The following is a 57,671-nucleotide window of genomic DNA, read 5'->3' on the forward strand; positions in this document are numbered from 1 at the left end:
GCGTTTTTTTGTATAGCCTTTGTATTTACCCATACGTTTAAGTTTGCCGCGAACATTCATGATGTTTACGTTTTTAACATCTACACCGAACAATGATTCGATAGATTGTTTAACCAATGTTTTGTTAGCACGTACATCTACTTCAAAGGTATATTTCTTTTCATCCATTGCAAGCATAGAAGCTTCCGTGATGATTGGGCGTTTGATAACGTCTGTTGCTTCCATTATATAAGAGCCTCCTCTACCTTAGAAAGAGCAGCTTGTGTCAAGACTAATTTGTTGTTTGAAACAACATCCAATACGTTGATTCCTGTTTCGTTAACGACTGTTACACCAGGAAGGTTACGTGCTGATAATGCTGCAAAATCGTTGTCGTTTTCTACAACAACCAATACTTTCGTATCAACGTTAAGGTTTTTCAACACATTTGCAAATTCTTTTGTTTTTGGTGCATCGAAGTTCAATGTTTCAACTACGATCAAGTCTCCTTCAGCAACTTTCGTTGAAAGAACTGATTTGATAGCTAAGCGACGAACTTTCTTGTTTAATTTATAGCTGTAAGAACGAGGTGTTGGTCCAAAGACAACTCCGCCGCCAACCCATTGTGGTGAACGGATTGAACCTTGACGTGCACGGCCTGTTCCTTTTTGTTTCCATGGTTTACGACCACCACCGCTGACAGCGCTGCGGTTTTTCACTGCGTGAGTTCCTTGTCTTAATGAAGCGCGTTGCATGATGATTGCATCGTATACAACGTTTTCGTTAGGCTCGATCCCAAAGATTTCTTCATTCAAAGTTACTTCACCGTTTTGTGTTCCATCTTGTTTAAATAAGGCTACGTTTGGCATTTTTCTCGTTCCTCCTCTCTTTTATATTATTTGTTTGCAGCTTTGCGGGCTACTTTGATTTCGATTAATGATTTTTTAGAACCAGGTACGTTCCCTTTGATCAGGATTACGTTTTTCTCAACGTCAACCATAACGACTTCAAGGTTTTGGATAGTAACGCGATCGTTACCCATACGTCCTGCTAATTTTTTGCCTTTGAATACGCGGGATGGGAATGAAGCAGCACCCATTGAACCCGGACGACGATGGTAACGAGAACCGTGGGCCATTGGTCCGCGGCTTTGTCCGTGACGTTTGATTACGCCTTGGAAGCCATGTCCTTTAGTGGTACCAGTAACATCAACAATGTCGCCGGCTGCAAAGATATCAACTTTGATTTCTTTTCCTACTTCGTATTCTCCTAGCTCAACATTGTTAAATTCACGAATGAAGCGCTTAGGAGCAGTTTTTGCTTTTGCTGCATGACCCTTAGCAGGTTTGTTTGACAATACTTCACGCATTTCTTGGTAGCCTAGTTGTACCGCTTCGTAGCCGTCTGTTTCGTTAGTTTTAACTTGTAAAACAACGTTTGGAGTAGCTTCGATAACTGTAACTGGTACTAACTCACCGTTTGCAGTAAAGAATTGAGTCATTCCTACTTTTTTGCCTAAGATTCCTTTGGTCATGGTAACACCTCCGTTTGTTTTTTATATGATAGGTTTGATTATAATTTGATTTCGATGTCTACGCCGCTTGGTAAATCAAGCTTCATCAAAGCGTCAACAGTTTTTGTTGTTGGGTTGATGATGTCGATCAGACGTTTGTGTGTAAGCATTTCGAACTGCTCACGAGAATCTTTGTACTTGTGAGTAGCACGGATCACTGTGTATAGTGATCTTTCAGTCGGCAATGGAATCGGACCAGAAACGGTAGCTCCCGTTCTTTTTGCTGTTTCCACGATTTTATCCGCTGATTGATCAAGAGCACGGTGTTCATATGCTTTTAAACGAATACGTATTTTTTGTTTTGCCATGTTGTTCCCTCCTTCGTCAGATGTAATTCATAAGACTAGCTCCACGAAAATTCCCCGGCACACCCGCCGTGACAAAGCGACCGGGTGTGTCGCAACCTCTCGTCTCTTAGCTGCGGTTCCCGATTGTACGGTAACCAATACATTATTCATAACCATGAATGCCGTACCAATATATTATACATAATCGCATTAAGCAAAGCAAGTCTTTTCTGAAAATAATAATAAAATTAGTGCCGATTTTTTCAAAATCTTCTGCTCTTGCTCTCAGAATACTTTTTTGCCCTTTCACTATTATACAGAAACCGATCGGGATAGCAAACAATTTGAATTTCTGCCCCGCAACTATTACCGCGCCTTTTTTTATCGCGGACTGCTTTTCTCGGATTATCAGAGCCCTTTATATTTATATAGAAGAAACACAATTTTTTCGGGAGGCTCATGCAAGAATAATATTTTGTTGCAGCAGCTAGTTCATGTCAGTTTGCTTTTTCGCCACTTACATCTTTTTTACTTTTTTCATGCAGCTACAGCCCTTATCCGATGAGAGTCCGCACACCAATTGCGAAACAGAGATACATTCTTTTTCATAAAGCATTTCGGTACCTTCCCGTGTCAATTAATATCACAATGCCCGTCATCATTTAGATGATTTTCTTTTGTTCAGCGTGTACAGTTAACAACATCACAAGCAGCTGGTCACTCGTCAGATGCCAGCAGAAGGAGATTATCAATGGAGAATATAAATTACGCTGACACAACTTTCGTATTCCTTGCAACAATCTTGGTTTTATTAATGACACCAGCGCTTTCCCTTTTTTATGGAGGGATGGTACGGAAAAAAAATATCCTCAGCACAACGATGCATAGCTATGCAGCCATTGCCGTAGTATCTATCCAATGGATTCTCTTCGGTTATTCATTTGTTTTCGGTGGTTACGGACCGTTGATCGGTGATGGTTCTTTCGCCCTACTCAACAACGTTAGTTTTGCACCGATCGACTATGCACCCACGATTCCCCACCAACTATTCTTGATGTTCCAATTGGCATTTGCTGTCATCACGCCGGCTTTGATATCTGGAAGTATCGCGGAACGCATGAAGTTCCCAGCCTTCTTAGCGTTCATCCTGTTATGGACGACATTCGTCTATGATCCTATCGCTCATTGGATCTGGGGAAATGGCGGTTGGATCCGCGAATTGGATGCACTTGATTTTGCAGGCGGCAGTGTCATACACATTAGTTCAGGCGTATCGGCTTTGGTGGCAGCCATCTACATCGGCAAACGAAGCAACCATGATTCGATCAAGCCACATAATATTCCGATGACAATGATTGGTGCCGGTCTTCTTCTATTCGGTTGGTACGGTTTCAACGCTGGAAGCGCACTGGCAATCAACGACATCGCCTTGAATGCCTTCATCGCAACGAACACTTCCGCAGCAGCTGCAGGTCTAAGTTGGATGTTCTGCGAATGGTTGATCCACAAGAAGCCGACAGCGCTCGGATTTGTCAGCGGAATTGTAGCAGGGCTCGTTTCCATCACTCCTGGTGCAGGTTTCGTCAGTCCGTTCGCTTCCCTTATGATCGGATTGATCGGCGGTATCGTTTGTTTCTACGGTGTCACCGTTCTGAAGAAAAAATTTGCTTATGATGATGCGCTTGATGCATTCGGTTGCCACGGTATCGGCGGAATCTGGGGCGGGATTGCGACAGGAATCTTCGCAACAAGTTCAATCAACCCTGCTATCGAAGGCGGCTTATTGGACGGAAATATTAGACTTTTGGTTGCAGAAGTAATCAGCATCCTTGCGGTAGTTGCCTACGCCGGTATTGTATCTTATCTCTTATTAAAACTGATCAGCCAATTCATGCAACTGCGCGTCTCTGCACAAGAGGAAGAAATCGGATTGGACTATGCCATACACGGAGAAACTGCTTACGGCAGCATCGCTGTAGCATTAAGTGAACCGAACCATTCGAATTCCGATGGATCTGTCGTACTGGGCGAATTGAGAACGGCCTTCCAAAAATTTCAGGAGCGCTCTTTCACGGGTAACGGCCCCGAACTGGCTTTCGCAAACTCGAATCCAGAAGACTTGAATCAATCGGTAGTTGTGGAGTACCAAGCATCTGGAACTACAACAGCCAGCAGCGGCGCGAATAATAAAATCACCAAAATTGAAATCATCACGAACGAAAGCAAATTCGAAGGTCTGAAAAAAGCCCTCAATAACATCGGCATCACTGGCATGACAGTTTTCGACGTATTCGGCTATGGTATGCAAAAAGGCCATTCAACTTATTACCGAGGCGTCGAGACCGAAGCCGATCTGCTGCCGAAAATTCGTGTCGAAGTTGTCGTCAGCACCGTGCCAGTCCACGAGGTAGTAGCTGCTGCCAGAAAAGCATTGTACACAGGCAACATCGGAGATGGGAAAATATTCATCTATAATGTAGAAAATGTCATCCGAGTCAGCACAGGCGACGAGGGCAAGAAAGCTTTGGAATATCCAACCGAATAAGTCCAAATAAAAGAAGATCATCCGGAGTCGCATCCGATGATCTTCTTTTGTCTTGTATCAGTCCCGGTTCACGTCAATATCCATTTGTCTGAATCAAAAAAAATCCCAAGAGCAGAAGCTCTCGGGATTTTTTTAATCACATTAAATTTTATTTTGAAATAAAATTATTTAGAGATTGAAGCTACAACGCCAGCCCCTACAGTACGGCCGCCTTCACGAATAGAGAACTTAGTTCCTTCTTCGATAGCGATTGGGTGGATCAGTTCAACTTCCATAGTAACGTTATCGCCAGGCATTACCATTTCAACGCCTTCTGGTAAGTTACATACGCCTGTAACGTCAGTTGTACGGAAGTAGAATTGTGGACGGTAGTTTGTGAAGAATGGAGTGTGACGTCCGCCTTCTTCTTTTGAAAGTACATAAACTTCAGCAGAGAAAGTTGTATGTGGAGTGATTGAACCTGGTTTAGCCAATACTTGACCACGTTGGATTTGATCACGTGTAACACCACGCAACAAAGCTCCTACGTTATCGCCAGCTTCAGCGTAATCCAATAATTTACGGAACATTTCAACACCGGTAACAACTGTTTTCTTAGTTTCTTCAGCAATACCGACGATTTCTACTTCGTCACCAACGCGGACTTGTCCACGTTCAACACGGCCTGTAGCAACAGTACCACGTCCAGTGATTGAGAATACGTCCTCGACAGGCATCATGAATGGTTTGTCAGTGTCACGAGTTGGAGTTGGGATATACTCGTCAACAGCAGCCATCAATTCCAAGATTTTTTCTTCGTAAGACTCGTCGCCTTCCAAAGCTCTCAAAGCTGAACCAGCGATTACAGGAACATCGTCGCCAGGGAAATCGTATTCTGTCAACAGATCACGAACTTCCATTTCAACTAGTTCTAATAATTCTTCGTCGTCAACCATGTCGACTTTGTTCAAGAATACTACGATGTAAGGAACACCAACTTGACGAGACAACAGGATGTGCTCGCGAGTTTGTGGCATTGGGCCATCAGCAGCAGAAACTACTAAGATAGCGCCGTCCATTTGTGCAGCACCAGTGATCATGTTTTTAACATAGTCCGCGTGGCCTGGGCAGTCTACGTGAGCGTAGTGGCGAGTTTCAGTTTGGTATTCAACGTGAGAAGTGTTGATTGTGATACCACGTTCTCTTTCTTCTGGAGCGTTGTCGATTGCAGCATAGTTGGATGCTTCAGCGAAACCTTTTTTAGCTAAAACTGTAGTGATAGCTGCTGTTAAAGTTGTTTTACCATGGTCAACGTGTCCGATTGTACCAACGTTAACATGGGGTTTTGAACGGTCGAATTTTTCTTTTGCCATTTTAAATCATTTCCTCCTCATATTGAGTGCTTATAATTTGATTTAGACTGATATTGTCTATCGTATAAAGTATACCGATTTGAATCCTAAAAAGCAATATACAAGCTAAGCAACAGCGAGATTACTCTTCGCTATTTTTTCCGCTCTTCTTGATGATTTCTTCTTGAACAGCTTTAGGAACAGCTTCGTAATGATCGAATGTCATTGAGAATGTTCCGCGGCCTTGTGTAGAAGAACGTAAAGTTGTAGCATATCCAAACATTTCTGATAATGGAATGCTGCTCTTAACGATTTGTGCATTTCCGCGTGCTTCAGTACCTTCGATACGTCCACGACGAGAACTTACGTGTCCCATTACATCTCCTAGATAATCATCAGGAACTGTAATTTCTACAGCCATCATTGGCTCAAGGATTGCAGGGTCAGCTTTTTTAGCTGCGTTACGCAAAGCAAGTGAAGCAGCAACTTTAAATGCTGTTTCAGATGAATCGACATCATGGTAAGAACCATCATACAATTTAGCTTTAACGTCAACTAAAGGATAACCAGCCAATACACCATTTTCCATTGCGTCTTTCAAACCAGCTTCAACTGCAGGGATGTATTCACGAGGAACAACCCCACCGACGATAGCATTTTCGAACTCAAAGCCTTTTCCTTCTTCATTAGGAGTAAATTCAACCCATACGTGACCGAATTGACCTTTACCACCTGATTGGCGAACGAATTTACCTTCAGCTTGAACGGACTGACGGAATGTTTCACGGTAAGATACTTGAGGAGCACCTACTGTAGCTTCAACTTTGAACTCACGTTTCATACGGTCAACGATGATGTCCAAGTGCAACTCGCCCATACCAGCGATGATCGTTTGACCAGTCTCTGGGTTAGTGGAAGCACGGAAAGTAGGATCTTCTTCAGAAAGTTTCTGTAACGCGATACCCATTTTATCTTGGTCAGCTTTTGATTTAGGTTCAATCGCAACTTCGATAACTGGTTCCGGGAAGTTCATGGATTCAAGGATAACATGTATCTTTTCATCACACAAAGTATCTCCAGTAGTTGTATCTTTCAAACCAACCGCTGCAGCGATATCTCCAGCAAATACTTCTGGGATTTCGTTACGATGGTTAGCATGCATCTGCAGGATACGGCCTACACGTTCGCGTTTGCCTTTAGTAGCATTCTGAACGTAAGAACCACTTTGTAAAGTACCAGCGTATACGCGGAAGAATGTCAGACGGCCCACGAACGGGTCAGTCATAACTTTAAATGCTAGAGCTGCAAATGGCGCTTCGTCGCTTGCAGGGACACTTATTTCTTCACCGTCATCGTCAGTACCTGTGATAGCCGGAACATCCAATGGTGATGGAAGGTAGTCGATAACTGCATCAAGCAATAATTGAACACCTTTATTTTTGAAAGCAGAACCGCAAAGCATCGGGAAAAATTCTACATTACATGTAGCAGTACGAATACCTTTTTTCAATTCTTCTTTCGTAATTTCTTCACCATCAAGATATTTTTCCATCAAAGCTTCATCAGTTTCAGCAACAGCTTCAACCAATTTAGTACGCCACTCTTCAGCTGCTTCAAGATATTCCGCTGGAATTTCTTCTTCATGGTATTCAGTACCTTCATCGTTGTCATAGATTTCAGCCTTCATTTCGACTAAATCGATAATTCCTTTGAATGTATCTTCAGAACCAATCGGCAATTGAATCGGATGCGCGTTAGCTTGTAGACGATCGTGGAGAGTGCCTAAAGAGTATAAGAAATCTGCTCCTAATTTGTCCATTTTGTTTGCGAAGATGATACGAGGTACACCATAAGTTGTAGCTTGACGCCAAACCGTTTCAGTTTGAGGTTCTACACCTGATTGTGAATCAAGTAAAGCAACAGCTCCATCCAAAACACGCAGAGAACGTTCAACTTCGATAGTGAAGTCAACGTGACCAGGAGTATCGATGATATTTACGCGATACCCTTTCCATTGTGCAGTAGTGGCAGCTGAAGTGATGGTAATCCCACGTTCTTGTTCTTGTTCCATCCAGTCCATTTGTGAAGCCCCTTCGTGGGTTTCACCGATTTTATGGATTTTACCGGTATAGTACAATACACGCTCAGTCGTCGTTGTTTTACCTGCGTCGATATGAGCCATGATACCGATATTTCTCGTGTTTTCTAGAGAAAATTCTCTTTGTGCCATCTTATTTCAACACCTCTCTCTTTTAAAAGTAATTGCAAGTCCATTTTATTGGAAAAATGGTGACTTACGCAACCATAAAGCAAATTTCTTGCAAGAAAAAATTCTTGCAAGAAAATTTTACCAACGGTAGTGAGCGAAAGCTTTGTTAGCTTCTGCCATTTTATGTGTATCTTCACGTTTCTTGACTGAAGCACCAGAGTTGTTGGCAGCGTCCATAATTTCTTTAGCCAGACGCTCTTCCATGGTATCTTCACCGCGTAGACGAGAGTAGTTTACCAACCAACGTAATCCTAAAGCCATACGACGATCTGGACGTACTTCGATAGGAACTTGGTAGTTAGAACCCCCTACACGACGTGCTTTTACTTCTAAAACAGGCATGATGTTTTTCATAGCTTGTTCGAAAACTTCCAACGGGTCGTTTCCTGTAGATTCTTTAATCATTTCAAATGCGTTATATAAGATGGTAGCAGCTTTACCACGTTTTCCATCAACCATGATACGGTTGATCAAACGAGTCACCAATTTAGAATTGTAAATCGGATCTGGCATTACTTCACGTTTTGTAACTGGACCTTTACGAGGCATTCAAATTCCTCCTTCCTTAACTTTTCTATTTATAGGTTTGATGTTTAATTATTTTTTCTTAGGTCTCTTAGCACCGTATTTAGAACGGCTTTGCATACGGTTGTTTACACCGGCTGTATCAAGAGCTCCACGAACGATATGATAACGTACCCCTGGCAAGTCTTTTACACGTCCGCCACGGATCAGCACCACGCTGTGTTCTTGTAGGTTATGTCCGATACCAGGAATGTAAGCTGTAACTTCTAACAAGTTAGACAAACGTACACGAGCGTACTTACGTAACGCTGAGTTAGGTTTTTTCGGAGTCATTGTACCCACACGCGTACAAACACCACGTTTTTGAGGTGAGTTTGTATTTGTTTGTGATTTTTTGAAGCTATTGTAACCTTTTCCTAAAGCAGGAGATTTTGATTTTTCAATAGCAGATTGGCGCGGTTTACGCACTAGTTGATTAATTGTAGGCATTGATTTTCCTCCTTCCTCGATGGGATAGCTAGGTCCACACATCCAGGTGGTTCCTTTTTAGTTAAAAAAATAAATAAATCGAAATTTTCGACTTACTATTCTTTCTGTGACTATCATACACCAGTCAGCACGACTGAAAGATATGTTCAGGGATCTGTGTACAAAAATCACCTTTTGAATCATACCACGTATATTTCTGACCGTCAACAGTTTGTCTTGTTTTATTTTCAATATTTCCCGTTTTTTTTCATTTAAAAGGGCTGCCGCAAATTGCGGCAGCCCCTCACATTCAAGTTAAATTTCTAGATTTCTCATCGTAGGGAACAGCAGAACGTCACGGATTGATTGACTATCCGTCAACATCATCACGAATCTGTCGATGCCGATACCCAAGCCGCCTGTCGGAGGCATACCGTATTCCAAAGCCTCTATGAAGTCTTCATCCACACCATGTGCTTCGTCATTTCCTTGCTCTTTCTCCATCGCTTGCGCTTCGAAACGTTCTCTTTGATCGATCGGATCCGTAAGCTCGGTAAAGGCGTTTCCGTATTCCTTGCCCATAATGAAGATTTCAAAACGGTCCGTAAAGCGCGGATCTTCTTCATTTTTGCGTGCCAATGGCGAAATCGCCAACGGGTGTCCATAGATGAATGTCGGCTGAACCAATGTATCTTCCACAAACGCTTCGAAAAATTCATTGATGATATGCCCTACCGTCATGTTCTTAGTGAAAGGCACATTGTGTTTTTCCGCCAAAGCTTGCGCTTCTGCATCCGTCATCGGTGCCCAGAAATCGACGCCTGTAACGGCTTTGACTGCGTCAACCATGTGGATGCGCGGGTATGGGCCGGCCAAGTTGATTTCGGTGCCGTCATAGACTACGGTTGAAGAGCCTTTGACTTTTGTTGTAACCGTCTCGAAGATGCCTTCGACCACTTCCATCACATCGTGGAAGTCCGTATAGGCTGTATACATTTCCAACATCGTGAATTCCGGATTGTGGGTTGTATCGATTCCTTCGTTACGGAATACACGACCGATTTCATAAACCTTTTCCATGCCGCCGATCACAAGGCGCTTCAGATGCAACTCCAACGCGATGCGCATGTACAATTCCATGTCCAATGCATTATGGTGCGTGATGAACGGTCTTGCGGTAGCCCCACCTGCCATGTTATGCAATGTCGGTGTTTCGACTTCCAAATAACCCAGCCCGTTCAAGTAAGTTCTGATTTCGCTGATGATCTGGCTACGTTGCACGAACTTATTGAAGCTCTCTTTGTTGCTGATCAAGTCAAGATAACGTTGACGATATTTCTGTTCAACATTCGTCAAGCCGTGATATTTGTCAGGCAACGGACGCAATGCTTTCGTCAAATGCACAAGTTGCGTCGGTTTGATGGTGACTTCACCGGCATCAGTTTTCATGATCGGGCCAGTTACGCCAATGATGTCCCCAAGATCCGCTTGCTTAAAGATCGCATAATCCTCTTCCCCAACCACATCTTTGCGCACGTAAATCTGAATTTGGCCTTTACTGTCCTGCAAGTGAGCAAAGCCAACCTTCCCTTTTCCGCGTTTTGTCATGATTCTGCCGGCTACTGAAACGATGGTCTCATCTCTTGCTTCGATTTCCTCTTTCGTAAAAGCATCGAACTCTTGATGGATTGTTGCAGATAAATGTGTTCTTACAAAACCATTTTGAAAGGGTTCAATTCCTTCTTCGCGTAAAGCCTGCATCTTTTCACGGCGAATCAGCAACTGGTCATTCATTTCTTCTGAATGTTTTTCTTGACTCAATGAGGTCACTCCGTTCTTAAATCTTCTTGATTCATAATCTTCTTAATATTGCCAATAAAAGAGTGAAAAATCAAGCCGTCTTAGCTATTTATTTCGATTTTTTCGAATGTACGCGCTTCTTTTGAAGCTTCGCGTTCCTCTACTTCGAAAATGAAGCGATCCAACAAGTCAACTACTTCTTGTTGTCTGGATGCTGATGTGACTGCAGCTTTTGTTTTTGAAGCACGCGGAATGCCTTTCAAGTAATAAGCCGCGATGCTACGGAACTCTTTGACAGCTACGGTTTCGCCCTTAAGATCGGTCAATCTGTCCAAATGCAGTTTTGCAATTTCCAATTTCTCGCGCGGGGTCGATTGCGGCAACATTTCTCCAGTTTCCAGATAATGGACTGTCTGTTTGATCATCCAAGGGTTGCTCAAGGCAGCGCGGCCTATCATAACACCATCCACGCCCGTTTCATCCATCATCCGTTTCGCATCCTCAGGTGACTTCACATCTCCGTTCCCCAATAACGGGATACGCTTCAAAGCCTGTTTAACGTCCTTGAAGATGTTCCAGTCGGCGTGTCCTTCATACATCTGTACACGCGTGCGTCCATGCATCGCAACCGCGGCTGCACCAGCGCGTTCTGCCGCCAAAGCATTCTCCACTGCAAAAAGATGATCGGAATCCCAACCCGTCCGCATTTTTACGGTAACCGGCTTATCCACGGCATCCACGACAGCGGAAACCATTTCATAGACTTTGCCCGGATCCAACAACCACTTGGCTCCTGCTTCCGCCTTGATCACTTTGCTGACGGGACAGCCCATGTTGATGTCGATGATGGCCGCTTCCGTGTTTTCCGCCACGTATTTTGCCGCTTCAACCAGGGTATCCTTATTGCCACCCATGATTTGGACACTCAGCGGATATTCGTTAGGCTCGATGTGTAGCATCCGTAAGGTCTTCTCATTGCGGAATTGAATCCCTTTGTCGCTTATCATCTCGCAGACAACCAAGCCCGCGCCCATTTCTTTAACCGTGACACGGAAGGCCGCGTTGCTGATCCCGGCCATAGGTGCCACTGCAACGGGGTTATTGATTTCAATATTACCGATTTTATACATTTTTTACTCCCTTATTTATTTATTTATTTATTTATGTTGATTCCATCCATTTTTTGGATGCTAAAAAACTCTTGGACCATTCTATCATCTTACAATCCGTAAGAAAAGAAAAATATCTTATCCAATTATGTATGGTGACTCGCCGATAAGAAAAAAGAACAAGCCATCCGATCGGCCTGCCCTTCTTTTTCCATCTATTATTCTACGCTGAACAGAGGCGTGGACAGGTAGCGTTCTCCGTTATCCGGTGCCACCGTCACGACAGATTTGCCTTTGCCTAAACGGATGGCCACTTCAATCGCACCAGCGATGGCAGCCCCACCTGAAATGCCCACCAGAACGCCTTCTTCCCGCGCAACACGGCGAGCCATTTCGAAGGCTTGTTCATTGGAGACTTGGACAATACCGTTGTACAGTGTCGTATCCAATACAGACGGGATGAATCCGGCTCCGATACCTTGTATTTTATGCGGGCCTTTCGGCTTTCCGCTCAACACAGCCGATTCGGTCGGCTCCAGTGCATATATTTCCACATTCGGATTGGCTTTGCGCAAAGCCTTGCCGACTCCTGTAACGGTTCCTCCCGTTCCCACTCCGGCAATAAAAGCATCCGGCGTCTTGCCTTCGAAGGCTTCGATGATTTCCGGCCCGGTGATGGCTTCATGCACAGCAGGGTTGGCAGGGTTGTCGAATTGCATCGGCATAAAGTGTTCCGGTTGCGCTGCGATTTCCCTTGCTCTTGCAATCGAACCATTCATTCCTTCCGCTCCTGGCGTCAGAACCAATTCTGCGCCGTATGCTGCCAACAGTAAACGTCTTTCCATGCTCATCGTATCCGGCATCACAAAAATGGCTTTGTAGCCTTTCGCAGCAGCCAACATGGCCAAACCCACTCCTGTATTTCCGCTTGTCGGCTCAACGATTGTATAACCGGGTTTCAGAAGTCCTTCTTCTTCAGCCACTTCAATCATATTCAGAGCGATGCGATCTTTCACGCTTCCGCCCGCGTTGAAAGACTCCAACTTGACGTAAACATCAGCCACACCCTCAGGCACAACTTTATTCAGTTTGATTATCGGTGTTTCCCCTATCAAACTCGCAATTGAAGAGACTATTTTTACCATGTCGATTCCTCCAGCTAAGCTAAATTTTACTGATCACTTCCATCAAACGAACAGATTAGTTTCATTGTAGGTTACGCGAAACCGCATTACAAGTGAAACGCTGGCTAATTTAGATGTTGGCGGCACGCTTCTCATCAATGGCCGTAACCAATTCCTGAAGATCAGCTTCCGAATAATGGTATTTTTCGCCACAGAAATGGCAGACCACTTCAGCCCCGTGATCCTCAACAATCATCTCATGAAGTTCATCTTTACCGATTGAACTCAAACCACCAGCGAAACGTTCTCTTGAACAATCGCAGTGGAAACGAACCGGCATCTTTTCCAGGACTTCCACATTTTCTTCGCCCAATATACGCGCCAAGATCTGTTCAGGCGTTTCACCGTTTTCCATCAATCTGGATACTAAGGGAATAGCTGCGATATTTTGTTCCACTTTTGTGATGGCTTCATCGCTGGCATCAGGCATCACTTGAATCATGAATCCACCAGCCGCTTTGATCGAATCATCCGTATCAACCAGTACGCTTAACCCGATAGCTGAAGGGATTTGCTCAGAATTTGCCATATAGTAGGTGAAATCCTCGCCCAATTCGCCGCTGACCAGAGAAACTTGTCCCGTGAACGGTTCCTTCATACCCAGATCTTTGATGACGGTCAAAGTACCTTCAGTCCCCACAACTGCGCGTACATCCAGTTTGCCATCACCGTTCAATGCAAGGTTGACATTCGGGTTAGAAATATAGGCTTTGATATCGCCTTTTCCGTTCGCATCAGCGAGTATACGGCCCCCCAAGCCATCTCCGTTCACGATCACGGTCATTTTTTCCTCATTCTTCAATCCAGCCGCAGCCAGCAACAAAGTCCCCACCATTGTGCGGCCCAAAGCTGCAGAAGAGGCACTCCATGTATCATGCCTTTTTTGAGCCTCAGCAACCGCTTCTGTAGCGTCGATCGCATAGGCCCGGAATTGTCCTTCATAGGCTAACGCCTTAATTAAATAACTACTCATGTATAATCCTCCATTGCATTCTTAATTTGTTTCTCTATCATTCTACTATAGGTCAAGCTGAAAGCAACCACACTTTGCTCACTTGGTACTGTGAAACCACGCGGTGATGACAAAAAGTCCGGGATTTTCGTCCCAGACTTTTCGCAAAATTCTATTTGTTTTATTTTTCTTCAGTATCTGTGTCTTGATTTTCCGATTCATTTTCTGCTTTTCCATCGGCAGCAGGTAATGAATCTTGGGATTCATCATCAGCAAGCATCTGCTCTTCCTGATGAATTTTTTCAGCTTCTTTCTTTTCAAGGGCCCGTTTGGCCTCTTCAAAAGACTGTGCTTTTTCGCTTGGATATTCCTCTGTATTTGAGTCCGAAGGCATTTGGCCGGTTTCGAACAGGCTGCGGATTGTTTTCTCATCCAATGTTTCCAGTTCCAACAATTTCTCAGCGATCAAATTCAGTTGTTCACGGTGTTCTTCGATGATTTGACGCGCTCTGATATGCGCATCATTCATCATACGACGGACTTCCGAGTCGATTTGGTAAGCAATATCTTCAGAGTATGCTTTGGTTTGACCGTAGTCACGACCGACGAATACTTGATGATTTCCTTCATACTGTACAGTACCCAACTTATCACTCATACCGTATTCGGTAACCATGCTTCTGATCAAGCCCGTAGCCTGTTCGAAGTCGTTGCTGGCGCCCGTAGTTTGGACGTTGAAGACAACTTCCTCCGCTACACGTCCACCAAGCAATCCGACAACTTGTTCCAACAACTCATCCTTCGTCATGAGGAATCGATCTTCTTTCGGAAGCATGATTGCATATCCACCCGCGCGACCGCGTGGAACGATCGTAACTTTGTGGACAATGCGCGCATCGCTCAGTACCATACCGACAATCGTGTGGCCGGCTTCATGGTAGGCAACCATTTCGCGTTCGCGCTTGCTGATGACACGATCCCGCTTGGCAGGGCCGGCGATGACACGGTCATGCGCCTCATCCACATCAAGGGCATCAATTTTTGTTTTGTTCCGTCTGGCTGCAACCAACGCAGCTTCGTTCAACAGGTTTTCCAGATCTGCTCCAGAGAAGCCTGGTGTTTGTTGCGCGACAACTTTCAGATCGACATTGCTTGCCAACGGTTTGTTGCGGGAATGTACTTTCAATATCGCTTCACGGCCTTTTACATCCGGTCTTCCCACCAAAATCTGGCGGTCAAAACGGCCTGGACGAAGCAATGCCGGATCGAGTACATCGGAACGGTTTGTTGCGGCAATTACGATGATGCCTTCATTACCTGAGAAACCGTCCATCTCAACTAACAGTTGATTCAGTGTTTGTTCGCGTTCATCATGGCCGCCACCCATACCGGCGCCACGTTGACGCCCAACTGCATCGATTTCATCGATGAAGATGATTGCAGGAGCAGCTTTTTTGGCTTGATCGAACAAGTCACGCACACGGCTGGCACCGACACCGACAAACATTTCTACGAATTCAGAACCGGAAATCGAGAAGAAAGGCACACCAGCCTCACCAGCGACAGCTTTGGCCAATAAGGTCTTACCTGTACCTGGAGGTCCTTCAAGCAAAACGCCTGCCGGAATTCTTGCGCCAAGTGCAGTGAAACGACGTGGATCCTTCAAAAATTCAACTACTTCAACAAGCTCTTGTTTCTCTTCTTCTGCACCAGCAACGTCAGAAAAACGAACTTTGATAGGCTTTTTGGTGGCATCTTCAGACTTCGTTTTGCCGAAGTTCATCACATTGCGGTTACCGCCTTGTCCGCCTCCAGCTTGACCCATCATCATGTACATGAAGAATATGAAGATGACGATCGGTAATACGCTGAACAGGATACTGATCCATGCACCGGACTGATCTTCTTCCAACGACACCATTTGTGTTTCCGTCGTTTCAGCGCTTTCCGTGATTTGTTTCAGTGTTTCGTCATTCGGTAAAACTCTGGTTGTAAAATTCTTTGTTGTTGTACTGGTCGAATCATCAAACAATAGTAAATCGCTTGACGAATCAGCCACTTCCAGTTCTTGTTCGCTGCGGTACTCACCGCTGATTTCATAAACGCCTGCACCCGGTTGGATCGTAAAATTATCCACCTCTTCCGAGTTCAATGCATCCATAAATTCGCTTGATGAAATTTCTTGGCTCGTCTCTGTTTCCATGCCGCCTGTAATCATCGAAACCACTGCAATGATCGCAAGGAAGATCAGAACATAAAAGCCGCTGCTTTTAAGAAAATTATTTTTTTTCATTAGAACCTCCTCGTCAGATATCGTTCTTCGCAGACTTTATCTTACGTCTCATCTTTTTTGTGTGCTCAATATACTAGTATCCCATTAATCATATCATATCTGACCAATTTTAACGAATGATTTTACTCATAAACTTCGGTTTTTAGAATACCGATATAAGGGAGATTGCGGTACTTTTCGTTGAAGTCCAATCCGTATCCAACAACGAACTCATTCGGAACGTTGATACCAATGTAATCCGCTTCCAAATCCACTACGCGGCGTTCTTTTTTATCCATCAACGTGACTACTTTTATGGATTTGGCTTTACGGTATTTGAATATTTCAATCAAGTAGCTTAAAGTCCGCCCAGTATCAATGATGTCCTCCACAATCAACAGATCGCGTCCGTCCACGGTCGTATCCAAATCTTTCAGGATTTTCACATCGCCGCTTGATTCCATTCCCGCTCCATAGCTGGAAACGTCCATGAAATCCAGCTCCAGGTCGCAGTCCATAGCACGCGATAAGTCGGTCATGAACATGACGGCTCCTTTCAGTACACCGATCACTAATGGATTTTTCCCTTCATATTCTTTCGTCAATTGCGCGCCCAAGTCTTTGACTACTGCGCTGATTTCTTCTTCACTGTATAATACTTCCTCGATATCAGGATGCAACATTTCTTTCACCTCAAAAAATTATTTTATGTAGATCAATCTGTAACACGTTTGTTCGTTGTCATTCTCGGACAACCAGACGGACTGGGCATAGCCCGGCACCCATAAGATACGTCCCTCGCCATCAGTGACGATACAGGCTTTTCGTCTTTCTTCATCCGGAATTTTTTTATCCACAAAAAGCCGGCTCACTTTTTTTGTGAATGGCTGGTCTTTGTTCAAAACGATCTTATCCCCCGAACGCCGGGAACGCACAGTAATAGGCATATATGCCGTTTCGTCCTTGATGACGACGCTTAGAGCATTCTTCGGAAGTTCTTTTGAAAACGCATTATCGCTATGAAATAATCCTATTCTACCATGATATGGCAAGGTTACCCATTTATTTAGCTCCAATTCTTCAGAAAAAGCAGAAAAAGCGGTTCTGGCCGAATCAGGGGATAAGAAAATAAGTTTATCATACCTTTTTCTGGCCTGCCACCCTCCCACCAAAGATATTTGCTTTTGCGGAGATTGGTTCTTGGCAAGATCCATCACAGCAGTCAGTTGGCTCCTCCGGAAGTCATATCCTGCCGGTATCAGCTGTTCCGTCACAAAATAGCTGAGCACAAGCCGCTGCAAGGAAATGTCACAGGCCTGCCACCCGACCAGATCCAAAACCCAATCCGCATCATCTCTGGTGAACAACGAGCGAAAAGAATCCGCTACAATTGGCTGAACGACCTTCAACACATCCTGGAGATCTTCCGAAAAATCGCCGAAATGCCTGGATGCCTGTTGGTTTTCCAACTGCAGCAACGGGATGATGCTGTTCCGGTATCTGTTCCGCGAAAACGTCAGTTCCGAATTGGTGCTGTCTTCCAGATAAGGGATTCCGGCCATCCCGCAGATCCGGTAGAGATCGTCTTTTTGGAACGACAGCAACGGACGAACGAGTTGCCCTCGGCCAAAAGCGCGTGAAAAAGCGATGCCTGATATGCCCTTCAACGTGCTTCCCCTCACCAAACGCATCAGAATCGTCTCCAGCTGATCATCCGCATGATGCGCTGTCACCAAGTGGGTCGCTGGCCATTTTTGCATCATGTCGGCAAAGAAGGCATAGCGGAATTCCCTTGCTGCCATTTCCAGGTTTGACTTCGGATGTTTTTCTTCTGACCAATGTTCGGCGAAAAAAGCTATTCCTTGATTCCTGCAGTAGTCTTTAATCATCCGGAATTCATCATCTGATTCTTCCCTGAGATGATGGTGGACATGCACCACTGCGAACTGTGGTTGCCATTCCCGCGGCAATTGTTGGATTAGCCCCAATAATGCCATGGAATCTACGCCGCCGGATACCGCTACAAGCAAGCGGCTTTCTTTTTCCCATAGTCGGTGACGTTCCACTTCTTTGCATAGACGCAGAATATATTCCTGCATAGCACCCCTGCTTTCTTTCTTCGTAAAGCAAAAAAGAGGGTGTGACAATCGGTTTCCCTTTTGCCCATCCTCTAGAAATTACTGTTTTCTATCCACGTCTGCCGCCACGGCCTCCGCGTTTGCCTTCCGTATTGCGTTTGATGGAAGTCAAACGGTCTTCGCTATCCTTCAAGAAGCTGCTCATCAACGAGTCAAAGTCGTTTTTAAGACCTTTATCCTGATGGGCTGAGAAATCTTTTCTGCCTTTAGAAAAAGAGCCTTCCGGGCGAGGAGTTGTACTTTTTTGATACGGTCTGCTTTCTCGTTGAGGTCTGGAAACTTCCCCTGCTGGCTTGTCCACAGCTTTACGGATGGATAAACCGATCTTCCCATCATCCGCAATGGACATCACCTTAACGGTCACTTCATCGCCAACCTTCAAAACGTCCTTTATTTCCTTTACGAAAGTATCAGAAATTTCACTAATATGAACTAGTCCTGTCTTACCGCCACCTAAATCAATGAATGCACCAAAATTTGTAATCCCTGTAACTTTTCCTGATACTTTGTTACCAACTTCTATTGACATAAAAAAAAAGTTCCTCCTTCATTTTTGCTCAACTAATTATACCATGGATTATGCAGAAAAAAATAGAATCTTTATCCATCGATGTATTCATGAATCCAAATCTTCCGCATTCTCTTGTTTCTCGGCCATTTTTGTCTGATTATCCTCTGGCAAACTAAAGATGATCTCGCCGTCTCTGCTCAAATAATATTTACCGCGTGCCAATTTGGCGATGTATTCGTCATCCTGCAACAGTTTGACTTCATAAGTCAATTGCGTATTTTCGTCCTCAGCCTGTTTTTTATCAGTTTGGGCCAAAACGATTGCAGCATCCAACTTACGGATTTCCAGCCAGTTTCCGACTGTTTTCCACAGGCACGGCACAATCAGGGCAGCGCCGACGACAAAAATCAGGGATAATCTTCTCATATGGGCTTTCTTTTCCCTCTGAAATATACGTTTCTGACTGTGCTGCGCCTTCGTAAAATCATTTTGCATCACGGTTACGTTGTCAGCTGTCTTTTTTTCCGTCTTTTCCTTCACCCTGATCGCCTCCTTGAAAACTTCCACAATCCCGTTATCTCTGAATAGTTTTACTCATGTAAAAGTATAGAAGAAACGGCGCGGATTGTCCATGGCCTTTCGCATCATCAGAAGCGATTTTCTTCCGTTCTGGGTGCGACCGTTTCGCTGACGAGGGTATACATTTCCTGCGCTTCATCCTTTTTAGTCGTTTCCACAATTTTGTCGATGCGAACGACGACGGTTTTGTTTCCGAACTGCAGCGTCATTTCATCTCCGACTTTGACAGTCGAACTCGATTTTGCTTGCTTTCCGTTGATCAGGATGCGCCCTTTGTCCGCCACTTCTTTGGCGACCGATCTGCGTTTGATCAAGCGGGATACTTTCAAAAATTTATCTAGTCTCATCGGAATTCCCCTTTTCTTTTGCTTTTATCGCTTGCCACATCTTATCGATTTCCTCGATCGTATCAGCCTTCACTCCGTCAAAAACATGCGGATGGCGTCTGCGTAACTTTTTGTTCAAGGTTTCCAGGATATCCTCCATCGTGAAAAACCCTTCACGCTCGCTGAATGAGGCGTGATAGAAAACCTGGAGCAGAATATCGCCCAACTCTTCGATCAGGTTATCGATATCATCGTTCTGGATCGCTTCGGCAACTTCTTCGCATTCTTCCTTCAGATAGGGCAATAAGCTTTCGTGCGTCTGCGATTGCACCCAAACATCTTTTTCTACGATGGCATCCATGTAAGCTTGGGTCAACTCAAAGCTTTTCGTTCGCTCATCTTTCTCAAGCGGTGGAACATACAAGGAGAGCAAGTTGTGCACGCCCTCTAGCCTGTCCATCTCGTACAACGGGCACCAAGTCACTTTCTGCATCTTTGTCCCTGCCGCATCGACCAATGCCACTTGGTGTTCATCCGGATATTTCTCCATCAGCTTCAATTTTACATCACTGGCCACAAATTCATTGAAAACTTGCATGATGATCAGGTGATTGCCTAAGCTCAGCTGGTCCTGGTGGAAGGTCAACCCATCCACCAATTGGAAACCCTCGATCGGATCGATGGCTACCGCCTGAAAGAAATCGTCGATGAAACTCTTCCCCCCGACGATTTCCACTTCGATCCCCGCCTCGTTCTCCAGCAGATGCTTGACGGAATCCTCCGCAACCAACGGGTGTCCCGGTACTGCATAAATCAGATCCTGCGTTTTTGCCTTTTCCAATAACTGATCTGCGATCTGACGGTATACGTCATCAAAATTATCCTTCGATTCATATATGTCATCAAGACTTTCAAACTGCACGCCTGCAGCCTTCAGATTTTCAACGACCGGGTGCTCTTTGGTCCGCAGATGGACGAAGTCAGCTGCCAGCAAGCGACTGTGTACGCCATAAGGCAGTTGTTCCAAATCTCCGGCTCCAAGCCCCATTATTTCAATTTTACCCATATAATTCTCCTTCTGGAAAGCTTTCCTATTTTAAATCGCTCGTTTTATCCGGCAATTTGCGCAGCAGTTTTTTCCCGAACGGAATACTTACCCACTCCCGCAAAGTTAAAAGCCTCACCTTTAAAATATACCATAAGAATACGCCCACACCAGCACAAACTGTCACCACAGCTATCACGGAATCCGTCAGCCGGCCTCCATCAGTGAAGAGATACCTTTCCAGACCGACCCGCAACGCCCATACCGTAACAAAAAGGACAAGGCATCCAGCCAGCAGTTTGCGGACAAAGTGATCCGTGAACCAGACATCCCGCAAGGCGCGTTCACTGTTCATCCAAAGCACCAACACCATGGCAGCCAAACCGGCTATCAAAGCAATGCTTGCTCCCATCGTCCCCAGCGGTTCCACCAACAGCAAATTGCCGAAGAATTTGACCGTAAGCCCCGCTGCCAGTGCAACCAAAGAAATCTTGTACTGACCCAAACTTTGTAGGATGGAATGATAGGCTGTCATGATCGAAGCCGCAAAAATGGCCAAAATGTATACGGACAGAACGGCAATTCCTTCCCGGTCCCCAAAAAGCATGTTGTTGACATTCGGCAAAATAGCCAACAATCCCGTTACCGCAGCTGCTGAAAAAACGCTTGTCATCCGCAGCAACGACACAGCTGATCGGGTGAATTCGTTTTGGCGATTTTGTGCGTGCGCTTGGCTCATCATCGGAATGAAGCTGGCCGAAAAACCAGTCCCCACCACCATGCCCAACTGCACAAGCGGCTGCCCACGGTCATAGATTCCCTTGACATTTTTGGCCAAGTCGCTGGCTTTACCGCCGTCCAACAAGCCGTTGTAGAGTGTAAACGAATCAATGAGCTGGAACAGGACCAAGATAGCGCTCAACAGGCAAATCGTCGCCCCTTCAGTCGCGTAACGGCGGATCAGACGTCCCCATTGGGCATCCGACGATTCCTGTTTCAGAAGTCGCCCATCCAGCACCAGCGTATCATCATTCTGCCTTTCTTTGTGATAGGCGACCAACAGGATAAGACTGCCAAGGATCGCACCGATAGTCGCACCGCTCATGGCATTTGCGCCCATCGCATAGAGATCCCCTTTTGTTTGTGTGTACAGATACGCCGCAAAAAGAATCGCACCGACACGCACGAGCTGCTCCGCTACTTGCGAAACAGCTGTCGGCTCCATGCGGTAATTGCCTTGGAAATACCCCCGCAATGTTGCCAATATCGGCATCCACAAAAACATCCAGGATACCGATTGCAAAATCGGCTTCAGCTCCGGATCTCCCATCAGTAGCGCCAGTCGACCTGAAAAGCCATAAATCCCCATGAACAGGATGAATCCGAAGACGCCAAGTATGACCAGGCTGCGTTTCAATATCATCCTGCGGGTCCCGCTATCCGGCGTTTCCGCAATCATCTTCGAAAGAAATACCGGAAAACCCGATAGAGCGAACGTCATACCGATACCATAGATAGGATAAACTTGCTGATAGACATAAAAGCCTGTGTTTCCCACCATATTCTGGAACGGCACACGATACACCGCACTGAGTATTTTGCTGATGAAAGCGGCTAAAGACAGCAACAGCGCACCTTTCATCATCTGCTTCAAGCGATTATTTTCCATCTGTTCCATCCGTTTCAGCTACGCAAGCTTTGATGAAAGCATTCAAATGATTCAGCCATTGGCGGTTCGGTAATTTCCCAATAACCACACTGACAACCAATTTGGCATTATTCAGATTAATCTGCGCCTTCAATGGTATGTTGCTGAGGGCTTCAAACACTGCAGGCCCCTGCAAGCGGACAGTCGCTTCTTGAGAAAAGGTGATGACGACCGTTTCGCCTTGGCGCTTGATTGTTTCGATTTGACTCTTTTCTGCGTAATTTTTTATCAGACCAACCTCCAACAAATCGGAAACCTCTTGCGGATAATCACCGAAGCGGTCAATCAGATCTGCATCGATTTCATCATGATCGGCGACACTTTCGATACGCTGGATCCGTTTGTAGAAGTCGATTTTCTGCCGTTCATCCTCTATATAATCGGCTGGTATATAAGCATCTATACTCAAATCAATTTCGACGATCGAACGCTTCGATTTCGCTTTCAATCCACGTTTGGCCGCAACTGCTTCTCCCAGCATCTCCGAGTAGAGGTCGAATCCAACCGAGTCGATGAAGCCGTGCTGTTGCGCACCCAATAGGTTCCCAGCTCCACGTATCGACAAGTCACGCATAGCAATCTTGAAGCCCGCGCCCAGTTCCGTGAATTCTTTGATCGCCTGCAGTCTTTTTTCACTGACTTCAGTCAGCATCTTGTTCGGCTGATACATCAGATAGGCATAGGCAATCCGATTTGTCCTACCGACACGTCCGCGCAATTGATACAGTTGCGACAAGCCCATCCGATCGGCATTTTCGATGAAGAGCGTATTGACATTCGGGATGTCTACACCTGTTTCTATAATGGTTGTGGTGACCAGCACATCGTAGCGGCCTTCGATGAAATCCATGATGACATTTTCGAGTTGGACTTCCGTCATCTGGCCATGCGCCACTGCGACACGGACATCGGGGACGAGTTCGCGGATCTCTTGGGCTTTCTTCTCGATGGTTTCCACCCGATTGTAGAGGTAGAAAGCCTGACCTCCGCGGGCCAACTCTCTTTCGATCGCATCCCGGACGGCTCCGTTATTCTGTTCCATGACATATGTCTGAACCGGATAGCGGTTTGCCGGCGGCGTTTCGATGACGGAGAGATCTCTGACCCCTAGCATCGACATATGCAGAGTACGCGGAATCGGTGTTGCCGTCAACGTCAATACATCCACAGAAGCTTTCAGTTGTTTCAAGCGCTCTTTATGTTTCACACCAAATCGTTGTTCTTCGTCGACCACCAATAATCCCAAATCAGCGAAAACAACGTCCTTCGATAAGATCCGGTGCGTGCCGATAACGATATCAACTGTTCCTTTCCGGATGCCGGCAAGTGTTTCATCTTGCTGTTTCTTCGTGCGGAAGCGGCTCAACAAACCGATTTCAAATGGGTACTCTTCAAATCGTTGGGTCAACGATTCATAGTGCTGTTGCGCCAAAATGGTCGTAGGGACAAGGAAAGCAGCTTGTTTTCCTTCCTGCACTGCCTTAAAGATGGCCCGCATCGCAACTTCCGTTTTTCCGTAACCTACATCACCGACAAGCAAGCGATCCATCGGCTTGATGCTCTCCATGTCCGCCTTGATTTCAGCAGTACTACGCAGTTGGTCATCCGTTTCGGTGTAAGGGAAGGCGTTCTCGAATTCGAGTTGCTCCGGCGTATCCGGTTGATAGGCGTACCCTTTTTCTGATTCGCGATTGGCGTACAGTTCGATCAATTCATCAGCGATATCTTCGATTTTCGAAGCAACTTTCTTTTTCGTTTTCGCCCATTCCGTCCCACCCAATTTGTGCATTTTGGGCGTTTTGGCATCGGAGGAGACATATTTTTGGATCAAATGGATTTGCGTCACAGGAATGAATAATTTGGCTCCCTCCTGGTATGCGATCGACATGTAGTCTTGGTGGACACCTCCAACTTCAATCGTTTCCATGCCCGTGTAGAGTCCTATCCCGTGATTTACGTGAACGACATAATCACCGGGATTCAGTTCCGTGTAACTCTTCAGTCTCTCGGCATTCGTCATTTTTTGGCGATGCGGCTGTTTCTTAGTGACTTTATTGAAAAGTTCCTTTTCAGTGACGAATACCACTTTTTCCTGCGGCAATTCGAATCCGTTCGCCATTCCGCCGACCAGGATATTCACCTTATTCTCGATAAACGGATCGTTGCCTTTGATGTAGCTATGGACGCCGAAATCCGCGAATATCCGCTGCACCTTTTCAGCGCGTTCGAAAGACGGGACCATGACAAAAACCGTCATATGCTGCTTAAGCCAACGTTCCATTTCCAGCTTGACTTGCGGCATCTGACTGAAGAAGTTGTTCAGCGTTCGGTATTGGAAAGGATAGACTCCGTGGAAGCGCATATTTCCGAAGCCCCTATGGAACAGTGCGTAATAGATGCGATGCTGTTTGGATTTTTTGATCACCTCGCGGATATCCGCGCTGAAATCCTGTGAAGGCAAGCATACGCCTTCCGACACTTTGGACATTTTCCATTCCGATGATTCGCTTTCTATTGTCCTTTCAACCTCAAGTATGCGGCTGTAATCGTCCACGATCAGCAGCGCATCTTCGGAGATATAGTCCAAAATCGTAGGCTGTTCCGGATAGACTAAGCTTGTGTAGAGCTGCGGATCCTTAGACAGTTCGCCACGTTTCATATTATCCGTCAGTTCGGAGAATACACGAGTCATACTTTCTTTGACTTCTTGATTCTTGATACCTTTGATGGCCTTCTCAGCCTTTTTCTCTACCGCACTGGCCTGCTTGACTATCTCCGCTTTCGTGAAAATTGTGTCCTGCGCCGGCAAAATTCGGACAGTTTCGATAGAGTCGACGGATTTTTGGGTGTAGGCATCGAAATAACGCAATGTGTCGATTTCGGTATCGAACAGTTCCATTCGCAAGGGGTTCTCTTCGTTCAGGGCATAGATGTCGATGATGCCTCCGCGAATGCTGAACTCACCTGGGCTGGCAACCATCCGTTCTCGTGAATATCCCATTGCAACCAATTTCTCAGGCAAGCTGTCCATATCCAACTCCATGCCAACGGAAAAATCTAGACAATGCGTTTCCCAGATTGAATCTGGAGAGAGGATTTTTTTGAATCCGGCAGCTGGGGTCACAACGATCCCTTTTTTGCCGCTATTCAGAAAATCCAACGTTTCAACCCGTTGACTGCGGTATTCGGGTGATGAAAACGCCAGTTCCGCCGCAGTCGATTCCTCAACCGGGAAGATATACAAAGGAACCTCCGGCGCCATTTGACTAATGTCTTCGTACACTTGGGTCGCTTGGAGCAAATTCGGGGTCAAGACAACAATCGTCTTCTGCAATTCTTCGAACAGGATATTCGTCAGCAGATTGCGGCCTGATCCGGAAAGCCCTGCTACCAACTGCGGTAGTTCTGAATTGATTTCAGACAATAACGTCTGTATATTTACTGTTTCCTTTAAATATTTTTCTATATCTTTCATTGATATTCTCCTCATTAATCATATGTTCTGCAGAAGAAAAGGTTATCGCTTTCATCTCGATTCATTATTGCAGATTGTACAGCAGACACAAAAGAGGTCCAGCTAAAGCTGAACCTAACCTCTTTTATTGAATTGATTCATTGTTTCCAAAAAATTGTTCCCTTTGATGAAGTGGTCGATTGCATCCACACTTTCTTTTACGGAGTGCAACATTTCGGCGTGTTCATCTTTTGGAAAAGGACTCAAAACGTGCTGAACGACCGTCATATTGTGTTGAGGTCTTCCGACCCCGATGCGGATTCGGTTGAAATCCTGAGTACCTAGGTGCTGGATCAAGCTTTTGATGCCATTATGCCCGCCAGCTCCACCTTTTTGTCGAAGCCTTATTTTCCCTACAGGCATATCCATATCATCGTATACGACAACCAGATCTTCGATTGCAATGTTGTAGTAGTCCATCAATGGTCTCACCGCTCTTCCCGAATCATTCATGAATGTCAGCGGCTTGACGAATAAAACTTTTGAACCGTCTACGGTGGTCTCTATGTATAACGCTTCAAATTTATTTTTATTGTATTTCTCTTTATTCTGAAAGGCCCACTCGTCTAAAGTAATAAAGCCGACATTATGCTTCGTATCGGTATACTTAGGACCTGGGTTCCCCAATCCAACGATCATTTTCATTTATATTCCCCTATTTTTCCAGTTGTTGTTCACTCCGTCTGGGAACAAGTACCTTCTTCCCTTTACGCCAAAAAAGGCCGCACGAATTTCCTCCGCACAGTTTACATGCACTTAGTATACCATACTCCTCGCATATTCGTAAGAAATCGGATTGGCATGGGCAAAAAATATTATGAATGTTGTGAACAAACTCGCAAACCCCCATTGTAAATAGAAGTGTTTTATTTTATAATATATTTATATATCATTTCACAGGTTGTTCACTTTCTATCACTGTCGCGCAATCATCGTTGGTTCTGAAAATCTTTGCCGATCGGGATAGGCCCAAAGAGTAATCACCTTTGTTTAGTGTTATAATAGAACCAGCAAATAGCGAGAGGAGCATTATAATGGCAGAATTGAGTGGAAATACGGGACAAAAAATTATTTTAGTCGGTGACGGCGCTGTTGGATCAAGCTATGCGTTTGCATTGGTTACTCAAAACATCGGTCATGAGTTGGGTATCATCGATATCAACAAAGCAAAAACAGAGGGAGATGCGATCGATCTTTCTCACGCTTTAGCTTATACTTCACCGAAGAAAATTTACGCAGCATCGTACGCAGATTGTCACGACGCTGATATCGTAGTATTGACTGCGGGAGCTGCCCAAAAACCTGGCGAAACCCGTCTCGATCTAGTAAGCAAAAACTTGCGCATATTCAAATCAATCATCGGAGAGATCATGGCTAGTGGATTCGACGGCATTTTCTTGGTCGCATCCAATCCAGTGGATATCCTTACTTATGCAACTTGGAAATTTTCAGGACTTCCCGCTAACCGTGTCATCGGTTCAGGCACTTCCCTGGACAGCGCTCGATTCCGCCAAAGCATCGCTGCACTTGTAGGCGTAGATACCCGTAATGTTCACGCCTATATCTTAGGGGAACACGGCGACACCGAATTCCCCGTGTGGTCCCACGCTAACGTTGGCGGCCTGCAAATTTACGAATGGGTGAAACAAACTTCTGCTGTCGATGAAAAAGCTTTAGTCGACGTCTTCTTCAAAGTACGCGACGCTGCGTATGAAATCATCGAGAAAAAAGGAGCGACTTTCTACGGAATCGCTGTAGCCTTAGCCCGTATCACAAAAGCAATCCTGAATGACGAAAACGCGATTATGCCTTTATCCGTCTATTTGGATGGAGAATACAACCACAAAGATGTCTTCATCGGCGTTCCGGCAGTCATCAACCGTTCCGGTATCCGCAATATCATCGAAATTCCTTTATCTGATGCAGAACAGGAAAAAATGGATCTATCCGCTACAACACTGAAAAAAGTGTTGGAAGAAGGATTCGCCAGCCTCGAAGCGGACGCAAAATAATCGTTTCCAATCCAAAACACCCGCCCTCCTATAGGAGAATGCGGGTGTTTATTTGTTTTTTGTGGTTTTCGGTGATGTGGGGTTTGATTTTTGGGGTTGGGGGCTGTTAGGGGGATCGGAAACATGGATTCTTTTTAGTTATTCATCTTTTCCAGCACCACTATCTACACCTGCCTACGCCTGCTCTCTCCACATAACTCCTAACCAACGGACAACCGCACCTTCAAACAAAAAAGCCCTCCCAAGGGAGGACTTTTTTCAACAATCGCATTCTTAGTCGATGATTACAAATTTTTCTTGGAACAATGGGCTTACTGAGCGGTTTTCGTGGATACGTTTGATTGCTTCAGCGATTAATTGTGAAACGGATACCTGTACGATTTTTTCGCTGACTTTTTCAGCAGGGATATTGATCGAATCAGTAACAATCAATTCTTTGATTACGGAGTTGTTGATGCGGTCCATGGCTGGACCTGACAATACAGCATGTGTGCAGCAAGCATAGACATCCAACGCGCCTGCATCCTGCAGTGCTTGGGCTGCCAATGTGATTGTACCTGCAGTATCGATCATGTCGTCAATCAGGATACATTTTTTGCCTTCGACATTGCCGATGATGTTCATGACTTCGGCGACATTCGCTTTCGGTCTTCTCTTGTCGATGATAGCGATCGGCGCTTTGATGAATTCAGCCAGTTTGCGGGCTCTTGTCACACCGCCGTGATCTGGGGAAACAACGACAACGTCATGGTGCAAGACTTCATGATCCAGGAAGTAGCTAGCCAATAACGGAGCTCCCAACAAATGATCGACCGGGATATCGAAGAAACCTTGGATTTGAGGAGCATGCATATCAAGTGTCAACAGTCTGTCAGCGCCGGCTTGCGTGATCATGTTCGCCACTAATTTTGCTGTGATCGGTTCGCGTGATTGCGCTTTGCGGTCTTGGCGTGCATAGCCGTAATACGGCAACACGATGTTGATCGTTTTGGCGCTCGCGCGCTTCAATGCATCGATCATGATCAAAAGTTCCATCAAGTGGTCATTTACCGGAGAACTTGTCGATTGGATGACGTAAACGTGGCAACCGCGGATACTTTCGTCGATGTTGATCTTGATTTCACCGTCGCTGAATTGAGATGAGGAAAGGGTTCCTAACTCCACACCAACGTCAGCCGCAATTTTCTCAGCCAAAGGGCGATTTGAACTTAAGGAAAAAATCTTAAGTTTTGGATCTTTGTAATGTTCTGTCATGATAATCCTCCGTTAATCTTTTGTTTTTACCAAATTTAACACATGCTGATATTGTAATTTCAAAATTATTCTACCATACATGCATAAGGTTTTGCTTTATTTTTTGGCTGGCGGCAATTTCTCCCAGTAGCCGGGCTTGTTCTCTTGGCGGCTGCGGGCGATGCCCATCGCGCCTTCAGGCACATCTTTTGTGATGGTCGAACCTGCAGCCAGGAATGTATTGGCTTCGACATTGACAGGCGCCACAATGTTCACGTTGCAGCCGATGAACGTATTGTCCCCGATGCTGGAACGGTGTTTGTTTTTTCCGTCATAGTTCACGAAGACAGTGCCGCAACCGACGTTGATGTTTTTACCGAGATCAGCATCTCCCACATATGTCAAATGTCCAACTTTTGTGTCTTCGTTCAAAATCGCATTCTTCACTTCCACAAAATTTCCGATGTGGACGCGTTTTCCAATGTGGCTGTTCGGTCGCAAGTGGCTGAATGGACCGATGTTGCTGTCCGATTCCATCACGGAGTCTTCCAAGTTTGAACTTCTGACTTGTACGCGGTCACCGATTGTTGTGTTGCTCAGTTCTGAGCCCGATCCGATGAAGCAATCTTCCCCGATGATCGTTTTCCCTTTCAGGAATACATTCGGTTCAATAACTGTGTCGCTTCCGATGACCACATCCGACTCGATGTAGGTATTATCCGGATCGATCAAGGTAACGCCGTTGCGCATGTGTTTTTCATTGATGCGTCTCTTCATGTAGACGGAGGCTTCAGCCAACGCCACACGATCGTTCACTCCCAAAGCTTCGCCCATGTCGCTCATCTGGTAAGCTGTCACGATTTCACCTTGGTTCTTCAGGATTTCGATGACATCCGGCAAGTAATACTCGCCTTGCGCATTGTTGTTGTCTACTGATTGCAGCGCGGCAAACAAAAACTTGTTATCGAACGCATATGTGCCGGTATTGATTTCTTGCACGAGCACTTCTTCCGGAGAAGCATCTTTTTGTTCCACAATTTTTTCTACATTATCTGACGCATTTCTGATGATGCGGCCATAACCGTTCGGATCAGCAGCATGCGCAGTCAGGATAGTTGCTTTTGCTTTTTTCTCTTCATGGTATTGCAACAAGGATTCCAAAGTTTCAGCCGTCAGGAGCGGTGTATCTCCGCAGATGACCAACGTAGTGCCTTCTTCGTTCTCCAGCACAGCTTGCGCTTGCAGGACAGCGTGCCCTGTTCCCAATTGTTGCGCCTGCAATACATATTCCGAACGATCCCCCAAGCATCCTTTAACAGTATCCGCACCGTGCCCTACAATTGTCACTACCTTTTCAATGCCAGCAGCCTCTACTTGATCCACGACGTGCTCTACCATTGGTTTTCCGCAAACTGCATGCAGTACTTTGTAAAGCTTACTTTTCATGCGCGTTCCTTGACCAGCAGCAAGTATGATTGCAAAACGATTAGCCATAAGCAACTCCTATCTTTTCATTTTATTCCTTCAACTAAATTATCTTAGCGTAAAATCTTGCTTTTTTCAATATGATGCCGTATATAAATACAGACTTCTTTTCATTTTCTAATGGAAATACGAAGAATGCGTATACATTATTTTTTATTGACCGGTTTTTTGTTTATAATGATGAACAGAAAGATACATTGAAAGGATTGGTTCCAATGACAAAACCGACTGCATCATTCTGGATACACGAGTTGTTGCTTCAACCGCACGCGGAAGGTGGCTATTTTCGCGAAACCGGCCATTCTCCTGAACTGATCGTCACCGACGACCGGAGAGAACGCTACCTATACAGTAATATACTTTTTTTGCTGACTGCAGATAACCCATCCCATTTTCACCGTTTGAAGGCCGATGAGGTCTGGTATTTCCATGAGGGCAGCGCCTTGACGATCCACCTGTTGCATCCCGATGGCCGTTATGAAGCGGTCAGTATGGGGCGCCATCCAGAAAAAGGTGAACTCTTCCAATTCACAGTTCCGAAAGGGGTCATCTTCGGAAGCAGCGTAGAAGGCTCGTCCGGAGACTATGCTCTTGTGAGCTGTATGGTTTCCCCAGGATTCGATTATAATGATTTTGAATTATTGACTTATGATGCATTAATCAAAACCTATCCTGATTACGGGAGCATTCTGGAAAAATTAGCCTACAAAAAAATTCCGGAGACTTCTTTCCGGAAAGATCATGTGTGATTTCTTCCGAAATTTAACTCGGTGAATAGCGCTGTTTTGCCAATCCGCAACAAAGAGCCGACCCTTGATGCGTTCAAGGAGCCAGCTCTTTTTTTAACATATAGGAATTTATAAATTTTTTTCAACTCAGAAGTGCATCACCGTAGGTGTTTCACAAGATTGCAACATATTTCATGCATCTAAAATGATGTCCAGCTTCACGGGTTAGCCCTTCGGAAATTAGATAAATCTGTCCTATTGCGCTCTTCGATGCTCAGTCGGACAGATTTCCTAAATTTCTTTCAGGGCTGAACGAACCCGTTCAGCTTTTCTTATCGTTATTTTCAATCGGTGCTTGGATCGAAATAATTGCCCAAGCCCACACTGATGGAATGGTCTTTCAAATCAATATTGTTTACGCGGATAAGCGATGTATAATCGAATACTTCACGTTTGGAATTGTAGCCCGCTTCTGCGAATACGGTTACGCCGACTGTTTCCGACTCAAATTCGGAAATCATGCTGCGCATACCATTGATGGTGCCTCCACCTTTGAGGAAATCATCGACGATCAGAACTTTGGAACCGCGGGGCAGACTGCGTTTGGACAGTTCCATTTTTTCTACTCGATCTGATGAACCTGAGACATAATTGATGCTCACAGTTGAGCCTTCTGTAATTTTCGAATCACGACGAACAATGACGAACGGCACATTTAGATACGTAGCGACTGCTTGCGCAATCGGAACCCCTTTGGTGGCGACAGTCATGACAGCATCCACTTTTTTGTCAACATATTGAGCCGCGATGACACGTCCGATTTTCTGGAGAATTTCCGGATTGCCCAACATATCAGAAAGATAAACGTATCCTCCCGGTAACAGACGATCTTTACTGTTCATGATTTCGCACATTTCTTCTATAATTTCGCGGGCATTTTCTTTGTTGATTGTCGGAATATACTTGACGCCTCCTGCTGCACCCGGCAGCGTTTCAACAATCCCCGTTCCACGGTCTTCAAATGTTTTTTTGATGATGGATAGATCTTCACTGATGGAAGATTTCGCTGATTCATATCGTTTAGCGAAATAGGTCAATGAAATCAACCGATGCGGTCTTTCTAGTAAGTAACGGGTCATATCAACTAACCGTTCACTGCGCTTTATTTTCACTCCAAATCTCTCCTCATATTGCGTTCTTTCCTCTATTATATAGTTAATTGCTGAAAAATAAAAGCTTTTAATTGTTTATCGTTCGTTTTTAATCGAATTTTAGCAAAAAAAACAAGAGCAATGTTCTGCTCTTGTCCATATATCTTATTGTTAAGATTCTACTTCTTTTCGACTAGGACCTTGTAGATACTGGTCAAAATGAACATGGCCACGAAAACCAGGGTGATTGTGGCTCCCGGAGGCGTCCCGTACTGATAGGATGCGAACAATCCCCCGTACATTCCCGTCAAACCGATGCCTATCCCAAGCAGGATGACCCCGTTGAAGGTATGCACTAACCTCATCGAGATGGCTGCAGGCAGAATCATGATCGAAGAAACCAACAATGATCCGGTAATCGGCATCACCACGCTGATGGCAACCCCTGTTATTACAGACACCAACAGAGACATCATGCGGACCGGCAAGCCCGCTGTATGGGCCGTGTCTTCATCAAACGTCAATACGTACAATGGCTTGCGGAAAATCAGATACAATAAAACGACTATGATTGCCAAAGCCAACAAGATAAGAATCTGGTCATCATTTATCGTGATGATCGATCCGAACAGGAACTGTTCGACACTAGCGTTCTGTTTCCCTGACACGAAGCTCATCAACACCAAAGCGACTGCCATCCCCGTAGCCATCAGAATCGCAACCGATATTTCCGAATACCCTTTGAAGATGACGCGCAAATATTCGATTCCGATTGCCGCCAAAATAACGATGCCTAAAGTGGTGAGCGTCGGATTGATGTTCAGAAGCATTCCTAAAGCGACTCCCGCTAAGGATACATGGGATAATGTGTCCGCCATCAGGGACTGCCGTCGTAAAATCAGCAGCAAGCCCAAAACGGGCGCCATGATTGCGATTAATGTTGATGCTTGGAAGGCTCTTTGCATAAATCCATAGAGAAACATCTCCAAGGCGAATCCTCCTTTCTGACCAGTTGGATATGAGTATCCACAAATTCTTTGATATCTTCGTGCTCATGCGTAACCATGATGATCGCTTTGTTGTGTACCTGCGAATTGTGCTTCAGCAAACGGTAGAAACGCTCACGCGATTCTTTGTCCATTCCAGTTGTCGGCTCATCGAGCACAAACAAATCCGGATCGGTTGCGAAAATACGTGCCAAGGCAATGCGTTGTTTTTGCCCACCGGAAAGCTCCCCGATTTTTTTGTTGCGCATCTCCCACATACCCACGGATTCCAAAGCTTTTTTTACATGGGTATGATCTTCTTCGTCCAATTTTTTGAACCATCTACCTTTTTGGTATCTGCCGGATTCCACAAACTCCAAGACTCTGCTTGGAAAGCCGATATTGAACGACGAAATTTGCTGCGGGGCATAACCAATCGTAAGCTTTTCTCCGCGATAGTTCACTTTAGAAATTGTCGCGCTGCCTTCCCGAGGGTTCAGCAGTCCCAGGATGCTCTTCAATAAAGTAGATTTCGCAGCACCGTTTTCGCCTGTAAGAATGACGAACTCCCCTTCGTGCACTTGGAAGGTTATATCCTGCAGGACAGGTTCATCATCGTAATAGAACGAAAGATGCTGTACATCGATGTAATCCATTCGAATTCCTCTCTTCTGTTACTGGATCACTTTTTTCAAAGCTTCCAAATTTTCCTCCATCACACTCAAGTAATCTTTACCCGCTTCTTGGTCTTCATCGGTTATCCCTTCAAGCGGACTCAACACTTCCAGAGCGGCACCTGTTGCTTCAGCCAAGGTTTGTGCTGTTTTTGAGGAGGCACTGTCCGAGTAATAAACGGAAGTGATTTGATTATCGATCATAAACCGCTGTAGTTCAGCCAGTTTGGCAGGATTCGGTTCCGCATCGGATGACACATCCGACACCGCCACCTCAGTCAGTTCGTAGCGACGGGCAATGTAGCCGAAAGCTGCATGCTGGACGACGAATGTGCGGTTTTCGGCAGTTTCAAAAGCAGTCTGATAAGATGCATCCAGTTTCGCCAATTTTTCGTTAAAAACAGCAGCATTTGCTTCGTAACTCTCTTTGTTGGCTTCATCAGCCTCAAGTACTCCGGATAAAATGGCATCGACTTCCTCTTGTGCGTACACCGGATCCAACCAGACATGCGGATCGACATTGTGTGCATCTTCGCCTGCTTCATGTCCCTCTTCTTCATCGTGTTCTTCTTCGGCAGCCGCATCCTCTACCATTTCAAATAACGCGATATTCTCTGCAGCTTCCACAACGATCACATCGCTCGATTCAATCGATTCCAAGACGCTGGGCACCCACGTTTCCATTTCATCACTGTTATAGATGAACACATCGGCCTCAGCAATAGCCGCAATATCCTGCGGTGTCGGCTCATAACCATGCGATTCTTGACCAGCATCCAGCAGAACGGAAACTTCGCCATTGTCTCCTACTACATTTTTCGCAAAATCATACATCGGATAAAAGGTTGTGACTACCTTAATACCGTCCTCAGAAATGCCTGTTTCGCTGCTTTCATTTGCTCCGCATCCAACTAAAAAGAACGCTGCCGCAGATAAAATACCTGTCATTTTTAATCTATTAAGCATCATTTATTATCCCTCCAAAACGTAATGATTCCTGTTTAAGGTCCGATAGACACTTTATCACACCTGCACGCAACGCGTCAACCATTTCGCTTCCGTTTCACAAGCAAAAACCGCGAACATCCTAAGGAGTTCCGCGGTTGAGGCAGAGCGGTCTTACACTGCATTTCTGATTATTCTTCATTGAGCAGTCGGACCATGTATACTTCTTCGCAGAATCCGCGCAGACTGTTGTAGGCACGTTTGATGCGCGATGTATTCCTGCTGAAGCCGATGATGGTCGGGCCACTGCCGCTCATCGTCACACCGTCCAGGCCGTACTTCTCCATCCGGTCCTTCAATTTGCGCAGTTCCGGATGTTTATTGAAGGTCACTTGTTCCAAAGCATTTCCTACATTCTGGCACATCCGTTCGTAATCGCCCTCTTCGATGGCTTGCGCCACGATGCGGGAAGTCGGCTTGTGTTGCAGTTCCTCGACAGCCAGCAGACGGAAAATCGTCTTCGTCGAGACGCTCAGGCGCGGTTTCGCCAAAATCACCCAACAGGATGGCATCGGCCGCAATTTCCGGACGATTTCCCCCCGGCCCGATACGAAAGCAGTGCCGCCCACTATGCTGTAGGGAACATCCGAACCTACTTGGTTGCCGATCGCAATGAGTTCTTCAACAGAAAGCTGCAGATCCCAGATCTTGTTCAGCGCGCGCAGAGCTGCGGCGGCATCCGTGCTGCCGCCGCCCAATCCGGCTGCAACAGGGATTTTCTTGTCGATTTCAATTTTGATTCCCTTCTTTATCCCACAACGGTCTTTAAGAAGCCTCACTGCTTGATAGACATGATTACGCGTATCCACGGGCAGAAACACTTTATTTGTGTAGATCCTGATTTCATCTTCTTCGAGAGGAGTAAAAGTAAGATGGTCCGCGAGGTCGACTGAAGCCATCACCATTTCGAGTTCATGATAATAGTCATCCCGCTTATACAGTACATCTAACGCCAAATTTATTTTTGCCGGCGCACGTTCAATCCATTCCATCGCTCCACGCTCCTCTCCACTGTTCTTATAATACAATACTAGCGTAAGCGTGCCCTTTTTAAAAGAAATATATGTCAACAAACAAGAATTAGTTTCTGAATGCACAATATCTCATGGCTCAGTGCCCGGAACCGGTTTGTTCCTCACACGCTTCCGCATGCATCAAGCGATTTTTCGATAAAAAAAAACAGACATTTCGATGTCTGTTTGATTTATTTGGAATAAGTTCTTACATAATTTAAGCGTACTGGCATTTTTCTTCATCGTAAAATAAGATCTCTACAGCTTCGGTTAAAACATCTGCATAACTGTATGATACACGTTCAAATGCATTTTCGTTTTGGTCTAGATCAACTACAAATACAGCATGATACGTTTCCCGTAAAATACCTTTTCGTTCCGTCTTGCGTTTGCGTCCTGCTTGCGCAGTCAGCATAACTTTTTGCCCTAAGTGACATTCCAGTTGTTCTTTAATCTGACTCAAATTATCCGGCATTCTGTTTCACCTCACTGATTTACAGTATAACACAGATAAATTAAAATAACAAGTATATCACAGAGGACGTATGCACGCAACTATGAAACGAATAAATTTTTAAAGAAATCTTATCAACTTTTTTCGCAGTTTTTAGTAAACTTCCGACAGAAAATCAGCACAACCTCCCCTTCACCTTTAATTTGAAAGGGGGGCTGCGAGGTGGGGCTGTCTTCTCGACGGGGTCTCCGGAAACTCTAATATCAAGCAAGCACTTGGTCGCTTATTTAACATCCAAATACTTGACCAAGGCGTTGGCAAGATCCGCAAATTGTTCGATGCTCAGGGCTTCTGCCCGTTTTGAGGGTTCGATGCCCGCTTCTTCAAGTCCGGCTGTCAAAGCAGCCTTGACCTCTTCCGTTTTGCCGTAGCGCGACTGCAGATTGTTCCAGAGCGTTTTTCTGCGTTGGTTGAAACCGGCGCGGACCAAATCAAAGAAGAACTTCTCATCCGTAACCTTCACTTTGGGTTCCGCTCTGCGTTGCAGCTTCAGGATTGCCGAATCGACATTCGGTTGCGGCACAAAAACGGTTTTCGGAACGATGAAGGCAATCTCGGCTTCCGTATAGTAGTCGATCGCAATCGTCAATGAACCGAATGCTTTCGTTCCGGGCTTGGCGGTCATGCGTTGTGCGACTTCCTTTTGCATCATCATCACAAACGTATCGATCGGCAAATCCGTCTCGATGAAATTCATGATAATCGGCGTCGTGATGTAGTAAGGCAGATTCGCCGCTACCACCAATCGTTCAGCCGGTTCAAAATGCTCCTCGATGACCTGCGGAACATTCGCCTGCAGAATATCCTGAAAAATGATTTCGATATTATCGTATTCCGCAAGTTCTGTCTTCAAAATAGGCGCCAGTCGTCTGTCCACTTCAAACGCCACTACTTTTTTGGCTTCTCTGGCAAGGCGCTCCGTCAAGGCTCCGATACCGGGACCGATCTCGATCGCATTGGTGTTTTTGTCGATACCGGCTGCAGCCACCATCTTCGTCAATATATTCGGTTCCACCAAAAAGTTTTGCCCTAGGCTTTTCTTCATGGTCAGATGGTATTTCTTTAAGATGGCGTTCGTTCTGCTTGGTGTCGCTATATCCTTCTGGTGTTCTAATGCACTCATCTGTTTTCCTCCTCCTGCCGCTGAGCGGTCAGGCTATCCTTTTCATCCAGTTCTTTTAAAATGGCTGTCATCGCTGCATCAACATCTACTCTTTCCAGTTGAAACATGCGCAGGCGTTTCAATAACTGTTTTCCGTTTGTATGGCCGATTCCGAGCACATCCCCCAGCAATTCACGATAGCGCCCTGAATCGGCGTGTCCGATCAAGTGCCATTCATCCAGGAATTTCCTGTCGATATCGCTCGTTTCAACCTGTCTTTGCGTATAAACATTCTTCAGCGCTGCCCTTATGTTCTCCGGGGAGGCATGTTCGACTCCTAGACTTCCCCCTTTCGGAGATTGCGCATCATCCTTGCGCAGGAATGCATGCTTGACGCCGGGTATCCGTTCCACGATTGTTGCCCGGATTTTGCCGCCCGGATAATCCGGATCGGTGAAGACGATGACGCCACGTGTCGCTTGCGCATGGGCAATCAGCTGCAACGTTGCTTCATTGATTGCCGAACCGTTCGTTTCGATCGTATCAGCTTCAACCGCTTCCTTGATCCGTTTGGTGTCGTCTTTCCCCTCAACCACTATAATTTCTTCTATTTTCATTTGTCTTCCAACCCAAATAATTTATTCGCGTTTTTGGTTGTCTGCAACGCGATTTCTCCGAAGGTTTGCTCGCGTAATTCAGCAATCTTTTCGGCTACATAGCGTACATAAGCCGGCTCGTTCCGCTTTCCACGGAAAGGGACTGGTGCCAGATACGGCGCATCGGTTTCGACCAGAAGCTTCTCAATCGGAACAACTTTGGCCACTTCATGCAATTCCGTCGCTTTTTTGAAAGTGACGACGCCACTGATTGAAATGTGCATGCCCAAATCCAAAAACTTTTTCATATAGTCCACATCGCCGCTAAAGCTGTGCATGATGCCTCCGATGTCGCGCACATCCTCTTCCTTCAGAATGCGGTACGTATCTTCGATGGCATCACGCATGTGGATGCTGATCGGCAGTTCCAATTCTTTGGCGATCGCGATTTGTCTTCTGAATATTTTCGACTGGACGTCATGCGGCGCTGTGTCCCAGTGATAGTCCAGACCCATTTCCCCCATGGCAACAACCTTCTTTTCTTCAAGCAACGCCATCAGGCTGTCTTCCACTGCCGCAGTGTAAGTCGCTGCTTCTGTAGGATGCCAACCGATGATGCTGTAGATTTCGGGATATTTTGCGCTCAATTCAAGCGATTTTTTTATTGTGTCCGCATCGAAGCCAACTACCGCAAATCTGCCGACACCGGCTTCGTGAGCCCTTGTGATGGCCGCTGCAGCATCATCCGCAAAAGCATCCACGTTCAGATGCGTATGTGTATCAAATAATAATTTATCCATAGATTCCTTTCCGGTTCCTGCGGGAAGGCTAAGCCTCCCCTGATTCTTCTGCATCTAAAATGGACAAAGGAGTCCGGGACAACTGTCCCAGGCTCCTTGAATCACAAAAACCTTTATGCCACTGTTGAACCATTTACTGCCGATTCAGGTGCGAGTATCACTTGCAGTACGCCATCCTTTTCAGCAGAAAGGATCATCCCTTGGCTGATTTCACCCTTCATTTTGCGCGCTTTCAGGTTAGCGACGATGATGACTTTCTTGCCGATGAAATACGCAGGATCCGGATACCATTGTGCAATGCCCGACAGGATTTGGCGATGCCCTTCATCCCCCGCATCCAGACGGAATTTCAGCAACTTGTCCGCGCCTTCGACTTTCTGGCAATCGATGACTTCAGCAACCTTCAACTCGACTTTATCGAAGTCCTCATATTTGATCTGCTTTTCTTTTTCAGAAGTCAGCACGGTAGTCGTTGGATCCCACTCTGCAGCAACTGTTTCCTCTTCTGCGGGGATGGTTCCGCCGCCCATTTGTTCCTTGATGTAGGCGACTTCCTCTTCTGTAACGAGACGCGGGAAGATTGGCGTGCCTTTTTCAACTACCTTCACATCCGCCGGGAACGTTCCGAAAGCTACGTTTTCCCAAGCGCCTTGTTTTTCGAAGTCCAATCCAAGTTGTTCATACATTCTGAACGGCGCTTGCGTCATGAATGGAGACAGTAGGATGCCGACGACGCGCAAGGTTTCAGCCAAATGCGCCATAACGCTTCCCAACTCCGCTTGCTTGGACTCGTCCTTCGCCAAGACCCATGGAGCGGTCTCATCGATGTATTTGTTCGCGCGGGAAATGAGGCGCCATGTTTCGGACAAGGCCGAACTGAACTGCATGTTGTCCATTTCCTTCTGGTAATTCTCGGTCACTTCCGCTGCCATCGCTTTGAGTTCCGCATCGAAAGCCGTTTCCGCTGCTAGTGCCGCAGGGATGTTACCCCCGAAATATTTGTTGATCATGGCGATCGTTCTGTTCAGCAAGTTGCCCAGATCATTGGCCAAATCATAATTGATGCGGTTCACGTAATCCTCAGGTGTGAAGATGCCGTCGCTGCCGAAGGTCACTTCGCGCATCAGGTAGTAGCGCAAAGCATCCAACCCGAAGCGCTCCACCAACATATCCGGATACACAACGTTGCCTTTTGATTTGGACATTTTGCCTTCCTTCATCAAAAGCCACCCGTGTCCAAAGATTTTTTTCGGAAGCGGCAGATCCAGTGCCATCAGCATGATCGGCCAATAGATGGTGTGGAAGCGGACGATTTCTTTTCCGACCATGTGCACATCAGCCGGCCAATATTTTTGGTAAAGCGAGTCATCAGCCGAACCATAACCTAAGGCAGTGATGTAGTTCGCCAATGCATCGATCCAAACATAGACCACGTGTTTCGGATTGCTTTTAACAGGAATCCCCCAAGTAAAGGTCGTCCGTGATACAGCCAAATCCTCAAGTCCTGGTTTGATGAAATTGTTGACCATCTCGTTTTTGCGCGATTCCGGTTGGATAAAATCAGGGTGCGCATCGTAATACGCCAAAAGACGATCCGCGTATTTGCTCATGCGGAAGAAGTAGGACTCCTCTTTCACCAATTCGACTTCATGGCCGCTTGGCGCAACTCCGCCGATGATGTTTCCGTCGGCATCGCGGTACACTTCAGCCAATTGGGTTTCCGTGAAGAACTCTTCGTCGGAAACAGAATACCAGCCTTCGTATTCGCCAAGATAGATGTCGCCTTGTTCCAATAATTGTTCAAAAATCTGCTGAACGGCTTGGACATGATCATCATCAGTGGTGCGGATGAACTTGTTGTTGGAAATGTCCAGACGTTTCCATAGATCCTGCATATCCTGGGCCATGCCGTCCACATATTCTTTCGGTGTGATGCCCAATTCTGCAGCTTTGTTCTCGATTTTTTGTCCGTGCTCATCTGAACCGGTCAGGTAGAACACATCGAATCCCATCAGTTTTTTATAGCGCGCCATTACATCGCATGCGATAGTAGAATACGCATTTCCGATGTGGAGCTTTCCGCTCGGATAATAGATTGGAGTAGTGATATAAAATGTATTTTTGTCTTTAGCCACGAATGAGTGCGCCTCCCTGAATTCTAAGTTCTTTGCGAATGTACGCAACTTACCGTACCATTCTACCACAAAAGTCAAGGGTTTGGGGGCGAAATTCGAAACATGCGGCAACCTCTTGCCAACGCCTGCACCTCCGGATCCATGCACAAAAAAGCCGAAAGCAAATTACAGCTCCCGGCCTCTACAGCATCATCCAGCATTTGTCACTTATCCGTATAGTTGTGGATCGCATCCCGCAAAAATGCAGCGGCCCCTTTGCCTGATGCTTTGTCGTAGTATGCCGTGAACCTTTCGTCGTCGACATACATCTGGGCCAGTCCACGATGCGCTTCCGGAGAGTAGCTCGGCCAAGTATAGCTCAGCCATTGTTTATGCAGCGCAGCAACCGCCAAGGCAGCCTCTCCGCCGGCATCCCCCGTAGCCATCGCTTCCGTCAGCATCTCCTGCAGGCGTGCGGCCATCTCCTGCATTGCGTCAAAATCCGCTTCGCTCATTCCTGCGAACTTATTGTTCGAAGCCGCTACGGTCTTTTCTCCGTATTTTTCGCGGATTTCCTGCCCGTAGCGGATTTCGTTCTCGTCGAGCTGTTCCTTCTTCAAGCCTTCAAATTTCTTCTTGTCGTCCATTTTTCTGCCTCCTCTTTTTTCTTCAAGCGTAGCATCCACCGTTTTGATCAGCAATTCGATTTCCTTCTTTTTCTCCAACAGCGCCTGTTTATGTGCGACCAATGATTGTTCCGCATCATATGCCGGATCATCCATCGCGGCTTTGATCTTATCAAGCGAAAAAGACAACTGTTTGAAGAACAGGATCTGCTGCAGCCTGTCCACCTCTGTCTCACCATAGATGCGGTAGCCAGAGGAACTGGTGCGTTTGGGCTTCAGCAGGCCGATTTCGTCATAGAAGCGCAGCGTCCTCGTGCTGACGCCGGCCAATCGGCTCAATTTTTGGATTGTATATTCCATTCTATCCCCTCCGATGATCCTATCTTACACCTTCACGCTGCGTTAAGGTCAACAGCTTCTCTTCATACTACGCAAAAATCAAAAAAAGACAGCCCCGGAGGACTGTCGTGAATTTTGGATTATCTTGCAACACGTACGGCAAATGATGCGCCGGAAAGGTTGTAAGAAGAATAAGTAACCGTTTGGCCTGGTGCCGGAGCGTGGATGTATTGTCCGCCGCCTACGTAGATCGCAACGTGATAAGTCGCGCCTCTTGAACCCCAGAAGATCAAATCTCCCGCTTGTGCGGATGATACAGCAATCTGTGTACCTGAGTTTTCTTGAGGAACTGTGTAGCCACCGATTTCGATGCCGTATGCTTCTCTGAAGACATAAGACGTGAAGCCAGAGCAGTCAAAGCCTGACGGTGTTTTTCCGCCCCATACATAAGGAACGCCGATGTATTTTGCGGCAATGGAAACAACATCGCCTGTTGGTGCCGATAATGTTGGTGCAGTCACGACTGGCGCAGACACAACTGGTGCGCTGACGACTGGTGCAGCTGCTGCAGGAGCAGACACAACTGGTGCACTTTCAACAACTGGTGCAGCGGCAACTGTTTGAGCAGGAGCAGCTGACTCGGAACTTGCAACTGTGCTTGATGCAATATCAACGGATGAAGCAGCGGTTGAAGATTCTTCTGAGCTTGCTTGTGCGACTGTTGCAGCTACAGTTGCTGCGGCAGCTTCAGCAGCGGCAATGGCAGCAGCTTCTGCGGCGGCTCTTTGGTCAGCTTCTTCTTTTTGCGCTAAGAACATTTGACGGTCGGATTCAGCCGTTGCTTTTTCAGCAGCCAAAGCGGCAATTGCGCTTTCCTGTTCGATTTTCTTCACTTGCAAATCGCCTTTAAGTTGTTCCAACTCCATAGCCATTGCATTAATTTTGCTTAAGTTTTCTTCAGTTTTACTTTTCTTATCTTCAACAGCTTTTTGATCCGCAATTTGCTGCTCAACCAATTCTTTATTGGCTGATACCATTTTTGAAACAACATCGATGCGGGATACTAAATCTGTGAAAGATTCGGATGCTACGATAAAGTTCAAGTAGTTTTCGTTTGAACCGTTCACTTGAACAGATCTTGCTTGTTCATCCAGTTGCTCTTCGCGTTGTGCGATGACAACTTGCAATTCGGCAATATCTTCTTGCAAAGTAGCAATTTCATCTTGCGTCTTTACGCGGTTTGCCAATAAAGTCTCCGCTCTTTTTTCAGCTGCATCAACTTCTGCAGTGATTACAGATAAGGTTTCCTCTACAGTGCTTTGTTTGCTGTCCAATTCAGAAATTTTCGTTTCTTGTTGTTGGATTTTTGTTAAGATTTCATCTGCTTGTGCTGTAAAAGGCGTTACTATACTTGTTGCAAGGATCGTACCTGCTAATGCGATAGCCACTAATTTCTTCTTCAAGTCTAATTCCTCCACTTACATTCGATTGTCGTTAGTTATAATTCTTATATATCTTTTAACTTTTTATAGTTTTTCTTAAGATTCATCAACATAATGAATCATAACATAGTTTTTTTTCCTTTAGCTTGGTTTCGTCAAGTTGTATCCTAACTGTAACAATTCTGTAAAAAGACGCGTCTAATGTATCTGAATCCGCATAATTAGTAATATTTGCAGCCTTATTCTGCTTTGTAACATTTATGTAACATTGCTTTTTTTATTGTCATGGTTGACATCTGAAGTTTTGCTGCGCTATACTAACGGCAATTAACCAATACAATAAAAAGCGATGAAAAAGACAGTAGAATCGGGATTTTGTCCTATAGAGAGTCAGCGGTTGGTGGAAGCTGATGCAAGCCTGGATTCGAATTACACTTTGGAGCTTTCTTATGCGCATAAGCGTCCGGCATACGATACATGTCAGAGTGGCAAAGTCTTTCCGATTCGGATGACTCTGCAAGCTGGGTGGTAACACGGTAACTATCGTCCCTGTTCAAACAAGAATTTTCTTGTCTGGACAGGGATTTTTTTGCATATAAATTTATGAGAAAAGGAATGAAGCACATGAATATCATCGACGAGTTAGAATGGCGCGGTGCCATCAATCAACAAACAGACGCGGAAGGCTTACGCAAATTAACGGAGGATGAGCAGATCGGCCTTTACTGCGGCGTCGATCCGACAGGCGACAGCCTGCATATCGGACATCTGATCCCTTTCATCGTATTGAAGAGATTCCAATTGGCAGGACACAGACCCGTCATCCTGATCGGCGGCGCGACCGGATCGATCGGCGACCCAAGCGGAAAGAGCGAGGAACGGGTTCTGCAATCGATGGATCAAGTCGTCGAGAATGCAAATGCTCTGACTGCTCAAATGAAGAAACTGTTCCTGTCCGACAGCTCGGCCGACATCCGCCTCGTCAACAACTATGACTGGACCAAAGATTTGACACTGTTGGATTTCCTGCGCGACTTCGGCAAAAATTTCAACATCAACACGATGCTGGCTAAAGATATCGTAGCCAGCCGCTTGGACACCGGTATTTCCTTCACGGAATTCACTTACCAAATTCTGCAGTCCATGGACTTCCTGCACCTTTTCCAGAATGAGGGCGTCAACCTGCAGATCGGCGGTCAGGATCAATGGGGCAACATCACTGCCGGTTTGGACCTGATCCGCAAAAAAGAAGGTACAGAAGCAAAAGCTTTCGGTTTGACGATTCCATTGATGCTGAAAGCGGACGGCACAAAATTCGGTAAGACTGCCGGCGGTGCGGTCTGGTTGGATCCGAAAAAAACAACTCCTTACGAGTTCTACCAATTCTGGGTGAACCAGGACGACCGCGATGTCATCAAATACTTGAAATACTTCACTTTCCTTTCAAAGGAAGAGATCGATGCTTTGGCCGAAAAAGTGGAAACTGAGCCGCACAAACGCGAAGCCCAAAAAGTATTGGCAGCTGAAATGACGCGCTTCGTCCACAGCGAACAAGCCTTGGCGGATGCGTTGAAGATCACTGAAGCTCTGTTTACCGGCGAAGTGAAGGAATTGACTGCCGATGAAATCGCCGAAGGCTTCAAAAATATGCCGACTTTTGAGTCCGACCTGAAGGAACAGGAATTGGTCACTTGGTTGGTCGATCTGGGAATCGAACCGTCACGCCGCCAGTCACGCGAAGACATCCAAAACGGCGCCATTTCCATCAACGGCGAAAAAGTCACGGATTTGGAATTCGTCATCACTGCCGAAAACTCTTTCGAAGGCCGCTTCATCCTCGTGCGCCGCGGCAAAAAGAAATATTTCCTGGTAAAGTTGGTGTCTTGATATGACGACCCCGCAGCTGTTTTCCCGCGAAACGTCACTCCGGCTGGAACCTGTCGAAAGCATGGAGCAGATCAACGAGCTGTCCCGCTTGGCTGACATCATCTGGCATGAATACTATCTGCCGATTCTAGGTCCGGAACAAGTAACCTATATGTTGGAGAACATCCAGTCCAAAGCGCATATGGAAGCAGATATCGAAACAGGAAAATTGGATTATTTCCTCATCAAAAGCGAGGGGCAATCCGCCGGTTACCTGGCTATCCAATTGCAGGACGACAAGCTGTTCATCAGTAAACTTTATTTGCTGAAGGAAGCCCGTGGGCGAGGCTACGCCTATCAAATCATGCAAAAAATGGTCGATTTGGCTATCAAGGAACAGAAAAAAGTTCTGGAGCTCACCGTCAACAAATACAACGAAGGTTCGATCGCATTCTACGAAAAATACGGTTTTGTGCGAACGGAATCCATCGTCTCCCCCATCGGAGGCGGCTTCGTGATGGACGATTACGTCTACCAATTGCCAATCAAATAAAAACAAAAAAGATAGACACTACCCATAAAAAGGTGAAGTGTCTATCTTTTTTATCCCTAAAGAGCGCGGCCAGCTGCCGCTGACCGGGTGAGCGAAACGGAATATGCGTATGCAGCTCCGTCCAGACTTCTACTCGCCGGAGTACATCGATAACTTCCACCCCCAACTACGACGAAGCTACGCTTGCCGGAGAATAACTCAGAATATCGTCTGAACTCCGGTGAAGCCCCCGTTTCCCGGAGCTGACAGTCGAAGTAAGGTCAAGTCGATGCCGCAATCTAATCCGACCACTCTTTCGGGCTCCAGATCCGCCCGTCCAATTCGCCCTCCATTTGTTCGATCCGTTGATACTGCTCTTGGAAAAGCTTCTTCGTTTCCTGGAAAAGTGCTTTTTGCCGGTAATCTTTACTTGCTGCCATTAAGTGATTCAGTTGTTCCTGCACCCAATTTTCAGTCTCCATTTTCGTCCCCCGCTTTACTTTTATCCAAACTGATTGCCTTCCATCTGTGCCAATGTCCACGCCAAGTCATCCAATTGCTCACGGTTGTCCTCCAAAATGGCAAGCAGATGCTCCACCAGTTGCTGGTCATCTTCGGAAAGTCCCACTTGCCCAAGCGACTGCAGTTGGCGTTTGAACCAGTTTTCTGAAGCCTTGAGGCTGGCATCATTGTCTTTGGTAAGGTATTGCTGGTAAGCGATCAGCAACTCTTTCTTCTTGCTGTCGTTCAGGTAATCGAATTTAGAAACGGTGAGCGTCGGCAGGTACACCATGCCGCATTTTTTCGCCAACGCCTGGTAAGGACGGGTCAGTTCGGAAATCGTGAAGCCTTCCCTACCTCCGGCTTGGTATTCGCGTTCATTCACACCGAGTGCCAAAACGAGGCCGAATTCTTTTCCCGACAACCTGCCTCCGTCAGTTCCGTAGGCAAAGTCATCTGTCAAAACGACATCCTGCCATTGCTTCAATAGAGCTGGCGAGCTGTACCAATAGAACGGAAATTGGAAGATGATGCGGTCATACTGGAGCAATTGCTGTTGTTCGGCTTCCCGATCGACCTGTCCATCCGGATAAACCGACTCGAGATGATGCCACGTCACTCCTTCAGCCGGAAGACTTTCCCACAGAAACCTTTGCAGATTCGAATCAGCCAGCGTCGGATGGCTGACGATGATCAATGTTTGCATCCTTTCACCTCATTCTCAATAATTCTTCTTCCGCATCATAACAAGCTGTCGGCCATAGTTCAAGTCGCATGCTCATCCAACCCGAAACCAACAAAAACCCTTCCTTCGCCATCCGGATCACCCAGCAGCAAAGAAAGGGAAAACTTTTTTATAGACTTGCAGCAGTGATGTTCAGTGCCTGTTCCTGCGCTTTCAGGCATAATTCCTGCGCCTTGAAGATATGTTCCTGTGTCATCGCATTTTCGGTGCGGTTGATGCAGTCCAAGATCATTTCTCCGAAGAACGGGAACCCGACTTCGCCTGTCAAGGAGTAGTGCTCCTCGCCATCCTTCGTCACCAAGAAGAGGTGATCGCCGGTCTGCTCCGTCGCTACGTTGATGTATTTGCGGATTTCGATCGTTCCTTCTGTTCCGGTGATGAACGTGCGGCCATCGCCCCACGTTCCGAGTCCGTCCGGTGTGAACCAGTCCACTTTGAAGATGAAGGTTGCGCCATTGTCCCCGATCAGCGTAGCGTCACCGTAGTCCTCCAATTCTGGTGTATCCGGATTGTTGTAGTTTCCGACTTTGCTGTGCAGCACTTTGGCATCGGTATTTCCCGTATAGTAAAGGAATTGCTCAATCTGATGACTGCCGATATCGGCCAAAATGCCGCCGTATTGTTCTTTCATGAAGAACCAATCCGGACGTTTCTCTTTATCCAATCGATGCGGCCCGAAACCGGTCACTTGGATGACACGGCCGATTCTGCCGTCTTCGATCAACTGGCCGGCAAATACAGCACCTTCCACATGCAGTCTTTCGCTGAAATAGACCCAATATTTTTTACCGGTCTCTGCAACTACTTTTTTGGTCTCTTCGAGTTGTTCCAGTGTCGTGAAGCCGGTCTTGTCCGTGAAATAGTCTTTCCCTGCCCGCATGACTCGATTTCCCAACGCACTGCGCAAGTTAGGCACAGCAGCAGCGGCAACCAACTGGATTTCCGGATCTTCCAAAATTTTTTCCAAAGACTCCGCAACGGTAACATCCGGGAATGATTCCAGATAATTCGCTACCTTTTCCGCATCCGGATCGTAGACATATTTGATTGTAGCGCCGGCTTCAATCAACCCGTTCGTCATGCCGTTGATATGTCCGTGGTCCAGTGCCGTAACGCCCACGTTGAACGCTCCCGGTTCCACTACTCTGTTTATTTTCCCTTTCGGAGCATAATTCATTCCATCTTTATTTCCCAATCGTATGACCTCCTTCATTATTATAGGAAGAAGTCCGAAGAGAATCCTCTCCGAACTTCTTCATCGCTTTTATCAGAACAGGTTTCCGTAGCCCAATTCCAATAGGTGTTCACGGGATATTTTCAAGCTTTCGAACGGATCCACTCCATACGTGTCATCCTGCTCCACTAATAGGTAGCGAGCACCTGATGAGATGCTTTCCTCGATGATTTCTTTCAAAGGTAGGCTGCCTGTTCCCAATTCAGCGAATTGGATTGTATTTGTGAAGTAATCCATAAATTTGGCAAGATCCCCACTATATAAAGCATCGAAGCCATCTTGTGGGATTTCAGCAATACGGTAGTCCTTCAAATGGATCAATTCCACTTTGCCTTTGTAGTCTTTGATGACTTCCAGTGGGTTTGCACCACCGCGTTGCACCCAGTGAACATCCAACTCAAAGCCCAACAATGGCGCTTTTTCGCGAATGATGTCCAGCAGGAATTTACCGTCATATTTGCGGAATTCGATGTGATGGTTATGATAATACAAGGTGATTCCGTCTTCTTTCAGCTTTTGCGTCACTTCATTGACGTCATGGCAGAATTCCAACACTTTATCCAGACTGGCCATCGCGTCGATCGGTAACATGCCGATACGTAACAGGTCCGTTCCCACGGCTTTGCAGTCCGCTACGATTTTATCATAGTGTGTCATCAAAGATTCGCCGTCTTTTACTTGCGGTTTCAAGGAAGCACTCATGGAAGCTACTTCCATGCCGAAATCAGCGGTCGCTTTTTGAATTTCAGCAATGTTCTCAGGCGTTGTCGCCACTTGCGAAATTTCAATCGAATTGTAGCCGATTTCGTGCAGTTTCTTCATTGTTTCATAAGGTCCTACTTCTTCAAAACTCTTTTTGACCGTTGACGCTTGTACACCTATCTTAACTTTAGCCATTTATGATTTCCTCCATTTCGATTGTACGTTTTTCTTTTGATGACAATTTCATTGCATCGATCATCAGCATCGCCGGTAAAGCATCACGGACCGTCACATAGTCATCCGAGTCTGCTTCGATTGCATTGTAGAAACGCTGGATAAGAGCAGAGTGGCTTGGTCCGTAATAAAATTTTGTTCCTTCAATCGGCGTGTCCTGCAGATGCAGTTCTTTTTCACCCGAACTATTCGTGCGGTAAAGACAGTTATCCTTGATCGTGAATTTCGCCTTTTCGGTGATGACCTGCAATTCTACGCTGGAATTCTCGACATAGGCATTGGTCGACATGTAAAATCCGCGCGCGCCGTTCTTGAAGGTGAAATTCGCGACGGCAGTATCCTCGACCTCGATGTCATAGTCCGTGATGTTGGACAGACTGGCTTTGCATCGGTCGATTTCGCCGCCCAAAACCTGCATCAGATCAAGCGTATGGATGGCTTGATTGATGATGGATCCACCGCCGGCAAATTCCATCTGACCGCGCCATGGTTTGATGGTGTAGTAGGTTTCAGGCCGATGCCATGCCACCAAGCCTTTTACCCCCGTCACAGCTCCGACGTTTTCGTCCGCGAGCAATCTTTTGAGTTCCAAAAACGTTTCGTTGTAACGATTTTGGAAACACACGCCGATTTTCTTGCTGCTTTCCTCTGCCAAAGCGAGCGTCTTCAAGCCTTCCTCATAATCCAAAGCCAAAGGTTTTTCCTGGAAAACGTGCACGCCTTTTTCAACACAGAGTTTCGTGACCGGATAATGCAGATAGTGCGGCAAGCAGATATGTACAACATCCAAATCCTCTTTTTCCAACATCGCTTCTACGTCTGTATAAAAAGGTACATCAGGATATTTGGTCTTCAAGGCTTCATTTACGTCGCAAACCGCAACTAATTCACCGTTGTCACTGACGTCGATAGCATATTTGTGGACAGGCGATACATCTCCTAATCCGATTATTGCCGCTCTTAACATCCCTGATCACGTCACTTTCTTATTTTTTTTGTTCGAATTTTCCTTCTTCAGCGATGCGTTTGTTCAATTCAGCCAAATACAGGTCGCCATCCACATTGTAATCCACTTCTTTATCCAACCAAGAGGACAAGTGCATCGCATTCGCCAAGGTCACCCCGTTGATGCCTTCTTCGCCATTGGCCAACAAAGGCTCCCCGTTTACGATATGATCTGCAAAATTATTCAACACAGAAATGTGTTGCAGTCCTTGAGGCGTCACAAATTCTTCTTCAGTGACCTTTACGTAGTCCTCCATGTTGACCTGTCCCATGAAGAGTCTCATGACATCCTGCATGTCCATATTTTCGGACAGTTCAGCTTCCGGAGCAGTCAATTGCTTCACAATCAGTTTTTTCGAATCTTCAACGATGATTTTCCCTTTCGTCCCAAAGATTTCGAAGCGGTCCGTGCCGACGATATCGTTTGTGCAAGTGATGAATGAACCGGTTGCGCCGTTGCCGAAGTCCAAGAGTGCATTCACTTCATTTTCAACAACGATGTTACGGCCTGCGCCATATTGCAGTTTCGCGTAGACTTTTTCAGGCTTTCCGCAGATCCATTGCAGCAGGTCCAATTGGTGAGGAGCTTGGTTCACAAGAACGCCGCCGCCTTCTCCGCCCCAGGTTGCACGCCATGCGCTTTGATTGTAGTAGCCTTGCGGTCTCCACCAAGTTGTGATGATCCAAGTAGCACGCTGCAAGTCGCCGATCGCTTTTTCATCCATCAATTGTTTTACTCTACGGTAAAGTGGGTTTGTACGTTGATTGAAGAAAATCGCAAAAGTAGTTTCTGGGTGTTTTTTCGATGTTTCGATCAAACGCTCCACATCTTTCGTATAAACACCCGCCGGCTTCTCTCCCAATAAGTGGATGCCGCGTTCAAGTGCAGCGATCCCCATCACGCAGTGGTCATAGTGCGGAACAGTCGTTACGATTGCGTTTACAATACCGGATTCCAAAAGGTCCAGGTAATTGTCGAAGAAAGGCAGTCCAGGGAAGTCTTCAGCGACTTTCGCTTTTTTAGCAGGATCGATGTCGCAGACCGCTGCCAACTCGATATTATCGTTCAGGCGTTCATCGTTGTTCTTGAAGAACCCTGCGTACATACCGCCTTCTGCACCATAACCAATAATTCCTAATTTCACTTTTTCTGTCATTTTCATCATTCTCCTTTTTGTATGCTGATTCTATTATTTTTCCTGTAATTACTGGGTGTAGTGCCGATGTTCTGTTTAAAATATCTGCTGAAATGGGCATCGCTTTCAAACCCACATTCGCCGGAAATCATTTTGATCGATTTGGTTGGTTCCATCAATAGTGCCGTGCACGCTTGGGATAACCGGTATCCCATCGCATAAGCCATGATCGTATTTCCTGTGATTTCTTTGAAAGCATGCGACAAATAGGATTTGCTCAAATTAAGGGCAGAGGCGATATCATCGATGTTGAACGAGTCCCGGTAATGCTTAAAAATATATTCCGAAACCTTTTCGGCTATCTGTGTCTTTTCATCGACATAAGCCTGTCCTTTTTCTACGATCTTATCCGTTGAAGAATCTATCATCAGAAGCAACTGGACTAAAGCCAGTTTGCGTTTCGCTTCATTTGCATAGGATTGGTCCAACTGCTGCAAATGATTCATTTCCCGGATAGCATTTTCTAAAAGGAGTTCATTCTTCTTTCGGAAAGTCCGAATGAGGCCGTTACGATTTTCAGTAAAGAAACGCAACAAATAGTCAATGTTCAGATCATTCAGTAAAGGGGTGATCCAGTCGGCATCGAAATGGACGATGCTGCGTTCATAGGCATCCTTGTCTCCAATTACGTAGGCACGGTGAACCGTCATCCCATCCATCATCAGCAAGTCGCCAGGCTGAAGATAATAGATTTTATTACCGACCAGGAACCGACAATTTCCGCCATGGAACAAGAATATTTCATATTGCGGATGTGTATGGAAGTCAAGGGCATATGCTTGTCCTTTGACATGGTATCCGATCAACAATTTTTCAACGATACGTGTCACCTCCCTCTCTTTGACACTTCAAAGTATAAAATAACAGCGTTTACAATTCAATGTCCTGGAATGCTTAGATTATTTAAATCATTGACCAAGAGTGCTTTTTGTTGTTCAAAAAAAACAAAGTCGAGAAAAATTTTCTCGACTTTACTTGGTACATCAGTGTTTTAGGTGATTTGTGAACAAAATGGTACATCGCTTCAATGGTCACGATTCAGATGCTCAAACTCTGAGCTCAGGATTTATCACACACTTTTTAGTTGAACTCTGAATTGCAGAGGGTTCCGCCTAAGTTGACATTACGTCACGGCCAAAAAGCGGCTGTTCTCGTAATGTCCCCTTAGTGCTCACCCTCTAAACGCAATTCATCGTATCCTAGTAGTTGAGTTCTGATTCGCAGATACCGCTCCCGTTTCACACCCAGCGTTCGGGTATCTAAACGCGAATCATCACATCCTATAGTTTTGCTTGCCATTTGTCGGTCCAAACGAGGTCGTTGTGGCCGCCTTTGAATTCGGATTTGCCTTCCAGTTTATCAATGACTTGTTTGATGGTTTCTTCATTGCTGTGGTAAGCATTGACGAATGTCTTCACCATAGTCGCATCATGCAGGTGTGTCGTGAAGTTCAATGATACGAAGGCATGCGGAACTTCCCAAACAAACCAAGGAACTTCATTTGCCATGGCAGTGCTCCATTGGATACGGTAGTTATTTTGTGCTCCGTAGCCAGCGATGTCAGCAACTTCCAAAGCGAAATCAACTTCGTCACGGTATTTCAAAGTTGCGCCTTTAACACGAGAGCCGCGTTCATTTACAGTCACTTCATAGCCACGTTTCGTCAGTTCATCCACGAACAGTTGTTGCGCTTTCGAACCGTTATCCGTGATGCCGCCTTTTTCGCCTTCCAGCATGTAAAGACGGATGCGTTTGTGGTCGACTGGATTGATCGGCAAGTTGTTTTGGGTATCTTTGATCAAAGAGATTCCTTTATCAGCAGCTTCCGCTCTCCATTGCAGATGTTCTTCACAGCCGATGACGTTCAAATCTTCACGCGTGCGCAACAGAGTACCGTTTGCTTGTTTTTCAGGCAAGTGCAATTTAGCTTTCAAGCCCAAGATACGACGCAAAGCATCAGTCAAACGTTCTTCCGTGATGACGCCGTTTTGGTAACCTTTCAGCATGAAGCCGAAGTCCTCTTCGATGTTGTTGAAGAACAGGAACATATCGCAGCCGGCAGCGATCGATTTCGGAACGTAATCTTCACGGCGCATAGCGGACGTCATACCCAACATGTGCGTTGCATCCGTGATGACCAAGCCGTTGAAGCCTAGTTCAGTCTTCAATGCATCTTGGATCAATTCTTCAGCCAATGTTGCAGGCATGATATCTTTGTCTTCCAAAGCAGGGTTCAATTCTTTTTGCAAAGCAGGGACAGCAATGTGTCCTGCCATGATCATTTCAACGCCGCGATCGATATGATTTTGGTACACTTTACCGAATGAAGCGCGCCATTCTTCAGGACTTAATTCATTCACTCCCAAAACCAAATGTTGGTCGCGTTCTTCGGTTCCGTCGCCAGGGAAGTGTTTGATGCACTGGATCACGCCATCTTCCATGTTTTCGCCGTTCTCCGCAGTCAATCCGTCCAAATAAGCATTTGTGTACTTGATGACAGTTTCAGCATCCGTGCCGTAAGCACGCGTATTGACGATTGTGTTTCTCCAATTGTAAAGGATGTCCACACATGGGTCAAAGTTGACGTTGACGCCTAAAGCTTTTTCTTCACGCGCGGAAACCAATCCGGCATGGTAAGAAACCTGAAGGTCGCCTGCAGCTTCAGCCTGGGCACCGGAAGCGATGTATGTGCCTTCACTGCAAGCGCCGTTTCCGCCTGAATCGCAGTTCGCAGCCACCAACAGAGGAATCTTGGACATGGATTGCAATTCGTTCAGTAAATCTTGGATATCTTCTTTTGAGTTGCCGTGGTAGCGTGCGCCACCGATGTGGAATTTTTCAACGATTTCTTGGTTGGTGAAGTCGTTTCCTGAGAAGGCATCATTTCCGAAGAAGAAAAGGTTCGTGAACAATTGCCCTATTTTTTCCTCATCGGTCATGCCGGCGATCGTTTCGTTTACCCAAGCGACCTGTTTGTCGCTCAGATTATATGGTTTTGCTTTTAAATCAACTAATTTTGGCACTGTTTTTCCTCCTGCTAACGTAATTTTTGGAATATAGATTAATCGAATTGAGCCAATAAAGCATGGAATTCTCCAAGCACTTTTGCTTGGTATTCTCCCGCATATTCTTTGTTCAGGAATTTTCCGATCGCTTCATTGCTCAGACGTTCCCAAGAGAACTCTTCTTTGCCGAAGAGGATCGGATAATAGAATACGCCATTTACCGCTGCCGCTTGTTCATCGCCAGGTGCGTCGCCGACCATCAAAATTTCGTCCGCTGCATAACCTTTCGTCAACAAATCAGCGATTGCATCCGCTTTGCTGCCGACTTCTTGTCCGTAAACTACGTCAACTTGCGGCATCAGATTGTGTCTGTTCCATTCGCTGTTCAAAGCTTCGCTGTTGGCAGAACTTACGATTGCGACATCCGTCAAGCCATGGATTTTTGTCAGTCCTTCGAGAACGCCAGGGAACGGTTTGTCTTCTCCAGCCAATTCGGTTTCGATGCCTTCATTGACTTTCTTGCTCCATACCAAAGCTTTTTCCAGATCGGCAGAAGACGCTTTTGCGATTTCCGCTTCAAGGGATGCATTCGATAACGATGGCGCATTGTTTGCCCAATCGGTCAGTGCCGAAATATCACCGATATCTTCGCCTTTTTCCTGTGCTTCGATCAACGTCAAAACCAATGCTTTGAAGCGATTGATGCCGCGTGTGCTTGAAAATAGGTTGATGCGGTTCCAGTCAGCCAAGAAAGTTTCGCGATCTTTGATGCCATACTCATCCGCTGCCAAAGGACCGAAGAAACGTTCATGCTTCACGTTCATCGTATCCATAGCGCAACCGTCGGAATCGACGCAGACTAAGAATTGTTTTTGTTTCGTAAATTGTGTTGGGTGTGTAGACATATTTTTTCTCTCCTAACTTGATATCAAAAAAAAGGACAGATAGAGAAGAACTGTGCAACACATTTCGTTCTATCTGCCCTATTCAATTACCTAAACTTATACGCCTGAATATGCGTTGAAGCCGCCATCGATCGGCAATACTACGCCGTTCACAAAGCTTGCAGCTTTATCGTCAGCCAAGAACAGCAAGCCGCCGATCAATTCATGCGGTTCGCCGAAACGGCCCATTGGTGTGCCGTTCAGGATTTTACCTGTACGAGGAGTTGGTGTGCCATCTTCATTGAACAATAGCGCTTGATTCTGTTTTGAAACCAAGAAACCAGGAGCGATCGCATTGACACGGATACCTACGTGAGCAAAGTGAACAGCCAACCATTCAGTCAAGTTGGAGATAGCAGCTTTTGCGCCTGAGTAAGCAACGATTTTTGTCAATGGTGTGAAACCGTTCATGCTTGAGATGTTGATGATGTTAGCGCCTGGACGGCCAACCATGTCTTTAGCAAAAACTTGTGTAGGCAATACTGTACCCAAGAAGTTCAAGTTGAAGACGAACTCGATACCGCTTTGTTCCAAGTCGAAGAATGTTTTTGTTCCTTCAGGCAAATCAGTTTCATGGTACTCGTTGTCGGTTGTTGCGCGCGGGTTGTTGCCGCCTGCTCCGTTGACCAAGATATCCACTTCACCTAATTCGGCTACGACAGCTTCTTTAGCTGCTTGCAGACTTGGCAATTCCAATACGTTGGCTTTGAACGCTTTAGCGATGCCGCCTTCAGCAACAATTTCATCAGCATAGCCTTGTGCGTTATCCAAGTTTAAGTCCAAAAGAGCTACTTTAGCGCCTGCTCTAGCGAACTCTTTCGCGAAATAAGAGCATAAAACGCCGCCAGCACCTGTTACTACTACTACTTTATCGGTAAAATCATGAACGAATGGACTTGTCATGGTGATTTTCCTTCTTTCTTATTGTTATTGTTATTGTTGAGCTTTCAAGTTTTTCTTAACTGCTTCTTCCAAACCATTCAGGTAAGTTGCGCCTAACGCACGGTCATACAAACCATAACCTGGTTTACCGGTTTCGCCCCAGATCATACGGCCATGGTCCGGACGGATTGCGCCTTCAAAGCCGCCTTCAACACACGCTTTTACTACTTCATACATATCGATGGATCCCATTTCCGACAAGTGAGCAGATTCTTCGAATGAACGTCCGCCGACTAATTTCACGTTACGTGCATGCACGAAGTTCACACGTTTTTTAGCCAACATATCTTTCAAGATTGCTACCGCATCGTTCTTTGGATCTGAAGCGAATGAACCTACGCATAATGTAACGCCGTTGTATTCGCTGTCGTACAATTTGATGAAACGGTTCAAGGCTTCTCCGCCTGTGATGATGCGCGGCAATCCGAAGATGCTGTATGGAGGATCATCAGGGTGAATCGCCATCTTCACGCCGGCTGCCTCAGCTGTAGGCATGATCGCTTTGATGAAGTACTCCAGGTTTTCCCATAGTTTTTCTTCGTCGACTTCTTTGTATTCATCCATTAAAGCGTTCATTTCTTCGGAATTATAACTTTCGTCCCAACCTGGAAGAGAAAGCGTACGTGGGTCCATTTTGTTTACTTCTTCTTCATCGAAGATCAACGCATTTGAACCATCCGGTAATTCGTATGCCAAGTTGGAACGAGTCCAGTCAAAGATCGGCATGAAATTGTAGCATACAACCGGAATTCCTGCTTTACCCAAGTTAGTTAAGGTTTCCTTGTAGGCACTGATGTATTGATCACGATCTGGACGACCCAATTTGATGG

The 57,671-nt window shown here is 45.9% G+C and carries 52 protein-coding genes and 1 other annotated feature (2 of these 53 cut by a window edge); of the genes, 5 read left to right on the forward strand and 47 right to left on the reverse strand.

Annotated features, from left to right (window positions below; translation table 11 throughout):
• The 4 genes in view from rplW to rpsJ are tightly spaced (at most 38 nt apart) and all read right to left on the reverse strand, a layout consistent with a single transcriptional unit that may run on beyond the window.
• Positions 1-225, reverse strand: partial view of a 50S ribosomal protein L23 gene (gene rplW, locus ACKPCD_RS12740; protein WP_068558989.1) — the 5' portion only. It extends 60 nt beyond the left edge of the window; only the first 225 of its 285 coding nucleotides appear in the window; it begins with the start codon at positions 223-225; the stop codon falls past the left edge of the window.
• Entirely contained in the window at positions 225-848 is a 624-nt protein-coding gene (rplD, locus tag ACKPCD_RS12745) for a 50S ribosomal protein L4 (protein WP_068558991.1), read from the reverse strand. Before rplD ends, rplW begins: the two co-directional genes overlap by 1 nt.
• Before the next feature lie 26 nt (positions 849-874).
• Complete coding sequence (gene rplC / locus ACKPCD_RS12750) at positions 875-1,513, reverse strand: 50S ribosomal protein L3 (protein ID WP_068558993.1); 639 nt, start codon at positions 1,511-1,513, stop codon at positions 875-877.
• 38 nt (positions 1,514-1,551) lie between these two features.
• Positions 1,552-1,860, reverse strand: coding sequence for a 30S ribosomal protein S10 (gene rpsJ, locus ACKPCD_RS12755; protein WP_068558995.1), 309 nt, complete (start codon positions 1,858-1,860; stop codon positions 1,552-1,554).
• Between the two features lie 730 nt (positions 1,861-2,590).
• Between rpsJ and ACKPCD_RS12760 the strand changes: the two genes are divergently transcribed.
• Positions 2,591-4,384 (forward strand): ammonium transporter, encoded by a 1,794-nt coding sequence (locus tag ACKPCD_RS12760; protein ID WP_321433425.1) that lies wholly within the window; start codon positions 2,591-2,593, stop codon positions 4,382-4,384.
• Between the two features lie 164 nt (positions 4,385-4,548).
• Here the strand turns inward: ACKPCD_RS12760 and tuf are convergent, their stop codons facing one another.
• The 18 genes from tuf to pth all read right to left on the reverse strand — a co-directional run bounded on the left by tuf (position 4,549) and on the right by pth (position 26,760).
• Positions 4,549-5,736: an elongation factor Tu gene (gene tuf / locus ACKPCD_RS12765; protein ID WP_321433426.1), complete on the reverse strand. Its 1,188-nt coding sequence runs from the start codon at positions 5,734-5,736 to the stop codon at positions 4,549-4,551.
• Positions 5,737-5,857: 121 nt separating this feature from the next.
• Positions 5,858-7,945 (reverse strand): elongation factor G, encoded by a 2,088-nt coding sequence (gene fusA, locus ACKPCD_RS12770; protein ID WP_321433427.1) that lies wholly within the window; start codon positions 7,943-7,945, stop codon positions 5,858-5,860.
• A gap of 117 nt (positions 7,946-8,062) precedes the next feature.
• Positions 8,063-8,533, reverse strand: a complete 471-nt coding sequence (rpsG, locus tag ACKPCD_RS12775; RefSeq protein WP_068559002.1) for a 30S ribosomal protein S7 — start codon at positions 8,531-8,533, stop codon at positions 8,063-8,065.
• A gap of 48 nt (positions 8,534-8,581) precedes the next feature.
• Positions 8,582-8,998: a 30S ribosomal protein S12 gene (gene rpsL, locus ACKPCD_RS12780; RefSeq protein ID WP_068559003.1), complete on the reverse strand. Its 417-nt coding sequence runs from the start codon at positions 8,996-8,998 to the stop codon at positions 8,582-8,584.
• A 294-nt stretch (positions 8,999-9,292) separates the two neighbouring features.
• Entirely contained in the window at positions 9,293-10,771 is a 1,479-nt protein-coding gene (lysS, locus tag ACKPCD_RS12785; RefSeq protein ID WP_321434574.1) for a lysine--tRNA ligase, read from the reverse strand.
• A 107-nt stretch (positions 10,772-10,878) separates the two neighbouring features.
• Entirely contained in the window at positions 10,879-11,907 is a 1,029-nt protein-coding gene (dusB, locus tag ACKPCD_RS12790) for a tRNA dihydrouridine synthase DusB (protein ID WP_276645277.1), read from the reverse strand.
• A gap of 197 nt (positions 11,908-12,104) precedes the next feature.
• Positions 12,105-13,031, reverse strand: coding sequence for a cysteine synthase A (gene cysK / locus ACKPCD_RS12795; protein WP_321433428.1), 927 nt, complete (start codon positions 13,029-13,031; stop codon positions 12,105-12,107).
• Between the two features lie 109 nt (positions 13,032-13,140).
• On the reverse strand, positions 13,141-14,043 hold the full coding sequence (gene hslO, locus ACKPCD_RS12800; RefSeq protein ID WP_068559008.1) for an Hsp33 family molecular chaperone HslO: 903 nt from the start codon (positions 14,041-14,043) through the stop codon (positions 13,141-13,143).
• Between the two features lie 160 nt (positions 14,044-14,203).
• Positions 14,204-16,315 (reverse strand): ATP-dependent zinc metalloprotease FtsH, encoded by a 2,112-nt coding sequence (ftsH, locus tag ACKPCD_RS12805; protein WP_321433429.1) that lies wholly within the window; start codon positions 16,313-16,315, stop codon positions 14,204-14,206.
• A 122-nt stretch (positions 16,316-16,437) separates the two neighbouring features.
• On the reverse strand, positions 16,438-16,977 hold the full coding sequence (gene hpt / locus ACKPCD_RS12810) for a hypoxanthine phosphoribosyltransferase (RefSeq protein ID WP_288927286.1): 540 nt from the start codon (positions 16,975-16,977) through the stop codon (positions 16,438-16,440).
• Positions 16,978-16,995: 18 nt separating this feature from the next.
• Positions 16,996-18,393 carry a tRNA lysidine(34) synthetase TilS gene (gene tilS, locus ACKPCD_RS12815; protein WP_086987883.1) on the reverse strand — a complete coding sequence of 466 codons (1,398 nt, stop codon included), beginning with the start codon at positions 18,391-18,393 and terminating at the stop codon, positions 16,996-16,998.
• A gap of 88 nt (positions 18,394-18,481) precedes the next feature.
• Entirely contained in the window at positions 18,482-18,961 is a 480-nt protein-coding gene (locus ACKPCD_RS12820) for a S1 domain-containing RNA-binding protein (RefSeq protein ID WP_068559014.1), read from the reverse strand.
• Between the two features lie 87 nt (positions 18,962-19,048).
• The gene (locus ACKPCD_RS12825) at positions 19,049-19,483 is read right to left on the reverse strand and encodes an FtsB family cell division protein (protein ID WP_321433430.1); all 435 of its coding nucleotides are present in this window, start codon (positions 19,481-19,483) and stop codon (positions 19,049-19,051) included.
• Between the two features lie 107 nt (positions 19,484-19,590).
• Positions 19,591-19,869, reverse strand: a complete 279-nt coding sequence (locus ACKPCD_RS12830; protein WP_321433431.1) for an RNA-binding S4 domain-containing protein — start codon at positions 19,867-19,869, stop codon at positions 19,591-19,593.
• A complete protein-coding gene (locus tag ACKPCD_RS12835) occupies positions 19,856-20,914 on the reverse strand; it encodes a MazG nucleotide pyrophosphohydrolase domain-containing protein (RefSeq protein WP_321433432.1) in 1,059 nt (352 codons plus the stop codon). Before ACKPCD_RS12835 ends, ACKPCD_RS12830 begins: the two co-directional genes overlap by 14 nt.
• A gap of 25 nt (positions 20,915-20,939) precedes the next feature.
• Complete coding sequence (locus tag ACKPCD_RS12840) at positions 20,940-22,562, reverse strand: putative polysaccharide biosynthesis protein (RefSeq protein ID WP_321433433.1); 1,623 nt, start codon at positions 22,560-22,562, stop codon at positions 20,940-20,942.
• Entirely contained in the window at positions 22,552-26,076 is a 3,525-nt protein-coding gene (gene mfd / locus ACKPCD_RS12845) for a transcription-repair coupling factor (protein ID WP_321433434.1), read from the reverse strand. Before mfd ends, ACKPCD_RS12840 begins: the two co-directional genes overlap by 11 nt.
• Before the next feature lie 114 nt (positions 26,077-26,190).
• Positions 26,191-26,760, reverse strand: coding sequence for an aminoacyl-tRNA hydrolase (pth, locus tag ACKPCD_RS12850; RefSeq protein WP_321433435.1), 570 nt, complete (start codon positions 26,758-26,760; stop codon positions 26,191-26,193).
• A 389-nt stretch (positions 26,761-27,149) separates the two neighbouring features.
• Between pth and ACKPCD_RS12855 the strand changes: the two genes are divergently transcribed.
• A complete protein-coding gene (locus ACKPCD_RS12855) occupies positions 27,150-28,127 on the forward strand; it encodes an L-lactate dehydrogenase (protein ID WP_068559028.1) in 978 nt (325 codons plus the stop codon).
• A gap of 273 nt (positions 28,128-28,400) precedes the next feature.
• On the opposite strand, the gene ACKPCD_RS12860 is transcribed toward ACKPCD_RS12855, so the two are convergent.
• Positions 28,401-29,381 (reverse strand): ribose-phosphate diphosphokinase, encoded by a 981-nt coding sequence (locus ACKPCD_RS12860; protein WP_321433436.1) that lies wholly within the window; start codon positions 29,379-29,381, stop codon positions 28,401-28,403.
• A gap of 96 nt (positions 29,382-29,477) precedes the next feature.
• The gene (gene glmU, locus ACKPCD_RS12865) at positions 29,478-30,854 is read right to left on the reverse strand and encodes a bifunctional UDP-N-acetylglucosamine diphosphorylase/glucosamine-1-phosphate N-acetyltransferase GlmU (protein WP_321433437.1); all 1,377 of its coding nucleotides are present in this window, start codon (positions 30,852-30,854) and stop codon (positions 29,478-29,480) included.
• Between the two features lie 206 nt (positions 30,855-31,060).
• Here glmU and ACKPCD_RS12870 point away from each other — a divergent pair, with 206 nt between their 5' ends.
• The gene (locus tag ACKPCD_RS12870; RefSeq protein ID WP_288926739.1) at positions 31,061-31,594 is read left to right on the forward strand and encodes a cupin domain-containing protein; all 534 of its coding nucleotides are present in this window, start codon (positions 31,061-31,063) and stop codon (positions 31,592-31,594) included.
• Between the two features lie 323 nt (positions 31,595-31,917).
• Here the strand turns inward: ACKPCD_RS12870 and purR are convergent, their stop codons facing one another.
• The 12 genes from purR to ACKPCD_RS12930 form a co-directional block, all read right to left on the reverse strand.
• Positions 31,918-32,745, reverse strand: coding sequence for a pur operon repressor (gene purR, locus ACKPCD_RS12875; RefSeq protein ID WP_086987876.1), 828 nt, complete (start codon positions 32,743-32,745; stop codon positions 31,918-31,920).
• 158 nt (positions 32,746-32,903) lie between these two features.
• Positions 32,904-33,713, reverse strand: coding sequence for a metal ABC transporter permease (locus ACKPCD_RS12880; RefSeq protein WP_321433438.1), 810 nt, complete (start codon positions 33,711-33,713; stop codon positions 32,904-32,906).
• Positions 33,659-34,366 (reverse strand): metal ABC transporter ATP-binding protein, encoded by a 708-nt coding sequence (locus ACKPCD_RS12885; protein WP_086987874.1) that lies wholly within the window; start codon positions 34,364-34,366, stop codon positions 33,659-33,661. The genes ACKPCD_RS12880 and ACKPCD_RS12885 overlap by 55 nt, the downstream gene beginning before the upstream one ends.
• A gap of 18 nt (positions 34,367-34,384) precedes the next feature.
• Complete coding sequence (locus ACKPCD_RS12890; protein ID WP_321433439.1) at positions 34,385-35,353, reverse strand: metal ABC transporter solute-binding protein, Zn/Mn family; 969 nt, start codon at positions 35,351-35,353, stop codon at positions 34,385-34,387.
• Positions 35,354-35,520: 167 nt separating this feature from the next.
• Positions 35,521-36,381: a 4-(cytidine 5'-diphospho)-2-C-methyl-D-erythritol kinase gene (gene ispE, locus ACKPCD_RS12895; protein WP_321433440.1), complete on the reverse strand. Its 861-nt coding sequence runs from the start codon at positions 36,379-36,381 to the stop codon at positions 35,521-35,523.
• Positions 36,382-36,619: 238 nt separating this feature from the next.
• Positions 36,620-36,877, reverse strand: a complete 258-nt coding sequence (locus ACKPCD_RS12900; protein WP_068559042.1) for a Veg family protein — start codon at positions 36,875-36,877, stop codon at positions 36,620-36,622.
• A 262-nt stretch (positions 36,878-37,139) separates the two neighbouring features.
• Positions 37,140-38,039: a 16S rRNA (adenine(1518)-N(6)/adenine(1519)-N(6))-dimethyltransferase RsmA gene (gene rsmA, locus ACKPCD_RS12905; RefSeq protein ID WP_086987873.1), complete on the reverse strand. Its 900-nt coding sequence runs from the start codon at positions 38,037-38,039 to the stop codon at positions 37,140-37,142.
• A complete protein-coding gene (gene rnmV / locus ACKPCD_RS12910) occupies positions 38,036-38,635 on the reverse strand; it encodes a ribonuclease M5 (protein WP_321433441.1) in 600 nt (199 codons plus the stop codon). The genes rsmA and rnmV overlap by 4 nt, the downstream gene beginning before the upstream one ends.
• Positions 38,632-39,414, reverse strand: coding sequence for a TatD family hydrolase (locus ACKPCD_RS12915; RefSeq protein WP_321433442.1), 783 nt, complete (start codon positions 39,412-39,414; stop codon positions 38,632-38,634). The genes rnmV and ACKPCD_RS12915 overlap by 4 nt, the downstream gene beginning before the upstream one ends.
• A gap of 113 nt (positions 39,415-39,527) precedes the next feature.
• Positions 39,528-41,549: a methionine--tRNA ligase gene (gene metG / locus ACKPCD_RS12920; RefSeq protein ID WP_321433443.1), complete on the reverse strand. Its 2,022-nt coding sequence runs from the start codon at positions 41,547-41,549 to the stop codon at positions 39,528-39,530.
• Between the two features lie 203 nt (positions 41,550-41,752).
• Entirely contained in the window at positions 41,753-42,514 is a 762-nt protein-coding gene (locus ACKPCD_RS12925; protein WP_321433444.1) for a MerR family transcriptional regulator, read from the reverse strand.
• Between the two features lie 119 nt (positions 42,515-42,633).
• Entirely contained in the window at positions 42,634-43,956 is a 1,323-nt protein-coding gene (locus tag ACKPCD_RS12930; RefSeq protein WP_321433445.1) for a C40 family peptidase, read from the reverse strand.
• Positions 43,957-44,275: 319 nt separating this feature from the next.
• Positions 44,276-44,489, forward strand: a binding site (T-box leader).
• Positions 44,490-44,559: 70 nt separating this feature from the next.
• Here ACKPCD_RS12930 and tyrS point away from each other — a divergent pair.
• Together tyrS and ACKPCD_RS12940 are read left to right on the forward strand one after the other, a co-directional pair.
• Positions 44,560-45,822, forward strand: coding sequence for a tyrosine--tRNA ligase (gene tyrS, locus ACKPCD_RS12935; protein ID WP_321434575.1), 1,263 nt, complete (start codon positions 44,560-44,562; stop codon positions 45,820-45,822).
• 1 nt (position 45,823) lies between these two features.
• Complete coding sequence (locus ACKPCD_RS12940; RefSeq protein ID WP_321433446.1) at positions 45,824-46,354, forward strand: GNAT family N-acetyltransferase; 531 nt, start codon at positions 45,824-45,826, stop codon at positions 46,352-46,354.
• Between the two features lie 278 nt (positions 46,355-46,632).
• Here the strand turns inward: ACKPCD_RS12940 and ACKPCD_RS12945 are convergent, their stop codons facing one another.
• The 11 genes from ACKPCD_RS12945 to uxuA all read right to left on the reverse strand — a co-directional run.
• A complete protein-coding gene (locus ACKPCD_RS12945) occupies positions 46,633-46,815 on the reverse strand; it encodes a hypothetical protein (RefSeq protein ID WP_086987865.1) in 183 nt (60 codons plus the stop codon).
• Positions 46,816-46,835: 20 nt separating this feature from the next.
• Entirely contained in the window at positions 46,836-47,540 is a 705-nt protein-coding gene (locus ACKPCD_RS12950; protein ID WP_276645248.1) for an NAD(P)H-dependent oxidoreductase, read from the reverse strand.
• A gap of 148 nt (positions 47,541-47,688) precedes the next feature.
• Positions 47,689-48,774 carry a Gfo/Idh/MocA family protein gene (locus tag ACKPCD_RS12955; RefSeq protein WP_321433447.1) on the reverse strand — a complete coding sequence of 362 codons (1,086 nt, stop codon included), beginning with the start codon at positions 48,772-48,774 and terminating at the stop codon, positions 47,689-47,691.
• Positions 48,775-48,846: 72 nt separating this feature from the next.
• On the reverse strand, positions 48,847-49,710 hold the full coding sequence (locus ACKPCD_RS12960; RefSeq protein ID WP_321433448.1) for a sugar phosphate isomerase/epimerase family protein: 864 nt from the start codon (positions 49,708-49,710) through the stop codon (positions 48,847-48,849).
• A complete protein-coding gene (locus ACKPCD_RS12965; RefSeq protein ID WP_086987862.1) occupies positions 49,703-50,716 on the reverse strand; it encodes a Gfo/Idh/MocA family protein in 1,014 nt (337 codons plus the stop codon). The genes ACKPCD_RS12960 and ACKPCD_RS12965 overlap by 8 nt, the downstream gene beginning before the upstream one ends.
• 19 nt (positions 50,717-50,735) lie before the next feature.
• Positions 50,736-51,911 (reverse strand): Gfo/Idh/MocA family protein, encoded by a 1,176-nt coding sequence (locus tag ACKPCD_RS12970; RefSeq protein ID WP_321433449.1) that lies wholly within the window; start codon positions 51,909-51,911, stop codon positions 50,736-50,738.
• A gap of 5 nt (positions 51,912-51,916) precedes the next feature.
• Positions 51,917-52,780, reverse strand: coding sequence for an AraC family transcriptional regulator (locus ACKPCD_RS12975; protein WP_068559069.1), 864 nt, complete (start codon positions 52,778-52,780; stop codon positions 51,917-51,919).
• 450 nt (positions 52,781-53,230) lie between these two features.
• Positions 53,231-54,973: a glycoside hydrolase family 3 protein gene (locus ACKPCD_RS12980; protein ID WP_321433450.1), complete on the reverse strand. Its 1,743-nt coding sequence runs from the start codon at positions 54,971-54,973 to the stop codon at positions 53,231-53,233.
• Positions 54,974-55,011: 38 nt separating this feature from the next.
• Positions 55,012-55,860, reverse strand: coding sequence for an HAD family hydrolase (locus ACKPCD_RS12985; RefSeq protein ID WP_068559073.1), 849 nt, complete (start codon positions 55,858-55,860; stop codon positions 55,012-55,014).
• Between the two features lie 96 nt (positions 55,861-55,956).
• A complete protein-coding gene (locus ACKPCD_RS12990) occupies positions 55,957-56,802 on the reverse strand; it encodes an SDR family oxidoreductase (protein ID WP_086987859.1) in 846 nt (281 codons plus the stop codon).
• Between the two features lie 30 nt (positions 56,803-56,832).
• Positions 56,833-57,671 carry the 3' portion of a mannonate dehydratase gene (gene uxuA, locus ACKPCD_RS12995; RefSeq protein WP_068559077.1) on the reverse strand. The gene runs 211 nt beyond the window's last position, so the window shows 839 of its 1,050 coding nt (coding positions 212-1,050); its start codon lies beyond the right edge, outside the window; its stop codon occupies positions 56,833-56,835.

The organism is Trichococcus flocculiformis, assembly GCF_963662535.1.
Taxonomy (GTDB): Bacteria; Bacillota; Bacilli; order Lactobacillales; family Aerococcaceae; genus Trichococcus; species Trichococcus flocculiformis.

Coding starts and splice junctions, on each gene's coding strand:
- ACKPCD_RS12960 (WP_321433448.1), bottom strand. CDS start 49,710: ATGGCTAAAGTTAAGATAGGTGTACAAGCGTCAACGGTCAAAAAGAGT.
- pth (WP_321433435.1), bottom strand. CDS start 26,760: ATGAAAATGATCGTTGGATTGGGGAACCCAGGTCCTAAGTATACCGAT.
- fusA (WP_321433427.1), bottom strand. CDS start 7,945: ATGGCACAAAGAGAATTTTCTCTAGAAAACACGAGAAATATCGGTATC.
- ispE (WP_321433440.1), bottom strand. CDS start 36,381: ATGGAATGGATTGAACGTGCGCCGGCAAAAATAAATTTGGCGTTAGAT.
- mfd (WP_321433434.1), bottom strand. CDS start 26,076: ATGAAAGATATAGAAAAATATTTAAAGGAAACAGTAAATATACAGACG.
- rnmV (WP_321433441.1), bottom strand. CDS start 38,635: ATGAAAATAGAAGAAATTATAGTGGTTGAGGGGAAAGACGACACCAAA.
- ACKPCD_RS12945 (WP_086987865.1), bottom strand. CDS start 46,815: ATGGAGACTGAAAATTGGGTGCAGGAACAACTGAATCACTTAATGGCA.
- cysK (WP_321433428.1), bottom strand. CDS start 13,031: ATGGTAAAAATAGTCTCTTCAATTGCGAGTTTGATAGGGGAAACACCG.
- ACKPCD_RS12840 (WP_321433433.1), bottom strand. CDS start 22,562: ATGGAAAATAATCGCTTGAAGCAGATGATGAAAGGTGCGCTGTTGCTG.
- ACKPCD_RS12835 (WP_321433432.1), bottom strand. CDS start 20,914: ATGGGTAAAATTGAAATAATGGGGCTTGGAGCCGGAGATTTGGAACAA.
- rpsJ (WP_068558995.1), bottom strand. CDS start 1,860: ATGGCAAAACAAAAAATACGTATTCGTTTAAAAGCATATGAACACCGT.
- hpt (WP_288927286.1), bottom strand. CDS start 16,977: ATGTTGCATCCTGATATCGAGGAAGTATTATACAGTGAAGAAGAAATC.
- ACKPCD_RS12900 (WP_068559042.1), bottom strand. CDS start 36,877: ATGCCGGATAATTTGAGTCAGATTAAAGAACAACTGGAATGTCACTTA.
- ACKPCD_RS12860 (WP_321433436.1), bottom strand. CDS start 29,381: ATGACAGAACATTACAAAGATCCAAAACTTAAGATTTTTTCCTTAAGT.
- ACKPCD_RS12925 (WP_321433444.1), bottom strand. CDS start 42,514: ATGGAATATACAATCCAAAAATTGAGCCGATTGGCCGGCGTCAGCACG.
- rpsG (WP_068559002.1), bottom strand. CDS start 8,533: ATGCCTCGTAAAGGTCCAGTTACAAAACGTGAAGTAATGCCAGATCCG.
- tuf (WP_321433426.1), bottom strand. CDS start 5,736: ATGGCAAAAGAAAAATTCGACCGTTCAAAACCCCATGTTAACGTTGGT.
- ftsH (WP_321433429.1), bottom strand. CDS start 16,315: ATGAAAAAAAATAATTTTCTTAAAAGCAGCGGCTTTTATGTTCTGATC.
- glmU (WP_321433437.1), bottom strand. CDS start 30,854: ATGGCTAATCGTTTTGCAATCATACTTGCTGCTGGTCAAGGAACGCGC.
- rsmA (WP_086987873.1), bottom strand. CDS start 38,039: ATGAGTGCATTAGAACACCAGAAGGATATAGCGACACCAAGCAGAACG.
- ACKPCD_RS12830 (WP_321433431.1), bottom strand. CDS start 19,869: ATGAGACTAGATAAATTTTTGAAAGTATCCCGCTTGATCAAACGCAGA.
- hslO (WP_068559008.1), bottom strand. CDS start 14,043: ATGAGTAGTTATTTAATTAAGGCGTTAGCCTATGAAGGACAATTCCGG.
- lysS (WP_321434574.1), bottom strand. CDS start 10,771: ATGAATGACCAGTTGCTGATTCGCCGTGAAAAGATGCAGGCTTTACGC.
- rpsL (WP_068559003.1), bottom strand. CDS start 8,998: ATGCCTACAATTAATCAACTAGTGCGTAAACCGCGCCAATCTGCTATT.
- ACKPCD_RS12820 (WP_068559014.1), bottom strand. CDS start 18,961: ATGTCAATAGAAGTTGGTAACAAAGTATCAGGAAAAGTTACAGGGATT.
- ACKPCD_RS12855 (WP_068559028.1), top strand. CDS start 27,150: ATGGCAGAATTGAGTGGAAATACGGGACAAAAAATTATTTTAGTCGGT.
- tilS (WP_086987883.1), bottom strand. CDS start 18,393: ATGCAGGAATATATTCTGCGTCTATGCAAAGAAGTGGAACGTCACCGA.
- tyrS (WP_321434575.1), top strand. CDS start 44,560: ATGAATATCATCGACGAGTTAGAATGGCGCGGTGCCATCAATCAACAA.
- ACKPCD_RS12870 (WP_288926739.1), top strand. CDS start 31,061: ATGACAAAACCGACTGCATCATTCTGGATACACGAGTTGTTGCTTCAA.
- rplD (WP_068558991.1), bottom strand. CDS start 848: ATGCCAAACGTAGCCTTATTTAAACAAGATGGAACACAAAACGGTGAA.
- ACKPCD_RS12965 (WP_086987862.1), bottom strand. CDS start 50,716: ATGTTAAGAGCGGCAATAATCGGATTAGGAGATGTATCGCCTGTCCAC.
- ACKPCD_RS12950 (WP_276645248.1), bottom strand. CDS start 47,540: ATGCAAACATTGATCATCGTCAGCCATCCGACGCTGGCTGATTCGAAT.
- ACKPCD_RS12915 (WP_321433442.1), bottom strand. CDS start 39,414: ATGGATAAATTATTATTTGATACACATACGCATCTGAACGTGGATGCT.
- ACKPCD_RS12890 (WP_321433439.1), bottom strand. CDS start 35,353: ATGATGCTTAATAGATTAAAAATGACAGGTATTTTATCTGCGGCAGCG.
- dusB (WP_276645277.1), bottom strand. CDS start 11,907: ATGTATAAAATCGGTAATATTGAAATCAATAACCCCGTTGCAGTGGCA.
- ACKPCD_RS12970 (WP_321433449.1), bottom strand. CDS start 51,911: ATGACAGAAAAAGTGAAATTAGGAATTATTGGTTATGGTGCAGAAGGC.
- ACKPCD_RS12985 (WP_068559073.1), bottom strand. CDS start 55,860: ATGTCTACACACCCAACACAATTTACGAAACAAAAACAATTCTTAGTC.
- ACKPCD_RS12940 (WP_321433446.1), top strand. CDS start 45,824: ATGACGACCCCGCAGCTGTTTTCCCGCGAAACGTCACTCCGGCTGGAA.
- rplC (WP_068558993.1), bottom strand. CDS start 1,513: ATGACCAAAGGAATCTTAGGCAAAAAAGTAGGAATGACTCAATTCTTT.
- ACKPCD_RS12885 (WP_086987874.1), bottom strand. CDS start 34,366: ATGGATTACATCGATGTACAGCATCTTTCGTTCTATTACGATGATGAA.
- ACKPCD_RS12760 (WP_321433425.1), top strand. CDS start 2,591: ATGGAGAATATAAATTACGCTGACACAACTTTCGTATTCCTTGCAACA.
- ACKPCD_RS12990 (WP_086987859.1), bottom strand. CDS start 56,802: ATGACAAGTCCATTCGTTCATGATTTTACCGATAAAGTAGTAGTAGTA.